Raw genomic sequence first — 52,989 nt, 5'->3', positions numbered from 1 at the left:
GCCGCGGGCCCGCGCCGCCGCCGCGGGCGCGCCCTGGTCGCCGTGGCCGCCGCCCTGCGCGCCGCCGCCGCGGCCACCGTCGCCGTCCAGCTCACCGGCGGCGACGGGACCAGCCCCGGCGCCCGTTCCTCCCCCTCCGCCCCCGCCTCCTCCGCCCCGCCCGCCACCCTCCCCCCGGTCCCCACCGTCCCCGCGGGCCACCACCGCGTCCACGACCCCTTCGGCTTCACCGTGACCGTCCCCCAGGGCTGGACCCGCAAGGTGAGCGAGGACGGCCGCCAGGCCCGGTACGTGGACCCCACCGGCCTGATCGGGCTGCGCTTCGAGGTCATCAGGTTCAGCTCGGGCAGGCCCCTGGAGCACTGGCGGTCCATCGAGGACGACGTGCGGGCCAAGCTCCCCGGCTACGAGAAGCTGCGGATGGACGCCACCACCTACCAGAACCGGCCCGCCGCGATCTGGGAGTTCACCTGGCAGGGCAGCGCCCGCGCGTGGCGCGCCAGCGACCTCGGCTTCACCGGCGAGGGCCAGCGCGGCTACGCCATCTACCTGTCCGCCCCCGAGGCCGACTGGGCCGCCGCGGAGCCGTACTTCAACACGGCGGTGGACAGCTTCCGCCTCGACGGCTGACCCACCGCCACAACGGCTAGAACAAGCCAACACAACCTGGCCGAAACTCATATCCTGCACCGGCAGGCGGTATGACTACTCCGCCGGAAAATCGGTACGTAAAACTGACAACAGCTCACTTACCCACCCGGGTACGAGCCCGAGCGCACAGCCGTCCCCGGCTCGGGGGATGATAGGGCGGTCGGCGGGACCGCCCGAAGGACCGGCCGGCACACCCTCACTCCGAGGGCGCACCGCCCTCAGGCTCTTGACAACGAGAAGGACGTCGATGACCCAGGCGCAGGGGACCACCGGACGCCTCCTTGCCGACCGCTATCGGTTGGGCGAAGTGCTCGGGCGCGGTGGCATGGGCACGGTGTGGCGGGCCTCGGACGAGACGCTCGGCCGGGCGGTCGCGGTCAAGGAGCTGCGCTTCCCCGGCAACGTGGACGAGGACGAGAAGCGCCGCCTGATCACCCGCACCCTGCGCGAGGCCAAGGCGACGGCCCGGATCCGCAGCACCGGCGCGGTCACCGTCTTCGACGTCGTCGAGGAGGACGACCGCCCCTGGATCGTGATGGAGCTCGTCGAGTCGCGCTCCCTGTCCGACGTCATCCGCGAGGACGGGCCCCTGACGCCCCGGCGGGCCGCCGAGGTCGGCCTCGTCGTCCTCGACGTGCTGCGCGCCGCGCACCGCGAGGGCATCCTGCACCGCGACGTGAAGCCGTCGAACGTGCTGATCGCCGACGACGGCCGGGTGGTGCTCACCGACTTCGGCATCGCCCAGGTCGAGGGCGACCCCTCGGTGACCAGCACCGGCATGCTCGTCGGCGCCCCCTCCTACATCTCCCCCGAGCGGGCCCGCGGCAACCGGCCGGGCCCCGCCTCCGACCTGTGGTCCCTGGGCGCGCTGCTGTACGCGGCCGTCGACGGCCACCCGCCGTACGACAAGGGCTCGGCGATCGCCACGCTGACCGCGGTGATGACCGAGCCGCTGGCCCCGCCCGAGAACGCCGGCCCGCTCGCCGAGGCCATCTACGGCCTGCTGCGCAAGGACCCGGCCCAGCGCCTCCAGGAGCCCGAGGCCCGGCGCCTGCTGAACGCGGTGGTGCACGCGCCCGAGGACGAGCCGGCCCCGGCCGCCGGCGTCACCACCACCGTCGCCCTGCCCGCCCCCCGCGACGGCGCCTCGGACGAGCGCTCCGCGCCCCCCGCGGCCCCCGTGCCCGCCCCGGCGCCCCCGCCCGCCCCGCCCCGCCCGGCCAACGACGCCCGCACCACCACGGCCGCGCCGCCCCCCGCCCCGGCGCGGCCGCCGCGCGAGCCCCTGCTCGCCCGGTGGCGGGCCAGGGCCGCCGGGCTGCCCCGCCGCACCTTCGCCCTGCTGCTGGCCGCCGTGGTGCTGGCCGTGGCCGGCCTGGCCGTCGCCGTCGCCCTGGCCGCCACGGGCGGCGGCGACGGCGACGACGGCGCGAAGGGGAGAAACGACACTGCGACCTCGCCCGACACCGGCTCGGGCACCGGCGGCGAGGGCGGCGGCAAGACCTCCCCCGACCCCGACGGCAGCTCCGCCGCGGGCGACAAGGACACCGCGGGCTCCGGCGCGGGCCCCGACGACCGCAAGAGCCCGGACGACAAGGACAACGGGAGCGGCGACCAGGGCAACGGCACCGGCTCCGGCGGGAACGGCGCCGGCGACGGCACGACCGCCGGACCCACCGACGGCGCCCTGCCCAAGGGCTGGTACCGCTACCGCAACCCCGCCTTCCACTTCACCATCGGCCTGCCCGACGGCTGGGGCCAGCGCGGCACCGCCGGCCAGGGCTCCGGCGTCAAGCTCGGCAAGGCCGGCTCCGCCGCCAAGGTCCAGGTGGACTTCAGCCCGCGTCCCGGCCAGGACGCCGCCCAGGCGTGGCGGGAACTGGAGCGCTCGGTCTCCCGCAGCTCCGCCGACTACCGCCGGCTGTCCCTGAAGCCGGTCGAGTGGCGCGGCTACCGCACCGTCGCCGACTGGGAGTTCACCCGCAAGGGGGGCAACGGCGTCACCGAGCGCGTCCTCAACCGGGGGTTCGTCGTCGACGACACCCACGCCTACGCCATCATGTTCACCGCACCCGCGGCCGAATGGGACAGCAAGGCCAACAAGCAGGCCCGCCAGACCTTCTTCGCGACCTTCGCACCACTCGACTGAGCGACTGATCCTGCACACACAGCACCGTTACCGCCCCATCAAGTGGCAAGCTAGACCGGGCGGCGCGAAGGGGCCGATCGTCGCGAGGAGGTGCTGTGGAGGAGTACGCCGGGCGGGTGCTCGCGGACAGGTACCGGTTGCCGCGGGTCCCGGTGGGCGAAGAACCTCCGGAGATGCCGGCGTTCGACACCTACAGCGGCCAGGAGGTGCTGGTCCGCCAGGTCCCGCTGCCCGAAGTGGTCAGCGCGGAGGTCGCCTTCGGCCCCGGTGAGGAACCCCCGGACGTCCTCGGCCCCGCGGACGACCCGGGGCGGCGCGCCCTGCGGGCGGCCCAGGCCGCCGCGCGAATACCGGACCATCCGGGCCTGGTCCAGGTCTACGACGTGTTCCTCGAGGACGGCGGTCTGTGGATCGTCTCCGAGTGGGTACCGGCGCGCACCCTCGCCGACTACATCGCCGAGAAGCCGTTCACGCCCTACCGGGCCGCGGAGATCGGCGCCGACGTCCTCGCCGCGCTGCGCGCCGTGCACGGCGAGGGCTGGACCCACCGCAACGTCACCGCCGACACCGTCCTGGTCTGCGACGACGGCCGCGCCATGCTCAGCGGCCTGTCCGCCGCCGCGGCCGAGGAAGCCCTGTGCGGCAACGACCCCGTGCCCGCGGGCGACCCCTCGGCCGAAGAGGCCGCGGGCACCGGCAACTGGCGCGCCACCGCGCGCGAGCGCGCCCGCCAGGCCCGCCTCGGCATGCTCGGCCCCGTCGTGGAGCGCTGGGCGCCCGAGCAGGCCGGCCCGCTGCCGGGCGAGGACGGCCCCCTGCTGTACGCGGACGGCCCGCCCAGCGACATGTGGGCCCTGGGCGCCCTGCTGTTCCGCGCGGTGCAGGGCCACCCGCCGTTCCCCGAGGACAACGTCCTCGAACTGGTGGAGATCGTCCGCACCGAGCCCCCCGCCTACGCGGAGGACTGCGGCCCGCTGCGCCCGGTGGTGGAGTCCCTGCTCCGCAAGAACCCGCAGGAGCGCCCCGGGCCCGAGGAGGTCCGCGGCTGGCTGCGCTCCCTGATCCGCACGGCCCCGGAGCCGGACGTCGGCAACGAGACCGTCGCCGTCCCCGCCGACCCCCACAAGATCGTGGAGGTCCGCCGCAGGGGCGAGGTGGCGCGGCGCCGCCGCACCGAGAAGTCCCTGGTCCACCGCCGCAAGCACGCCCGCGGCCGCAGCCCGCGCCGCCTCGGCGCGATCCTGGTGGGCCTGGTCGTCGCGCTGATGGTCGCCGCGATGGCCTACGCGGCGCTGTTCCTGCCCGAGGAGGACGACACCACCAAGGGCGGCCCCGCCTCCCGGCAGACCCCCACCCCCACCCGCAGCGAACCGGCCACCGGCCCCGCGGGCTCCGCCGGCAACCCCACCGCCCCCAACCTCAGCACCGACTTCCGCATGCACCAGGACCCGATGGGCTTCACCCTCGCCCTCCACCAGGACCTGCGGGTGCGCGGCGAGACCGGACAGGGCCAGATGTGGTTCGACGACGGCGACGACGTCCGCATGATCGTCGTCCCCGGCCGCGACACGGCGGAGGAGTACGGCACCGACGTCACCGCCTACCAGCGGGACGCCGAACCCGAACTCAAGCCCTACCGCGAGGGCCAGTGGACCGCCGTGGCGGGCCTGAGCACCTACGAGGTCAACGGCAGCCCCGCCGTCGAGGCCGAGTTCACCTGGACCCAGTCCAACCGCCAGTACTTCGGCCGCAACTTCGCCATGCTCCAGGACGGCCGCTACCACACCATCTTCGTCTACGGCCCCGACCGCGACCGCTCGGACATCTCCCTGTTCTTCGAGAAGGCGGCGGAGACTTATCGGTACACGAAGTGACCGCCCCCGCGTCCGGTCGTGTTGTCGCCGTCCGGCTGAATACGGAAGGTGATCGCCACGGCGGCAGCCGACCGGCGCACACCCGCACCCGGTGCACTCCCTCGTTCACGGCATTCCGCACGTCGGCTGGCGTTTTCGATGGTCAAGACGACTGACTGCGGGGCAGAGCAGCCGACCATCGGTCGGTGGGCCCGCCGGGTGTCTGTGCAGCCTATTCGGACTCATCCAGCACGGCCAGGCGGATCTGACGGGTGTATGCGTTCATACTGAGAACGCGAACTCTTACTTCATCGCCTTGCCTGAGGTTTTGCTTGTCTGTCGACGCGGGGAATGATGTGATGAGGCCTTCCAGGCCCTCGCCGATGCTGGCGAAGGTTCCGACTTCATTCGTCTCGGTGATGTGCCCAAGCACGACCTGCCCGAGCTTGTCGGCAGCGAAGACTCTCATCGGGTCCGGTGTGAGGGCCTTGAGCGAAAGCTTGACGAGCTCTGTTCTGTGGTCCACTCCCAAGGCCAGTACGGTGACTTCCTGCCCCTGCCGCACTGCCCTGGAAGGATGCTCCAGTCTGCTCCAGGAAATCTCCAGGAGGGTGATCATTCCTTCCCGTCCGCCAAGGTCGACAAACACTCCGAAGTCTGCGACTTCGGACACTCTGCCTCGCAGGATCTCTCCCTGTTGAATCTCATCCATGGGCGCCCTCCGCGTAGGGTGCTGCTCGCCGTCCTGCATCGCCTTCTCCCTGTCACCCACTACTGGTTCACTTCTTCAGCCGTCCTGGGTAGGAGAACCCGTGGGAGGAGTCCCACCACTTCACCTCGTCGATCAAGGAATTGAATCGAGGAATGTCCTCCACGGGTATGACCCATTCGTGCTCCTCGGCTCCTCTGCTGTTCTCGTGGCGTTGCCTGTAGTTGGACTCGGGGAACTCGTCCAGGAATTCTCTACGCATTACGTACTCGTGGAACCCCGGTTGGAATGTTCTCTGGCCTGTATGCGGTGCGCCAGACATGGGGATTCCTCACGTAGGCGGCGGGGTTGGGAGCTGGGGCGAGACCGAGCGGGTCCCGACTGGCATGGCGACTGGTTTCCGGGTCGTAGTAGCGATGCAGGTGGTGGGGGCGTCACTCCTCGGGGAGGGCGGGCATCGGGGTGTCGTCGGGGTGCCATCGGTCCGTGAAGGCGGGCCGCCGGGTCAGGTCCACGAGTTCGACGCGGGCGCCGATGCTGTCCACGCGGTGGTAGGCGAAGGGGCGGCCGTGGGGGCAGCCGGAGAAGTCGGTGGGGAAGCCCTCGCGTTCGAGGCGCCGCGAGCCCTGCTCCACTGAGGTGGTCCAGTAGCCGAGGTGGTCGAAGCGGGCGCCCTGCGACGCGTCCCACGGGCTGCCGGGGGAGCCCTCGATGAGTTCGATGAACGGCGGGCCGCCGCGGGTGAAGGTGATGCGGTAGTCCCACTCGCCGATGCGGTCGGCAAGGGGAGGGCTCCAGCGGGCGCAGACGGACCTGGTCAGGTCCGCCATGGCGGCGTCGAGGTCGGGAACGGCGAAACACACGTGGTAGAAGGGCGTCACCCGTCCAGGATCGGTGCGGTGAACGGTGCGCGGCAGCCGGTTTTCGCCGCGGCACGGCCCGGTGTGGGCTCGTTTGCCCTGCTCGTGGCGGTTCCGGAGGGTCCGGTTCCGGGAACGATGACGGTATGGCGTCCGATGGGCAGGCGGCAGGGGACACGGGGGCGCGGGCCGAGGCGATGGGTTGGGGTGGGGGAACGGGGCGGGTCGTCGGGGGCCGGTACCGGCTGGGGGAGCGGCTCGGGCACGGGGGGATGGGGCGCGTGTGGCGGGCGCGCGACGAGGTGACGGGGCGTGAGGTCGCGGTGAAGGAGCCGCGGGTGGCGGACACGCTCACCCACCGGGAGCGGGCCGCCGCGTACGCGCGGATCCGGCGGGAGGCCGCGGCGGCGGCGCGGATCGACCACCCCGCGGTCGTCACGATCCACGAGGTCGTCATGGAGGCCGGGCGGCCGTGGATCGTCATGGAGCTGGTGCCGGGCTGCTCGCTCGCCGACCTGCTGGAGCGCGGCCCGATCACGCCCCGCGAGGCGGCCGGGATCGCGTTACCGGTGCTGCGGGCGCTGGTCGCCGCGCACGCGGCGGGGGTGCTGCACCGGGACGTCAAGCCGGGCAACGTGCTGCTGGGGGCGCACGGGCGGGTGGTGCTCAGCGACTTCGGGGTGGCGCTGGTCGAGGGGGAGCGGCCCGTCACGGAGCCGGGGGCGATCATGGGGTCGCCGGAGTACCTGGCGCCGGAGCGGGCGCTGGGGCGGCGGCCCGGGCCCGCGTCCGACCTGTGGTCGCTGGGGGTGCTGCTGTACGAGGCGGTGGAGGGCGTCTCGCCGTTCCGCAGGCAGACCACCATCTCCACGCTGCGGGCCGTGGTGGGCGACCACCCCGGTGTGCCGCGCGCCGCGGGGCCGCTGACGCCGCTGATCGCGCGGCTGCTCAGCAAGGAGCCGGAGGACCGCCCCGGGGCGCGGGAGATCGAGGAGGCGCTGGCCGCCGTGGCGCCCCCGGCGGCGAAGGAGCCGGGCCGGGCGCGGGCGGCCCCCGGCGCCGGGGCCGCGCATCCGCCGCCGGAGGCGCGGGGGCGGGGGCCGCGTCCCGTGCGGTGGATGGCGACGGCGCTGGGGACGACGGTGCTGGTGGTCCTGCTGGTGCTGGCCTTCGTGCTGCTCACCGACCAGGAGACCCTCGGCGCGCCGGGCGGCTGGCGCACCTACCGGGAGCAGGCCGTGCGGGTGGAGGTGGGCGTGCCGCGGGGGTACGTCCGCACGGCGGTGGGCCCGCGCGAGGTGGCGTACCGGGACCCGGAGGGCGCCGTGTGGGTGCTGGTGTCCCGGCACCCCGGGGCGGAGATGGCCGCGGGGGAGGCGGGGCGGTACTGGCTGGGCTGGTACCGGCGGGGCGGGGTGCTGGACGGCAGGGCGACGCTGCGGGACGTGCGGGGCGCCGCCCGGGAGCGGGCACACCGCGGGCTGGCCGCCGCCGAGATCGACATCAGCTACCTGTACGCGCACGGCGACGACACCACCACGCGGCAGCGGCGCCTGGACCTGACGGTGGTGGGCCGGGACGGCGCGCAGTACTGGCTGAGCGTCAAGGTGCCCGCGGCGCGCGCCGAGGAGGGGGAGCGGGTGTTCCGCGGGGTGCTGGAGCGGTGGATGGTGGGTGTCGGCGGCTCGGCTCGGAGATGACGCGGTGACGCGGGGAGGCGACGGGGGCGGGGGGCGCGGGCAGCGGCGCGCGAAGGCGTCCCCCGCGCGGGCGGCGCACGCCCGGGACGTGCCCGGTGAACCCGGCGAGTACGGTGGAAAGGGACATCTGCTGTCCCCCGGAGGGAGCACCTCCCATGCCTGAGCACGTGGACGCGGTCGTCGTGGGGCTCGGCCCCGGAGGCGAGGAGGTCGCGGGAAGGCTCGGCGACGCCGGGCTCGACGTCGTCGGCGTGGACCAGCGGCTGGTGGGCGGGGAGTGCCCGTACTGGGGGTGCATCCCGTCCAAGATCATGGTGCGGGCGGCGGGACTCGTCGCCGACGGGCACCGCGTCACGGGCATGGCGGGCACCGCGATGGTGCACGCCGAGTGGAAGCCGGTGGCCCGCACCATCAGGGAGGCCACCGACAACTGGGACGACCGGGCCGCGGTGGACCGGCTCCGGTCCCGCGGGTGCCGGGTGCTGCGCGGCACCGGACGGCTGACCGGGCGGGACGAGGTCACCGTCCTGGACGCCGAGGGCACGGAGACGGTGCTGCGCGCGGCGCGGGCGATCGTCCTGGCCACCGGCACCGAGCCCGCCGCGCCGCCGGTGCCGGGCCTGGCCGGGACGCCGTACTGGACCAGCCGGGACGCGGTCGAGGCCGAGGCGCCGCCCGAGTCGCTGATCGTGCTCGGCGGCGGGGCCGTCGGCCTGGAGATCGGGCAGGCGTTCGCCCGGTTCGGCACCGCCGTCACCGTCGTGGAGGCCGCCCCCCGGCTGGTGCCCCGGGAGGAGCCGGAGGCGGGCGACCTGCTGCTGCGGGTGCTCACCGCCGAAGGGCTCGACGTGCACACCGGGGCGCGGGTGGCCCGGGTCGAGCACGGCGCGGGCGGGAACGGGGCGGCGAGGTTCGTGCTGCGCTGCGAGCGCGGGGAGCGGCTCACCGCCGAGCGGCTGCTCGTGGCCACCGGGCGGCGCGCCGACCTCGGGCGGGTCGGGGTGAGCGCGCTCGGCCTCGACCCGGACGCGCCCGTGCTGCCGGTGGACCGGCGGATGCGGGTGCTCGCCACGGGGGACGGCGGGCCCGGCGTGTGGGGGCTCGGGGACATCACCGGCAAGGGCGCGTTCACCCATGTCGCCATGTACCAGGCGGGCCTGGTCGTGGACGACGTGCTGGGGCGCGGCGGGGCGCCCGCGGAGTACCACGCCGTGCCCCGGGTGACGTTCACCGACCCGGAGGTCGGGGCGGTGGGCCTGACGGAGAGGGAGGCGCGGGAGCTCGGCGCCGATGTGCGGACGGGGTTCGCCGATGTCGCGACCGGCTCCCGGGGGTTCGTCCACCGGGTCGGCAACGAGGGGTTCGTCAAGCTGGTGGCGGACGCCCGCGAGGGGGTGCTGGTCGGCGCCACGTCGGCGGGGCCCGCCGGGGGCGAGGTGCTGGGGGCGCTCGCGGTGGCGGTGCACGCCCGGGTGCCGCTGGGGGAGCTGAAGCGGATGATGTTCGCGTTCCCCACCTTCCACCGGGCCGTCGGGACGGCGCTGGACGCCCTCCCCGGCAGGTGACCGGGCCGGGGCGCCCGGTCGGCGCCGGCGCTTCACCGGCGCGGGGGAAAAGTGTTACCGGCGGGTACACAAGGCGGTGGCCGCGCCTTACCCTGGCCCCCATGACGAGCGACTCTGTGACCGACGGCAACCCGGTCGCGCCCCCCGGTGCCCGCACCGCGCGGGACGTGGTGACCCCCGAGCTCGTGGCCCGGCTGACCGCGGGCGTCCGCGGCAGCGGCACCGACGTGAACCACTGCCCGTTCACCGGCGAGGTCCTGGCCGAGCTGCCCACGGCCTCCCCCGACGACGTGGCCGCCGCCTTCGATCGCGCCCGGCGAGCCCAGCGCGCCTGGGCCGCCCGCTCCGTCAGAGCCCGCGCCGCCGTGCTGCTGCGCTACCACGACCTGCTGCTCGCCCGGCAGGACGAGGTGCTCGACCTCATCCAACTGGAGACCGGCAAGACGCGGCTGCACGCGCACGAGGAGGTCCAGGCGGTCGCCGTCGTCGCCCGCCACTACGGCCGCAGGGCCCCCGGCTACCTGCGCCCCCGCCGCCACATCGGCGCCATCCCGGTGCTCACCCAGGCCCTGGAGCTGCGCCACCCCAAGGGCGTGGTCGGGCACATCTCGCCGTGGAACTACCCGCTGGAGCTGTCCGCGGGCGACGCGCTGCCCGCCTTCGTCGCGGGCAACGCCGTGGTGATGAAGCCCGACACCCAGACCGCCCTGACCGCCCTGTGGGCCCGCCGCCTGCTGGTGGAGGCCGGGCTGCCCGAGGACGTGTGGCAGATCGTGCTCGGCGAGGGACCGGTGGTCGGGCCCGCCGTCGTGGACGGCGGCGACTACGTGTCGTTCACCGGCTCCACCCGCACCGGGCGGGACGTCGCCCGGCGCGCCGCGGGCCGCCTGGTGGGCACCACCCTGGAGCTCGGCGGCAAGAACGCGATGATCGTCCTGGAGGACGCCGACCTCGACCGCGCCGTCGAGGGCGCCACCCGCGCCTGCTTCTCCTCCGCCGGGCAGTTGTGCGTCTCCGTGGAGCGGCTGTACGTGCACGAGGCGGTCGCGGACGAGTTCCTGCGCCGCTTCACCGCCGCCACCAGGGCGCTGCGGCTCGGCACCGGCCTCACCTACGGCGCCGACGTCGGCTCGCTGGTCTCCGAGCGCCAGTTGAAGACCGTCGCCCGGCACGTGGACGAGGCCCGCGCCAAGGGCGCCGCCGTCCTCGCCGGAGGCCGCCACCGCCCCGACGTCGGCCCGCTGTTCTACGAGCCCACCATCCTCGACGGCGTGCAGCCGCCCATGGCCGTGTGCACCGAGGAGACCTTCGGACCGGTGGTGTCCGTCTACCGCTTCCGCACCGAGGACGAGGCCGTGGAGCGCGCCAACGGCACCCCGTACGGCCTGAACTCCAGCGTGTGGACGGGCAGCCCCCGCCGCGGCCGCCGCCTCGCCGCCCGGCTGCGCACCGGCACCGTCAACGTCAACGAGGGCTACGCCGCCGCCTACGCCTCCGTCGCCTCCCCCATGGGCGGCATGGGCGACTCCGGGCTCGGCCGCCGCCACGGCGTCGAGGGCATCTGGAAGTACACCGAGCCGCAGACCGTCGCCACCCAGCGCCTGCTGCCGCTCGCCCCGTCCTTCGGCATCGGCGACGAGACGTACGCCAAGCTGCTCACCCGCGGCCTGCGGGCCATGAAGGCGCTGCGCGTGCGCTGACCGGCCCGCCGCCGCCCACCCGCTCGCTCCCACCGCCGGACGGCGGGCCCGGGAGTCCCTTCCACCGCTCACCCCGGGGGTAGACGTTGCACCCATCGGACCACGGCCGCGCCGACGCCCGAGCCGCCCGCGACCACGACGCCGCCCGCGACCACGACTACGACGTCATCGTCATCGGCTCCGGCTTCGGCGGCTCGGTGTCCGCGCTGCGCCTGTCGGAGAAGGGCTACCGGGTCGCCGTGCTGGAGGCCGGACGGCGCTTCACGCCCGAGACCCTGCCCAAGACCTCGTGGGACCTGCGCAACTACCTGTGGGCGCCCGCGCTCGGCATGTACGGCCTCCAGCGCATCCACCTGCTGCGCAATGTGCTGGTGCTCGCGGGCGCCGGGGTCGGCGGCGGGTCGCTGAACTACGCCAACACCCTCTACGAGCCGCTCGACCCGTTCTTCCAGGACGCGCAGTGGGCCGGCATCACCGACTGGAAGGACGAGCTGCGCCCCTATTACGCGCAGGCCAAGCGGATGCTCGGGGCGCGGCTCAACCCCACCCTCACCCCGGCCGACATCCACCTGCGCAACGCCGCCGAGCGGATGGGCGTCGGCGACAGCTTCCACCTGGCGCCGGTGGGCGTGTTCTTCGGCGACGGCAAGGACGCCGACGGCAAGGCGTCCGCCGAGCCCGGTGGCGAGGCGGACGACCCGTACTTCGGCGGCGTCGGCCCGCGGCGCAAGGCGTGCATGGAGTGCGGCTCGTGCATGACGGGCTGCCGCCACGGCGCGAAGAACACCCTGAACGAGAACTACCTGTACCTCGCCGAGAAGGCCGGGGCCGAGGTCCACCCGATGACCACCGTCACCGAGCTCGCCGAGCACCCCGACGGCGGCTATACGGTGTGCAGCGTCCCCACCGACCGGCCCAAGGCCGCGCCCCGGCGGTGGCGGGCCGCCCAGGTGGTGCTCGCCGCGGGCACCTACGGCACGCAGACGCTGCTGCACGCCATGCGCGACACCGGCCGGCTGCCCCGCCTCTCGGCGCGGCTCGGCGAGCTGACCCGCACCAACTCCGAGGCGCTGGTCGGCGCGCAGACCACCGACCGCAGGTACCGCGCCGCCACCGACGAGCAGGGCCCGGGCATGCGGGGCCGCAAGGTGGACTTCACCCGCGGGGTGGCCATCACCTCCTCCGTGCACCCCAACGCCACCACGCACATCGAGCCGGTCCGCTACGGCGTGGGCTCCAATGTGATGGGGTACCTGGCCACCCTCCAGGTGCCCGGGGGCGGCCGGGCCCCGCGCTGGCTGCGGTTCCTGGCCCTGGCCGCCACGCACCCGACCGTGTTCGCCCGCTCGCTGTCCAAGCGCCGCTGGTCGGAGAAGACGATCATCGCGCTGGTCATGCAGACCCATGACAACTCGCTGACGACCTACCGCAAGCCCAAGGGGCTCGGCAAGGGCAAGCTCACCTCCCGGCAGGGCCACGGCGCGCCCAACCCCGAGTGGATCCCCGAGGGCCAGCGGGCCGCCGAGCTGATCGCGGAGGACATCGGCGGCTTCGCCGGGGGCACCGTCGGGGACGTGTTCAACATCCCCATGACCGCGCACTTCCTCGGCGGCTGCGCGATCGGCGCCGACGCCGGGCAGGGCGTCATCGACCCGTACCACCGGGTGCACGGCTACCCGGGGCTGCACGTGGTGGACGGCTCCGCGGTCTCGGCGAACCTCGGCGTCAACCCGTCCCTGACGATCACCGCCCAGGCCGAGCGCGCCATGTCGTTCTGGCCGAACAACGGCGAGCGGGACCCGCGGCCCGCGCCGGGTGAGGCGTACCGGCGCCTGGAGCCGGTGGCCCCGAAGAACCCGGCCGTCCCCGCGGGGGCGTTCGCGGCGCTGCGGCTGACCCGGGAGGAGTGAGGGCGGGGCGTCCGGGCGCGGGCGCCGCCGGAGCACGCCCCGGGGTGACGGGGAGTGACGGGCGGCGCACCCGCCCGGAGTGCGCCGCCCCGCCGAAAACCTTTTCTGCTCACCGTTCTCGCACAGAATCCCCCGGACGTGGAAATTCCACTTTTCCGTCGCCCCGGGAGATGCCGGACGGGCGGACGGGGGAAGCCGGGGAAAACGGGAAGCGGCGCCGCGGGCGGCGGGTGGACGGTGAATCGGCGGATTCCCGGGGCGCACAGGCGAATCCGCGCCGGGCAATCGGCCGGCGGCTCGGCGGTAAAGGGCGGCGCAAAGGGCGGGGGCAAAGCGAAGGGCCCCGCGCCGGAATGCGGCTCCGGCGCGGGGCCCTCTGCTGACAGCACACGGCGTCAGGGCAGCGCCGGTGCTGTGGAACGGCGCTGGAGGGAAGCGCCGTCGGCCTGCTGTTCTCTTGCGGTCCGTGGAGCCAAGTGCGGTCCGTGGAGCCCGCGGCAAGCAGGGAGGGCCGGTGCTCGCCGCTGCTTCGCGGTGGTGCGCGCTTACCCGAGGGGACAGGAATTGGCCTGTACCATTTCGGCCCGCACTGTGGTGCACCGGATGCTACCGGGCCAGTTCCCCGTGCGCTTATCGTGCTGGACCCGGATCGGTCGGCGCAACCTCTTCTCCGTCATCGGTTGAAGCCGCCTCGAATGGTCGTGTTACGACCACGTACCGTCACCGCGAGTGATCGGCGGGGGCTGAGGCGCAGAGCGGTCGGCTCCGGGCGTCCCCCGAGCCGACCGCCTGCCTCAGTCGTGACCGGGCTGCTGTCCCCTGCTGACCGGCCACAGCACCGAGGTGAGGTCCCACGACGGGTACCCAGCGCCCGTCTCATCACCCCGGCGGACTGCGATGCCCGCGCCCGGTCGCCTGCTCCGCCCGCCCGGGCGTCAGGCCGCCCCTGGCCGGCACGGACATCCGGTGCAACGAAGCCGCGTCGCGGCCGGTCACGGTGCCGTACGGGTGAAACCGCCCGGTCAGAGCTTTCCGCGGCACAGCTCGAGCAGGGTCATCGCGAGCGTGGTGCCGGGCCTGCCCAGGGTCTCGTGGTAGCGGCCGAGGATCTCCATCTCCCGGTTCAGCGACAGGCGGCGCCCGCCGGAGGCCAGGCGGGCGCGCTGCACCTCGGCGGAGACGTCCATCCGCTCCCGGATCAGCGCGATGATCCGCTCGTCCAGGCCGTCGATCCGCTCCCGCGCCCCCGCGATGACGCGCTCCGCCGTCTCCCGGTCCATGGGCGCCGCCCCGTCCGCGGCCGTCCCCCCGTCCGCGCCGTCCCGGCCCGCGGCGGCCTTGTGGTGCACGGTCGTGTCCTGCTCCACGGTCCCGGCGCCGCCGGTGCTGACCCGCGTGTCCATGCGTCCTTCTCCCTGCGTCTCGTCGCGCCCGCGCCCGCGGCCCCGGCCCGGGAACGACGACGGCGCCCCTGGCCTGGTGGCCCGGGGCGCCGGCGGAAGTCCGTGAGTGTCGTCAGCTCACGCGGCGTCGCCATGGCAGCCGGACCAGCCGGTGCCATAGGTAAAGAAGAAGCGGACGTCGCGCAGCATGCCGCCAGTATGGCCCGCCGGTCCGTGATCCGGCCACGGCGGGCCGGATGGTGAGACGGGCGGCGGGGCGCGGCGGGGGGCGCGGCGCCGGCGGCCCCGCCCCCGGGCCCTGTGAGCCCGTGCACATCGCCATCGCTGCCGGTCCGTCTAGAATCGGCCGTGAAACCCCTTGACCAACGCCGGAAGGCCGCCCCGTGGCATCTGTGCCCCCCTCCGCCCCCGACACGGTCCTCGTCGTCGATTTCGGCGCCCAGTACGCGCAGCTCATCGCCCGCCGCGTACGTGAGGCCAGGGTCTACAGCGAGATCGTTCCGCACACCATGCCGGTGGCGGAGATCCTCGCCAAGCGGCCGAAGGCCATCATCCTCTCCGGCGGGCCCGCCTCCGTCTACGCCGAGGACGCCCCCTCCCTGGGCCGGGAGCTGTTCGACGCCGGGGTGCCGGTCCTCGGCATCTGCTACGGCTTCCAGGCCATGGCGCTCGCGCTCGGCGGCACCGTCGCCAACACCGGCCAGCGCGAGTACGGCCGCACCGCGCTGACCGTCACCCGCGCCGGCTCCACCCTGTTCGAGGGCACCCCCGACGAGCAGTCGGTGTGGATGTCGCACGGGGACGCGTGCACGGTCGCGCCCGAGGGCTTCACCGTCACCGCCGCCTCCGGCCGCGCCCCCGTCGCCGCGTTCGAGAACGACGAGGCCCGGCTGTACGGCGTCCAGTACCACCCCGAGGTGATGCACTCCACCCACGGGCAGCAGATCCTGGAGCACTTCCTGTACCGGGGCGCGGGCCTGAGCCCGTCCTGGACCACGCACAATGTGGTCGAGGAGTCCGTCTCCGCGATCCGCGCCCAGGTCGGGGACAAGCGGGTGGTGTGCGGCCTGTCCGGCGGGGTGGACTCCGCGGTGGCCGCCGCCCTCGTGCAGAAGGCCGTAGGGGACCAGCTCACCTGCGTCTTCGTGGACCACGGGCTGCTGCGCCAGGGCGAGGCCGAGCAGGTCGAGAAGGACTTCGTGGCGGCGACCGGCGTGCGGCTGAAGGTCGTGGACGCGCAGGAGCGCTTCCTCGCCGCGCTCGCCGGGGTCACCGACCCCGAGCAGAAGCGCAAGATCATCGGCCGGGAGTTCATCCGCGTCTTCGAGCAGGCCGCCGCCGAGGTGGTCGCCGAGGCCGGCGAGCACGGCGAGCAGGTCGAGTTCCTGGTCCAGGGCACCCTGTACCCGGACGTCGTGGAGTCCGGCGGCGGCACCGGCACCGCCAACATCAAGTCCCACCACAACGTGGGCGGGCTGCCCGAGGACCTCCAGTTCCAGTTGGTGGAGCCGCTGCGGCGGCTGTTCAAGGATGAGGTCCGCAAGGTCGGCGAGGAGCTTGGCCTGCCGCCGGAGATCGTCTGGCGCCAGCCGTTCCCCGGCCCCGGGCTGGGCATCAGGATCGTCGGCGAGGTCACCCGCGAGCGGCTCGAGGTGCTGCGGCAGGCGGACGCGATCGCCCGCGCGGAGCTGACCGCCGCGGGTCTGGACCGCGACATCTGGCAGTGCCCGGTGGTGCTGCTCGCGGACGTGCGCTCGGTGGGCGTGCAGGGCGACGGCCGCACCTACGGCCACCCGGTGGTGCTGCGCCCGGTGTCCTCGGAGGACGCGATGACGGCGGACTGGACGCGGCTGCCGTACGACGTGCTGGCGCGGATCTCCACCCGGATCACCAACGAGGTCGCGGACGTCAACCGGGTCGTGCTGGACGTGACCAGCAAGCCCCCGGGCACCATCGAGTGGGAGTGACCTGACCGCTCCCGGCCCGGGTGCGACCGCGTCGCGGTCACCTCGGTCACCGGATCACCGTCGGCCGTGGCCGGGCAGCGCGCCCGGCCACGGCCGACGCGTCGGCGGGCCCGGGACCGCCGGGGAATTCCGCCGTCCTCACCTCCTTCGCACGTGGCTCGCTCTACTGTTTCGAGCCAGCACACGCGCGACGAGCGCGCGGCACCACGCCGGAACGGCAGAGAGGCGGTGGCCATGTCCCACGCGTCCGGTCACAGCGGGTCGCGGCAGGCGGCCTTCTCACGCTTCGCACTGGTCCCGCTGAGGCTGTTCCTCGGTGTGACGTTTCTGTACGCGGGCCTGGACAAGCTCTCCGACTCCACCTTCCTGGAGGCGACGGGCGCCAACTCGCTGGAGGCCCAGCTCCGCGCCATCGACCAGAGCGGCTCCGCGGCGGTCCCGGCCATGATCGACCTGGCGCTGAAGGCGCCCGAGGGCTTCGGCCTGGCCATCGCCTTCGGCGAGCTCGCGGTGGGCCTCGGCACGCTGTTCGGCCTGTGGACGCGGATCGCCGCGCTCGGCGGCGCGCTGATCTCGCTCAGCCTGTGGCTGACCGTGAGCTGGCAGGTGGAGCCGTACTACCTCGGCAACGACCTGATCTACCTGATGGCGTGGACGCCGCTGATGCTGGCCGGGGCGTCCGTGCTCTCGGTGGACGCGGCGCTGGCCGACCGGGCGCGCGGGCGGCGGGCCACGGACGGCGCAGGGCCGGCCGGCGGGCGGCGCACGCTGCTCGAGGGCGGAGCGGTGGCCGCGGCGCTGGCCGTGGCCGGCGGGGTGGCGGGCGCGCTCGCGCTGTCGCGGCGGGACGGCGGCGGCGGCGCCGCGCCGGTCGGGGAGCCCTCCGGCGCCCCCGCGCCCGAGTCGAGCCCCCCGGCGGGCGACGGGTCCGGCGGCTCCGGCGGCGGCGTGTCGGTGGCGGCGTCCGCCGTCCCCGTGGGCGGCGGGGTGCAGGTCACCACCGCCGACGGCAGGCCCGCGTTCGTGGTGCAGCCGAGGCCCGGTCAGTACGCCGCGTTCGCCGCCGCGTGCACCCACTCCGGCTGCCCGGTCCAGGCGCCCGAGGACGGCATCTTCCACTGCCCGTGCCACGGGTCGGAGTTCGACGCGGCCACCGGCCGGGTGCTCAAGGGCCCGGCGACCGAGCCGCTGGCGCGGATCACCGTCCGGGACTCGGGCGGGAAGCTGGAACTGGAGTAGCCGGGTTCAGTCGCCGGACCCGGAACCCGACCCGGACCCGGACCCGGGCCCGGCCGCCTGCCGCGCCCGGCCGCGGCGGGCGCGCAGCGCGTGGTGCGCGAGCTCGGTGACGCCCACCAGCAGCATGCCCGCCGCCAGCGCGTTGCCCCCGACCTCCACGGCCACGTTCCACACCCCGGCCGCGTCCAGCAGGTACGCCACGGCCAGCCCCACGCAGATCAGGCCCGCCACCAGGGCGGCGGGCCGGAACTCACGCCGCCTCACGGACCACCACCACCTGTCCGAAGCCCACCCGCAGGTCGAGCCGGATGGTGCCCTCCCGCCGGCGCTCGGGCGGCGCCGTCGGGACGAGCACCGCGGAGCGCCCGCCGTCCAGCAGGACGTCGATGTCCTCGCCCTGCTCCGCGGCGCGCTCCCCGTGCAGTTGGATCACCCCCAGGTCGGTGTCGGCCCGCACCCGCACCCGCACCGTGTCCGGCACCCGCACCTCCAGCCGTCCCGCGCCGACCTCCGCCGCGACCCGCAGTGTCCGTCCGTCCGGGTCGACGGCGGTGAGGTCCAGGTTCGCCGTCCCGGTGCCCACCTCGTAGCGCGGCTGCACGGCCGCGGCGTCCGCCGGGCGCCAGTTCTCGTCGCGCCACCGCGTCTCGATGTTCTTCGGCAGCGCGGAGACCAGCACCAGCAGGCAGCCGGTGAGCAGGGCGAGGAACGCCGTGCCCGAGCGCACCGCCCCGAGCCGGGCGCCCGCCGCCAGCCCGAGCCCCATGACGGCCAGCGCGCACGCCAGCCCGATCTGGAGCGCGGTGCCCAGCGGGCGCGACCAGGAGGCGGCCGTGCCCAGCGCCCCGGCCGCCACCGCCCCGGTGAACAGCAGATACGGCAGCGGAGACCGGGGCTCGCGCGGCTTCGGCGGCGGCTCGGGCTCCGGCTCCGGCTCGTCGGTCGGGGCGCCGTCCGCCGGGCCCCACAGGTAGGGGGCGGGCTCGCCGCCGCCCTTCCACCACGACGGGGCGCGGGGCGCGGGCGGCGGCTGGGCGGCGGGCGGGGCGTCGGCGCTGCCGTCGGCGCCGCCCGCGCCGTCGCTGGACCGCCGCCGCCGCGACCACACCACGGCGCCCGCCACCAGCGCGCCGAGCAGCAGCGGGAACGGGCGCCCGCCGTCCCGCCCGATCGTGGAGAGGAACAGGCCGCACCCGGCGAGCGCGGTGAGCACCGCCGCCATGCCCTGCCCGCCGACCTGCCCGGAGAGCATGTGCTGGGCCTCGTTGCGCTCCTCGCCCCGCTCCGGCACGAACAGCCACACGGCGCCGTACACCAGCAGCCCGAGGCCCCCGGTGACGGCGAGCACCGCCAGCACGATCCGGAAGATCACCGGGTCGATGTCGAAGTACCGGCCGAGCCCCGCGCACACCCCGCCGACCAGGCGGTGCCGCCTGCCGCGGGTCAGCGGCCCGGACGGGCCGCCGCCCTCGCCCGGGTCCGCCCCGGGGCCGTCCCGGCCCGCGCCCGGGGCGGTCCCCGGCGCCGCGGTCCCGGTCGCGGCGGTGCTCTCCTCGCTCATGGCTCCATGGTGGCGGCAGTCGCCCGGCCCGCTCATCCGCCCCCGCCCTGACCGGCCCCCCACCTTTCCCCTAGGGACGGCCGCCGCGACGGGTCGCCGTGGTGCCGGCCGTGCCGGTGACGCCGCCGCGGCGACCCGCCGCGGTGACTGCCGCCGCCGCCCGCGGAACGCCCCACCCCGAGCCCGGAGCGCGCCGGATTCGGGGTGATCCCTGGTGCCTGCCCTGATGCCCGCAGCCCCGGCGCGCGAGAGGATCGGGCCATGCCCGTCAGCCCTCCGAGCCCCGGCACCGCCCCGCCCGCCGCCTCCTCCGCCCCCGAGGAACCCCCGGTCCGCAAGCTGTACCGCAGCGCGGAGGGGCGCATGCTCGGCGGTGTGGCGCGCGGGCTCGCGGGGCATCTGGGGCTGCCGGTGCTGTGGGTGCGGGGCGCGTTCCTGGTGCTGGTGCCCGCGCAGGGCATGGGCCTGCTGCTGTACGCGGTGTTCTGGTTCGTGGTGCCGCTCGGGGTCGGCGGGGTGGAGCTGAAGGACCCCAAGGTCGGGCACGGCAGGTGGCGGCTGGGCGCGCACGGCCACGAGCGCAAGAAGCTGCTCGCCGTGGTGGCCTTCATCGCCGGGGCCGCGGTGCTGCTGGACAACCTGAGCCTGGGCATCGCCGGCCCCTACGCGGGGCCGTTCCTGGTGTTCGGCGCCGGTGTGGCCCTGGTGTGGCGGCAGGCGGACAACGCGCGGCGGGCCCGCTGGGTGCGGATGGGCCGCTCCCGCAAGGGCCTGGTGCCGGTGCTGCGCAGCGCGGCCGGGGTGGTGCTGGTGTGCCTGGGGGTGTCCGGGTTCATCGTGGTGCAGGGGTCGCTGCGGCACCTGGGGGCGGTGCTCCAGGCGACGCTGGCCATCCTCTCCGGGATCGTGCTGCTGGCCGGCCCGTACCTGATCCGGATGGCGCAGGACCTGTCGGCCGAGCGGCGCATGCGCATCAGGGCGCAGGAGCGGGCCGAGGTCGCCGCGCACGTGCACGACTCGGTGCTGCACACCCTGACGCTCATCCAGCGCCACGCGGACGACCCGCGCGAGGTGGCCAAGCTCGCCCGCGCCCAGGAGCGGGAGCTGCGCGCGTGGCTGTACCGCCCGGCCACCGAGCCCGCCGGCGCCGCGGACGGGGACGCGGGGCAGGACGCCGGGCCCGCCACGCTCGCCGACGCCGTGCGCGCCGCGGCCGCCGAGGTGGAGGACGCGCACGGCGTGCCCGTGGAGGTGGTCTGCGTCGGCGACTGCCCGCTGGACGAGCGGCTCGGCGCGCAGGCGCAGGCCGCGCGCGAGGCGATGGTGAACGCGGCCAAGTACGGTGGCGGTGCGCCCGTACAGGTGTACGCCGAGGTCGAGGAGCGCAGCGTGTCGGTGTTCGTGCGCGACCGCGGCCCCGGGTTCGACCCGGAGCAGGTGCCCGCGGACCGGATGGGCGTGCGCGAGTCGATCATCGGCAGGATGCGGCGCAACGGGGGGCGGGCGGTGCTGCGCGGCGTGCCGGGCGGCGGGACAGAGGTGGAGCTGGAGATGGAGAGGGTGCGCTCATGACGGAGTCGGGCGGCGCGGAGGCGGGCGGCGGCGAGGCGGGCGGCGCGGAGCCGGGCGAGGAGCGGCGGGTGCGCGTGGTGCTGGTCGACGACCACCGGATGTTCCGCACCGGCGTGCAGGCCGAGATCGGCGACACCCCGCGCACCGGTGTGGAGGTCGTCGGCGAGGCGGCGGACGTCGACCAGGCGGTCGCCGTGGTGCGGGCGGTGCGGCCCGACGTGGTGCTGCTGGACGTGCACCTGCCGGGCGGCGGCGGGGTCGAGGTGCTGCGGCGCTGCGCCCCGCTCATGGGCGAGGAGCCGCCGGTGCGGTTCCTGGCGCTCTCGGTGTCGGACGCGGCCGAGGACGTGATCGGCGTGATCAGGGGCGGCGCCCGCGGCTACGTCACCAAGACGATCACCGGGCCCGACCTGGTGGCGGCGGTGTTCCGGGTGGCGGACGGGGACGCGGTGTTCTCGCCGCGCCTGGCCGGGTTCGTGCTGGACGCCTTCGCGGCGACCGACACCCCGCCGGTGGACGAGGACCTGGACCGGCTCACGCAGCGGGAGCGGGAGGTGCTGCGGCTGATCGCGCGCGGCTACGCGTACAAGGAGATCGCCAAGCAGCTCTTCATCTCGGTGAAGACCGTGGAGAGCCATGTGTCCGCGGTGCTGCGCAAGCTCCAGCTCAGCAACCGGCACGAGCTGACGCGGTGGGCGACGGCACGGCGGCTCGTCTAGGGCCTGGGAAGGGGACCGGCGCGGTCCGTACGGGGGAGCGGACCGCGCCGGCGGAGCCGGTAGCCGGAAACCGCCTGTGCGGCGGAACGGGGGATGGCTACCTGGGGAGTGACGTTAGTCCGCTCGCACGGCGATTTGGTAGGCGGTGACCGAAGATGACCTGATTAGCCAGGTTTTGGGGGGAGCGCCGCCGGAGTCAACACGTTATGGCACACCACTCGATCGCGGCCTGAGCGGCTCCGACCGGCATGCCCCAGGCGCGACGCAGCGTACACATGGCGCGCGCACCTCGCGCGCCGTGGCGAACCCCTGGCGAGTCGGCGGGCCGCCCCGTCCCGGGGGCCCGGGCGCCGCACCGTCCCGGCGGCGAACCCGCCGTCAGGTCCCGCCGCCCACCGGGTTAACCTCACGGGCATGGAAGCCACGATCAACGCCTTCGTCGCCCTGCACATCATCGGCATCGCGAGCCTGCTCGGCGGATTCCTCACGCAGATGAAGGCGATGGGGCAGGGCACGGCGCGGATGGTGCCCGCCATGCTGCACGGCGCGCTCACCATGCTCGTCACCGGCGTCTGCCTGGTCGGCCTCAACCAGGCCGACGACCAGGAGGTCAACAACCTCAAGATCGGCATCAAGCTGGCGATCCTCACCGTGATCCTGGTCCTCGTCTACCTCAAGCGCGACGACGAGACGGTGGACAAGGGCGTGTTCGGCACCGTGGGCGCGCTGACCACCGTGAACATCTTCCTCGCGGCGATGTGGACCTGAACCGCCCACCGGGCGGCGCGCGTGCACCGCGCGGGCGGCGCCGCGGGACGGACCGCGCCCCGTCCGCCGCCGGTCCGCCGCGGGCGCGCTAGGGTCCGTACCGGGTCTTCTTCGTACATCGGGGGTGGTTCGCGTGGGAGCACGGGGACGGTGGGGGACGCGGGGGCTGCCGGCCGCCGCGCTGGCGGCGGTGGTGTCGCTGGTGATCATGGCGCCCGCGCACGGCGGCACCGCGGCGCCGAAGGCGGGGGTGCGCGCGGCCACCTGGATCAGCGGCTTCGACGCCTCGCCCGACCGGGTGCGCAAGGGGCGCACGATCACGGTGTCCGGCGTCCTCAAGGGCCGCCAGGGGGCGACGTTCCCGCTGTCCAACAAGCGGGTGGACGTCTACTTCAAGCGCTCCGGGTCCGGCTCGTGGAGCCGGCTCGGCTCGGCCACCACCAACGACCGGGGCCGCTTCGTCAGCCGGGTCAAGGCCAGGCACGACGGCAGCTTCAAGGCGGTCTACCCCGGTTCGATCCTGTACAAGAAGTCCTCCGGCGGCCCGGACGCGGTGGACGTGCGCTGACCCGGCCCCGGCCGGCCCGCCCGGGGCGGGCGCGACTGTCGGTGCGGGCGCCTAGACTCGTGGGCGATGAGCAGTCTCTTCGATGACATCCCGCTGCCCGGCCTCGAGCCCCCGCCTCTCGAGCCGCTGCCTCCCGAGCCGCCGCACGGTGACGAGCCGCCCCCTCCGCCGGACGACGAGTACGAGCCGCCGGAGGAGCTCCCCGCGGACTTCTTCGGGGACCCGTACGCCGTGCCGGGCCCGCGCGACGCCTACTACCGCAACGGCGCCGAGCGCACCGTCACCGACCCCGCCCAGTTGCTGGAGGGGCTCAACCCGCAGCAGCGCCAGGCCGTGATCCACACCGGCTCCCCGCTGCTCATCGTCGCCGGCGCGGGCTCGGGCAAGACGAGGGTGCTCACCCACCGCATCGCCCACCTGCTCGGCGCCCGCGGCGTCCACCCCGGCCAGATCCTCGCGATCACCTTCACCAACAAGGCCGCGGGCGAGATGAAGGAGCGCGTCGAGCAGCTCGTCGGGCCCCGCGCGCGCTCCATGTGGGTGATGACGTTCCACAGCGCGTGCGTGCGCATCCTGCGCCGGGAGAGCAAGAAGCTCGGCTTCACCTCCAGCTTCTCGATCTACGACGCCGCCGACTCCCAGCGCCTGATGGCCCTGGTCTGCCGCGACCTGGACCTGGACCCGAAGCAGTTCCCGCCGAAGTCGTTCAGCGCCAAGGTCTCCAACCTGAAGAACGAGCTGATCGACGAGGAGACCTTCGCCGGGCAGGCGGAGAACGCGTTCGAGAAGACGCTCGCCCAGGCGTACGCGATGTACCAGGCGCGGCTGCGCGAGGCCAACGCGCTGGACTTCGACGACATCATCATGACCACCGTCCACCTGCTCCAGGCGTTCCCCGACGTCGCCGAGCACTACCGCCGCCGCTTCCGGCACGTGCTGGTGGACGAGTACCAGGACACCAACCACGCCCAGTACCTCCTGGTCCGCGAGCTGGTCGGCGGCGCCGTCTCCCAGCGCCCCAGGACGACGGTGGACGGCGACCCGGTCGGCCCCGAGGGCGCCGCCCCGGCGGTGGAGCCCGCCGAGCTGTGCGTCGTCGGCGACGCCGACCAGTCCATCTACGCGTTCCGCGGCGCCACGATCCGCAACATCCTCCAGTTCGAGGAGGACTACCCGGACGCCACCACGATCCTGCTGGAGCAGAACTACCGCTCCACGCAGACGATCCTGACGGCCGCCAACGCCGTCATCGAGCGCAACGAGAACCGCCGCCCGAAGAACCTGTGGACGGACGCGGGCGCGGGCGCCCGCATCACCGGCTACGTCGCCGACACCGAGCACGACGAGGCCCAGTTCGTCGCCGACGAGATAGACCGCCTCACCGACGCGGGCGACGCCCGCCCCGGCGACGTCGCCGTGTTCTACCGCACCAACGCCCAGTCCCGGGTGTTCGAGGAGGTCTTCATCCGGGTCGGGCTGCCCTACAAGGTCGTCGGCGGTGTGCGCTTCTACGAGCGCAAGGAGGTCCGCGACGTCCTGGCGTACCTGCGGCTGCTCGCCAACCCCGAGGACACCGTCCCGCTGCGCCGCATCCTGAACGTGCCCAAGCGCGGCATCGGCGACCGCGCCGAGGCCATGATCGACGCGCTGGCGCAGCGCGAGCGGATCACCTTCCCGCAGGCGCTGCGCCGCGTGGACGAGGCGTACGGCATGGCCGCGCGCTCCGCCAACGCGGTGAAGCGGTTCAACGAGCTGCTCGACCGGCTGCGCGCCGTCGCCGAGTCCGGCGCGGGGCCCGCCACCGTGCTGGAGGCGGTCCTGGAGGAGACGGGCTACCTCGCCGAGCTCCAGGCGTCCACCGACCCGCAGGACGAGACCCGCATCGAGAACCTCCAAGAGCTCGCCGCCGTGGCCCTGGAGTTCGAGCAGGAGCGGCCCGAGGGCTCGCTCGCCGACTTCCTGGAGCAGGTCGCGCTGGTCGCCGACTCCGACCAGATCCCCGACGAGGCCGTCGCCGGCCACGCCGAGGAGGGCGAGGGGCGGGGCAGCGGCGTGATCACGCTGATGACCCTGCACACCGCCAAGGGCCTGGAGTTCCCCGTGGTCTTCCTGACCGGCATGGAGGACGGGGTCTTCCCGCACATGCGCGCCCTCGGGCAGACCAAGGAGCTGGAGGAGGAGCGGCGGCTGGCCTATGTGGGCATCACCCGCGCCCGGGAGCGGCTGTACCTGTCCCGGGCGGCGATGCGCAGCGCCTGGGGGCAGCCCGCGTACAACCCGCCGTCGCGGTTCCTGGAGGAGATCCCGGACCCGCTCATCGAGTGGAAGCGCACCGGCGGCACCCTCGCGGCCGGCCCGGCCGCGCCGTTCACGCCCTCGTCGGCGTCCGCGCGGCGCAAGGCGGGCCCGTCCGGCTTCGCCACCCGGCGCGCCGGGGAGCGCCAGGTGGTGCAGCTCGCCGTCGGGGACCGGGTCACCCACGACTCGTTCGGGCTCGGCACGGTGGTCGCCGTGAAGGGCTCCGGGGACAACGCGGAGGCCACCATCGACTTCGGCGACGAGAAGCCGAAGCGCCTGCTGCTGCGCTACGCGCCGGTGGAGAAGCTGTAGGGGCTCCGGGGCGCGGCGCCGCCGAGACCCCGGACGGCGGCCCCCGGCAGGCTCGGGCGGAGCCCCGGCGAGGACTCCGCAGGGCTGCGGCCCTCCGGCCTCCGGGATCCTTCCCGGTGGTCACCGGACGCGTCCGGTCGGGGGCGGGGCGTTGGCGGACTGCGGAGGCTCCGGCCCTCCGGCCTCCGGGGTCCGTCCCGGTGCTCACCGGACGCGTCCGGGTCCGGGGCGGAGCCCCGGTGGGGCCCAGGGGGGGCGGAGCCCCCGGTCTCCGGAGGAAAACGCCCCCACCCCCACCACCGCACCACGAACGAACCGTCGGTGGGGGCCAGGGCTGAGCCCTGGCCCCCACCGACGGTTCGTCTCCGGGTCGCCGCAAAGCGCGCAGCGCTACCGCGGGTCGAGCCCCTTGCCCAGCAGCCACTGGAGCGGGTCGATCGGCGCCCCGCCCCCCGGCCGCACCTCGAAGTGCAGGTGCGGCCCGGTGGAGTTGCCGGAGCTGCCCGAGTAGGCGATGACGTCGCCCGCCTTCACCGAGCCCGCGCGGATGCGGGTGCTGCTGAGGTGGCAGTACCAGGTCTCCGTGCCGTCGGGCGCGGTCACTATGGCCATGTTGCCGTAGGCGCCGCCCCACTGGACGCGGACCGTGCCGTCGGTGGCGGCCATGACCGGGGTGCCCATGCTCACGGGGAAGTCGATGCCGGTGTGCAGGGACATCCAGTTGATGCCGGACTGGCCGTACGCGGCGCTCAGGCCGTGCTGCGCGACGGGCAGGGCGAACTTCGGCCGCATGGCCTCCTTGAGCGCGAGCTCCTGCTGCTTGCGCTTGCGCTCCTCCTCCTGCCGCTGCTTGAGGTCGATGCGCTCCTGGGTGCGGCTGGCCCGGCTGGCGAAGTCGCCGGCCCCGGCGGCCAGGCTGGTGAGCTGGGTGTCCAGCTTGGTGGTGGGCGGCTTGACGGCGGCCTGCCGGGTGTTGATGTCGTCCGCCTGGGTGCTGCTGCCGCTGTCCTTCTCGCCCTGCGGGCTGACCACGGTGGCGGCGGCGACGGCGGCGACGCCCATCACGCAGGCGGAGGGCACGGCCACGGTCAGCAGGGCGGAGCGCTTGGCGGCGCGGCGGCGGCGGTTGCGGGCGGCCGGGGCGGCGCCGGCGCGGCGGCCGACGGTGACGACGGGGGCGGCGGCGGTGTCCTCGGGGGAGCGCCGGGGTTCGGGCTCGGGGTCGGCGTCCGCGTCCGGTTCGGCGGCGTCGCGGGCGGCGGGAGTCTCGTCGTACCCGTAGTCGTAGTCGCCGTGGTCCGCGTAGCCGTCGTGGTTCCCGTAGCCGTCGTGGTCCGCGTAGCCGTCGTGGTCCGCGTAGGCGTCGGGGTCCTCGGCGCCGAGCCGGTCCTCGTGGTGGTCGCCGCCGTCGTGGTGCGCGTAGGCGTAGGCGGACCCGGGGTCCCCGGCGGGTTCCGGCTGCTCGGAATACCCGTCGTGGTCGGCGTGTTGGGATGCTTCGGTGGAGTGCGTGCCCAGGTCCCAGGAGCCGTCGTGCGCGGAGGTGTCGTAGACCGCGTAGATCGTGTCGTCCACCGGGGCGCCGTAGCCGTAGGCCGTGGCCGGGGAAGCGGCGGAGGGATGGGCCCCGTACCCGCCGTAGGTGCCGTAGTCGGCGGTGTCGTACCCGGTGAACACCCCGTACGCCGGGGTGTCCTCGGGAGCGGTGGGGTAGCCGCCGGGCACGCCCTCGGGAGGGAGGAGTGAGGGGCCCTGGTGCGGGTATGAGGTGCCGTGGGCGGTCTGTCCGGCGGTGCCGTGGTAGCCGTCCGGCAGCGGGCCGAACAGCGGGTCGCCCGCGGTGGGGAAGCCGATGTGGCCGCCCCATGTGGAGTCGGCGCCTTCCTGGCCGTAGCCGGGGGGGAAGCCGGGTGAGGCATGTGCAGAGGAAGCAGCCAGGGAGGAGGGCCCTGGCGGGTGAGGGTTGTTCACCACCACTTCTCTTTCGCCTCGGCAGCAGGAGAATTAGCCGCGACTGTATCCCTCCTGAAGCGGACTGGACAATCTCCGCCGGGGTTCCGGAGACCGGGCGCGAGGCATTTGCCGTCTTTGGCGGGCGGATTCTTACCTTGCGTACAACACCCGTTCGAAGGGTGTTCGAATCGAGGTCGGAGGGCCGGGCGGCGCGGGTTCAGGCCGCGTCGGCGCCGGACGCGAGCCCGTCCCCGCCGAGCAGCGCGCGGCGCACCGCGGCGGTCACGGCGCCGTGCACCGGCAGCGTCAGATGGCCGACCCCGCGCACCGCGACGTTGTCCGCCGCCAGGTCAGGGTGGTCCAGGCGGGCGTTCTCCACCGGGCTGACGGCCTGGTCCATGTCGCTCCAGAACGCCGTGAACCGGGTGCGGCACCCCGGGGCCGGACCGGCCAGCTCGGTCAGCAGGGCGGAGCCGGGGCGCATCTGGCGCACCACCGGGTGGGCGCTCATCAGCGGGACCGCGCGTGTGCCGGAGTGCGGTGTGCCCAGGGTCACAAGGGTGCGGACCCGTTCGTCGCCGCCGAGCCGCTGGACGTAGTAGCGGGCGACCAGGCCGCCGAGGCTGTGCCCGACGACGTCGATCCGGGCCCCGCCGCACTCCGCCGACAGTTGCTCCACGTACGCGCCGAGCACGGCCGCGGCCCGGCGCGCGTCGCAGGTGAACGGCGAGTAGTTGAAGGCGTGCACCCGCGGCCAGCCGTGGCGCAGCAGGGAGCGGCGCAGGACGGTGAACACGGAGCGGTTGTCCACGAAGCCGTGCAGCAGGAGCACCGGGGCGGGGGCGGAGGGGCCCGCGGGCGGCGCGCCGTCCGGGTGCGCCCCGGCGCGGGACGCGGCCGGGGCGGCGGCCTCCGCGGCGATGCCCGTCGGGTACAGCAGCACATGGCCCGCGATCACGGCGAGCTCCACCCCGAGGGACCGCGCCCGTGGCAGCCGGGCGGCGAGGCCGGTGAGCGGGGCGGGGACGGCGCTCGCGGTCATGGTGCACCTCCCGGCGGCACACCGGGAACGGCCTCCCGGGTGCCCTTGGGGGAGTCGCGCGCCGGTGGGGCGGCGGGGCGGCCGACGTCGGCCGACGGCCCGGGTGCGTGCGGCTCCCCGTGCGAAGGCGCGGAGGCCGGGCGGCCCCGGAACCGGCCCTCTCCACGCGGCGGGAGGGGCGGCGGGCGGGGGGTGCGGGCCCAGCGCCGTGAAGTGATCGTGTCCCTCTGTGTGATTTCCCCCTCCCTCCCGGCCCCGAAACGGTGCCGGGCTGCGATGCTGGGGGATAACGTGCGTTCACACCGTGGTGGCGCGCCTTGGTGGCGACTTTCCCTGCATGGAGGCAGCGATGGGAGTGTCCGGTCCGATCCGCGTGGTGGTGGCCAAGCCCGGCCTGGACGGGCACGACCGCGGGGCCAAGGTGATCGCCCGGGCCCTGCGGGACGCCGGCATGGAGGTCATCTACACCGGCCTGCACCAGACCCCCGAGCAGATCGTGGACACCGCGATCCAGGAGGACGCCGACGCGATCGGCCTCTCCGTGCTCTCCGGGGCCCACATGACGCTGTTCGCGAAGGTGATCGAGCTGCTGCGGGAGCGCGAGGCCGAGGACATCCAGGTCTTCGGCGGCGGCATCATCCCCGACGCCGACATCCCGCCCCTGAAGGAGCTCGGCGTCGCCGCGATCTTCACTCCCGGCACCACCACCACGGCGGTCGTGGACTGGGTCCGGGACAACATCGGAGGACGGGTGGGCGCCTGACGGCCCGCCCTCACCCCGCCCGCCCGTCGCCCCACCCACCACCCCGGGGGGCGGCCTGGTCGGGGTGGTGGGGCTTTCCCGGGGTGGAGGTCGGGGTCGCCGGTCGGAGGGCGGGCCCGTCCCCGGGGCGCGCCCGCCCCGGGGACGGGCCCGCCCCCCCGGCCGCCGTCAGCCCGTCGGCGCGGTGGGCCGGCCCGCCAGTTCCGCCAGCATCGCCGCGCGCAGGCGCAACGTGGCGGCCAGGCGCTGGAACGCCTCCGACCAGTAGCCGCCCGCGCCCGGCGAGCCGTCCGTCTCGGGTATCGCGGTGAGCAGGTCCACCCGGTCCGCGTGCGCCGGGTCCAGGCAGCGCTCGGCCAGGCCCATGACGCCGCTGAAGCTCCACGGGTAGTTGCCCGCGTCCCGCGCGATGTCCAGGGCGTCCACCACGGCCCGGCCCAGCGGCTCGGCCCACGGCACCGCGCACACCCCGAGCATCTGGAACGCGTCCGACAGGCCGTTGGTCCCGATGAAGCGGGCCACCCACGCGGCCCGCTCCTCCCGCGGCAGCACCGACAGCAGCTTGGCGGGATCGCCTGCCGTGCCCGCGGCGCCCGCCGCGTAGGCGCCCAGCGCCGACGGCAGGCCGGCCAACTCCCCGGACGGCGCCGGCGGCGGCGCCCCCAGCAGGGCCCGCGCCCACGCCGCGTCCCGCTGCCGCACCGCGGCGCGGCTCCACGCCGCGTGCAGGTCGCCCCGCCAGTCGTCGGCGACCGGCAGCGCCACGATCTCCTCCGGCGTCAGGCCGAACCGCGCGGTCCACAGGGACAGCGGGGTGGACTCCACCAGTTGCCCCAGCCACCAGGCCCGCTGCCCGCGGCCCGTCGGCGGCTTCGGCGCGATCCCGTCCCGCTGCATGGCCGCGTCGCACTCGTGCGGCGCCTCCACCACGATCCGGGTCACCGCGCCGACCGTCTGCGGGGCCACGCACGCCCGCGCCCGGTCCGCCATGCGCGCGGCCAGCGCCGACCGGGGCAGGCACGACAGCAGCTCGGCCGCGGTCGCCCGCACGTTCTTGCTGCGGTCGGTGAGCGCGTCCTCGAGGAACGCCTCGTCCTTCAGGGACAGGCCCTCGCGCAGCGAGTCGAGGAACATCAGCCGGTCCTCGGCGCGCTCCTGCGCCCATGTGGAGCGCAGCAGCGCGAGCCCCGCCTCCGGGTCGCGCAGGCGCAGCCGGGCCAGCAGCCCCACCCGCTCGGCGAACAGGCCCTCCTCCCACACCCGCCGCTCGGCCTCCTCGTCCGCCGAGGTGACCGGCGCGGGCCCGGCCCGCAGCGCGTACGCCCACTCCGGGTTGAGGGCCGCCAGCCACAGCCCGCGCGGCCCGGCCAGGGCCAGGGCGTCCCGCCGCAGGTCGCTGCGGCCCCGCGCGGCGTCGAGCAGGTCGGGCAGCAGCTCGGCGGGCGCCCGGTAGCCGTGCTCCCGGGCGGCGAGCAGCCACTGCGGCAGCAGCTCCGCCAGGTTCGGCGCCGTCCCCCGGCCGCCGCCCGTGCCGGAGCGCTCGGTGAGCAGCAGCGCCAGGCGCCGCCTGGCGGCCGGGGGCAGCGGGGGCCTGGGGTCGGCGGGGGCCCGCTCGGGCAGCGGCCGGGCCGGGGCGGGCCGCAGCCCTGCCCTGCGGTGCACGGTCCGCACCGCGGCCGTCTCCAGCAGCGCGCGCGCCGGGTCGGCGTGGTCCACCAGGGCGACGGTGCCGCCGAGGGCGTCCCCCGCGTCCCCGGCCCGCCCCGGCGGCCTGCGCCCGGTGCCCAGCAGGGCGGCGGTGACCAGCTCCTCCCAGGCCCGCTCGGCCGTCGTGCCCCCGCTCACAGCGCCACCCCCGCCACCTCGTCGGCCCCGCCCCACACGGTGTGCGGGGTGAAGCCGCGGTGCCCGCACTCACCGAAGACCGTGACCGGCGCCCCGCCGGACACCGCGGCCAGCCGCCACAGCCTGCCGCGCGGCACGACGGGCAGGGCCTCCCGCCCGTCCGCGTCGGCGAGCTGCCACCCGTCGGGGCCCGGCACCGGCACCACGTCCGCCAGCACCGCGGGCCACGCGTCCAGCCACGGGTCGTCGCGCAGGGCCTGGCCGTAGGCGTCCAGCGCCTGCCCCACCGAGCAGCCCGGCGGCGCGGGCGAGGGGGCCGGGTCCTGGTACCGCTCGCCCAGCTCGGCGCGGAGCGGCCGGGCCGCCGGGTGGTAGGCGACATCGGCCTCCATGGCGAGCCCGGTGGGCAGCGCCAGCTCCGGGGCCTGCCCGGCGAACCCGAACGACAGCAGCAGCGCGTCCCGCCCGGTGCGCTCGCCGCGCAGCCACACCCGGCGGGTGGTGTTCTTCTCCTCCGCGCGGTCCTCCTGGCCGGTGACCAGCCACCGGTCCCGCACGGCGGGGCCGCGCAGCACCTCGGCCCGGCTCGCCGGGAAGCCGACCCTGGTCCGCACGGTGGCGGCCAGCGGGTCGGGCAGCCGGTCGATGCCGGTGAAGCCCCGGCCCAGCAGGTGCAGCAGCCCGAACTCCTCCAGCAGCCTCGACGGCCACCCCGCGCCGGAGGACGGTATCGACGCCAGCTCCCGCACCCGCGAGGACAGCCCCGGCGCCTGCGCGTCCACCATCCGGGCGGCGATCTCGTCCCACACCGCGTAGCCCGCCCGGTCGGCGTCGGCGAGGCCGGTGCGGACCAGGTCCGCGAGCCGCTGCTCCAGGTCGGCCGCGCCCTCGGCCACGCGCCGCGCCCGCCGCTCGGCCCGCTTCCGCGCCGCGGCCTCGTCCGCCGGCCCCTGCGCCGCCTTCGCGGCCGTGCGCCCGCTCCTGGCCCGCCGCGCCTCGGCCCACTGCCGCACCCACTCGGGCGGCTCGGCTGCGCCCACCCGCTCCTCGCCCGCCGCCCAGAGCAGCAGCAGCCCGAGGGCGTGCTTGCAGGGGAACTTCCGGCTGGGGCACGAGCAGTTGTACGCGGGCGCCGCGACGTCCACCGCGGCTTGGTAGGGCTTGCCGCCGCTGCCCTCGCACAGCCCCCACACCAGCGTCCCCGCGCCGTCGGAGAACACGGCCGTGCCCGTGCCGGACCAGGGTTCGGGCGCCGAGAGCCGCGTCCCGGCCCTGCGCGATGCGTCGTCGGGCGCGAGCGCCAACACCTGCTCCGCCGTCCAGCGTTGCTCCATGCCCGAGACGGTACGGGGCGGCACTGACAACGGGCGGCGGCGCCGCGGCCCGGGTCCGGGCGGGCCGCCGAAGGGCGCCCGGCGGCCGTTCCGTTACCGTTCGCGCGTGACGACACCGACCGAGGCGCAGCTCGCCGACGGCGTCCGCCGGGCCACCCGGGACGCCGTCCGCTCCCTGCTCCGGGAGCACCCGGGCCACCGCTTCTACTACTTCGTCCTGACCACGCCGGCGGAGGCGTACGGCCCGGCCCTCACCGCGTGGTCGTGGGAGGCGCTGGAGGACGCCGCGGGCGGGGACCCCCGCCTCGCCCGCGACCTGAAGTGGTCGTACGCGGACTCGCCGTTCTGCTGCCACGGCGAGCGGTACCTGGCGCCCGTCCGGGCGCTGTTCGACGCCCGGCCGCAGGTCTTCGACCTGCCGGACGACGAGGCCGACGCCGAGTTCGCGCTCCGGCTGCGGGCCATGGAGGCGGCCATGGCCGCGCTGGACCGGGAGGGGCTCTTCGGCACCGGCGCGCGGCGGCTCGGCACCGTCCTCAACGTCGAGATCGTCGCCTGGGACGACAGCAACCTCGACCGGGCGCTGCGCCTGAACCCGGCCGAGGCGCTGACCGAGTGGTGGGACGAGGTGGCGGCGGCGGAATGGGAGCGGTGACGGGGGAGCCCCGCCCCTAGACTGACCCGATGTCCGGCGATCCCCTCCAGCTCACCGTCCTCGGCTCCGCCACCCCGTACCCGAGCGCGGACAACCCCTGCTCCGGCTATCTGGTCCGCGGCGGCGGCACCCGGGTGTGGGTGGACGCCGGCACCGGCACGCTGGGGCCGTTGCAGCGGTACGCGAGGCTGGACGAGCTGGACGCGATCTGGATCTCCCACCTGCACGCCGACCACGCCGCGGACCTGCTCACCGCCTACTACGGGGCGCTGTACGCGGACGTGCGGCTCGCGGCGCCGATCCCGCTGTACGGGCCGCCGGGCATCGCCGACCGGCTCGCGCACTTCCTCACCAACACGGCGGCGCGCAGCCCGGTCGAGTCCGCCTTCGCCGTGCGGGAGCTGCACGACGGGCACCGGGCGCGCGTCGGGGCGCTGACCCTGACCAGCGCCGCCGTCGCGCACGGGATGCCGGCGTTCGCGGTGCGGGTGGAGGGGTGCGGGGCGTCGCTCGCGTACTCCGGCGACACCGCGCCCTGCGCGGCGCTGACCCGCCTCGCCCACGGCTGCGACCTGCTGCTGTGCGAGGCCGAGAGCGCGCGGCCCGCCGAGGGGGAGCGGGTGCACCACACCCCGGAGGACGCGGGGGACACCGCCGCGGCCGCGGGCGCGGGGCGGCTGGTCGTCACCCACGTCGGACGGTTCCTCACCCCGGGGGACGCGGTGGCGCGGGCCGCCGCGCGGTACGGCGGGCCGGTGGAGTACGCCGCGCCCGGCTCCACGTTCCCGGTCCCCGCCCGCTGACCTGGCCCGGACGCGCCGCCCGCCCCCGCCCGGGGATCGGGGCGGGGGCGGGCGGTCCTCCGTGCTCTCCCGCGTGCTGCGCGCCGCCCTACGGCAGCGCGTGCACGTGCGGGCCGACCACGGAGGAGAAGGCGTTGCCGTTCGACTGGTCCCAGTTGGTGGACCAGGTCATGGCGCCGCGCAGGGACGGGTAGGTGCGCGGCGGCTTGAAGGAGCCGCAGCCGGTGCCCCGGGTCAGGCAGTCCAGGGCCGCGGTGACCACGCTCGGGGAGACGTGGCCGCTGCCCGCGGCGCGGGGTGAGGCGGGCACGCCGAGGCCGACCTGGGACGGGTCGAGCCCGTTCTCCAGCGGGGTGCAGGCCAGGGCGGTGAGGAAGTCCACCGAGCCCTGCGAGTACACCCTGCCGTCGCAGCCGGGCATCGAACCGGAGTTGTAGTACTGGGTGTTGACGACGGTGAGGATGTCCTTCGTCCTCAGGGCCAACTGGAAGTAGGCCGTCGAGGTGGAGATCATGTCGATGGTCTGCGGCGCCATCGTCAGCACGAAGCCCGGGCCGACCCGGTTCGCCAGGGTGTGCAGGGCGTCGCTCATGTGGGCGGCGTTGAGGGCGCCGTTCTCCAGGTCGATGTCCACGCCGTCGAAGCCGTACTCCTGGATGACCGCGTAGGCGGTGGTGGCGAAGTTGGCCGCCGCCGTGGCGTCGTCCAGGCGGATCGTGCCCTTCTCGCCGCCGATGGACAGGATCACCTTCTTGCCCGCGGCCTTCTTGGCGGCGACGTCGGCGATGAAGTCCGCCTTGGTGTAGCCGCCGAGCGCGCCGGAGAGCGCCGGGTCCAGGGAGAAGGAGATCCCGCCGGGCTGGGCGGTGGCGTCGGCGAAGGAGACGGCGATGATGTCGTACTGGCTCTGCACGTCGCGCAGGCGCTGGACGGCCGCGCCGTTGTCGAAGTTCTGCCAGTACCCGGTGAGGGCGTGCCGCGGCACGCCTCCGCCGCCGCTGCCCGCGGGCTTGGTGGTGGCGCTCACGGGCGCGGACCTCGGCGACTCGCCCGCGGCGTTGGCGGCGGTGACCTGGAAGGTGTGGGTGGTGGCGGCCGCCAGGCCGGTGACCGTGGTGGACGGGGTCGTGGTGGTGCCGGTCCTGCTGCCGTTGCGGTAGACGTGGTAGGAGGTGGCGCCCGGGACGGGGTTCCAGCTCAGCGGGACCGACGAGGAGGTCGGGGCGCCCGCGGTCAGGCCGGTGGGCGCGGCCGGGATCTGCGGCGGCTCGGGGGCGGTGCCGGGGCCCGCGAGCACGACGTCGTCGGCGTGGTAGGGCGGCTGGCCGTACCAGCCGTGCACATAAATGGTGACGCTTGTCGTGTTCGCGCCAGTAGTGAACGTGGTGGAGAGCTGGTTCCAGGACGAGGAACTGCTCCACACGCTCGGGTCGGTGCCGCCGGTGCCGGTGGCGCCCAGGTAGACGTAACTGCCCTGCACCCACGCGCTGAGCGCGTACTTCTGGCCCGGCTGCACGGTGACCTTCTGGGAGCACTGCGCGTAGTCCTGGCCCGCGGGCGTCCCGGTGAGCGCGGCGGCGCCGGAGTGGACGGTCGAGGACTGGGTGCCGGTGCCCGAAGTGCAGGTCCAGCCGCTGGTGCCGCCCTCGAAGCCGGGGTTGGCCAGGAGGTTGTCGGCCGCGGCCGCGGTGCTCGCGGGCAGGGCGGCCAGGGCCGCCGCGGACAGGGCGAGGGTCAGGGCCGCGGCCAACGGGCGGGAGCGCCTCCCGCGGCGCGCGCCGGGGCCCGGCCGGGGCCCGCTTCGGGTGGGGACGGTGGCCACTGCGGCCTCCAGGGGAGAGGGTGGGCGGGTGAATTGGTCCAGACCTTAGGCCACAGTGGGCTAGACCAATGGACATGTCAAGGCTTTGGTGCGGGGTCGGTCCCGCGGGGCGGCGGCCCGCCGGCGGGGCGATTGTCAGTGGCGTGCTGCATGGTGGGATCCGTGGTCGGGGGAGACCGCGCGGACGGCCCGCGGAGTCGCGCCAACGGGGGCCGATCGGGCCGTCCGCGCGCTTTTCGGCACCGGCGCCCCGCCGCCGGTGGGCGCCGGCTCCGGCAGGCGGCAGCCGGCCGCCGTGCGCCGGGACGAGAGGCGGAACCGGCACGGAGCAGCACGAGAACCACGAGAGCCACCAGAGCCACGAGCACCACCGAAGTCACGAGAACGCTGCCGCGAGCCGGCGGCCGCGCACCGCCACCGGCCCGCCCGCGGACGCCCGCCGCCACACGCCAGATGCCCGATGCCACTTGGGGGTTCCACGCCATGACCAGCCCTGCGCCCACCCGGAGCGAGACGCTGCGGCCGCACGCGGAGGACGCGTTCGCCGACGAGCTGGCCGCCCTCGCCGCCGCGGACGACCGGCCGCGCCCCGCCCGGTGGAACATGTCGCCGTGGGCCGTGGCCACCTACCTGCTCGGCGGCACCCTCCCCGACGGCACGGTGATCACACCCAAGTACGTCGGGCCGCGCCGCGTGGTCGAGGTCGCCGTCACCACGCTCGCCACCGACCGGGCGCTGCTGCTGCTCGGCGTGCCCGGCACCGCCAAGACCTGGGTGTCCGAGCACCTGGCGGCGGCCGTCAGCGGGGACTCCACCCTGCTGGTCCAGGGCACCGCGGGCACCCCCGAGGAGGCCATCCGCTACGGGTGGAACTACGCGCAGCTCCTCGCCCACGGGCCCAGCCGGGAGGCGCTGGTGCCCAGCCCGGTGCTGCGGGCCATGCGGGACGGGAGGATCGCCCGCCTGGAGGAGCTGACACGCATCCCGGCCGACGTGCAGGACACGCTGATCACCATCCTGTCGGAGAAGGTCCTCCCCGTGCCCGAGCTGGGCGAGGAGGTGCAGGCCGTGCGCGGGTTCAACCTGATCGCCACCGCCAACGACCGCGACCGGGGCGTGAACGAGCTGTCCAGCGCCCTGCGCCGCCGCTTCAACACCGTGGTGCTGCCGCTGCCCGCCACCGTGGAGGAGGAGGTGGACATCGTCTCCCGCCGGGTGGAGCAGATGGGGCGCTCCCTGCAACTGCCGCAGGGCCCCTCGGGCGCGGACGAGATCCGGCGGGTCGTCACCGTCTTCCGCGAGCTGCGGGACGGGGTGACGCACGACGGGCGCACCAAGGTGAAGTCCCCCTCGGGGACGCTGTCCACGGCCGAGGCGATCTCGGTGGTCACCAGCGGCCTCGCGCTGGCCACCCACTTCGGCGACGGCGTGCTGCGCCCCGGCGACGTGGCGGCGGGCATCCAGGGCGCGGTGGTCCGGGACCCGGCGGCCGACCGGGTGGTGTGGAAGGAGTACCTGGAGACGGTGGTGCGCGAGCGGGAGGGCTGGAAGGACTTCTACCGGGCCTGCCGGGAGCTGGCCGGATGAGCGGGCGCGGGCGGGGCACGGGACGGCGGGGCACGGGACGGGGGGACGGGTGATGGCCGAGCAGGGGGAGGTGGCGCTGCTCGGGGTGCGCCACCACGGGCCCGGGTCGGCGCGGGCGGTGCGGGCGGCGCTCGCGCACTTCCGGCCGGACGTGGTGCTGGTCGAGGGGCCGCCCGAGGCCGACGCGGTGGTCGCCCTCGCCGCCGACGAGGCCATGCGGCCGCCGGTGGCGCTGCTCGCCCACGCGGTGGACGACACGGCGCGGGCCGCGTTCTGGCCGGTCGCGGAGTTCTCCCCGGAGTGGGTGGCGATCCGTCACGCCCTGGACGGCGGGGTGCCGGTGCGCTTCGTCGACCTGCCCGCGGCGCACACGCTGGCCAGGGCCGCCGAGGACGAGGCCGAGGAGGCGGCCGAGCCCGCCGAGGTGCGCGTCGACCCGATCGGGGTGCTGGCCGCGGCCGCCGGGTACGACGACCCGGAGCGGTGGTGGGAGGACGCCGTCGAGCACCGCGTCGCCGACCGGGAGGCGGACCCGCTCGCCCCGTTCGCCGCGCTCGCCGAGGCCATGGGCGCGCTGCGCGAGGAGTACGGGGACGGCGGCCACCGCGACGACCCGGTGCGCGAGGCGCACATGCGGCTGCGGCTGCGCGAGGCGCGGCGGGAGTTCCGCCGGGTCGCCGTGGTCTGCGGGGCGTGGCACGTGCCGGCGCTGGCGCGGCGCACCACGGTCGCCGCCGACCGGCAGGCGCTGCGGGGCCTGCCGAGGGTGCGGGTCGACGTCACCTGGGTGCCGTGGACCCACCGGCGGCTCGCCCAGTGGAGCGGCTACGGGGCCGGGATCACCTCGCCCGGCTGGTACCACCACCTGTTCACCTCCCCCGACCGGCCGGTCGCCCGCTGGATGACCAAGGTCGCCGGGCTGCTGCGCGAGCAGGACCACCCGGTCTCCTCCGCCCACGTCATCGAGGCGGTGCGGCTCGCCGAGTCCCTGGCGGTGATGCGCGGGCGCCCGCTGGCGGGGCTCGGCGAGACGACCGACGCTGTGCGGGCCGTGATGTGCGAGGGCTCGGACGTGCCGCTGGCGCTGGTGCGGGACCGGATGGTCGTCGGGGACGAGCTCGGCGAGGTGCCCGACGCGGCGCCCGCCGTCCCCCTCCAGCGGGACCTCGCCCGCACCCAGCGGGCGCTGCGGCTGAAACCCAAGGCGCTGGAGGAGGAGCTGGAGCTCGACCTGCGGCAGGAGAGCGGCGCGGCGCGCAGCAGGCTGCTGCACCGCCTGCGGCTGCTGGGCGTCCCGTGGGGCGAGCCGGTCCGCGGCCGGGGCAGCACCGGCACCTTCCGGGAGACCTGGCGGCTGCGCTGGGAGCCGGAGCTGGCCGTGCGGGTCGCCGAGGCGGGCGTGTGGGGGACCACCGTGGTCACCGCCGCCACCGCCAAGGCCGAGGACGCGGCGCGCGGGGCCGCCGCGCTCGCCGAGGTGACCGCGCTCGCCGAGCGCTGCCTGCTCGCCGAGCTGCCCGAGGCGCTGCCCACCGTCATGCGGGTGCTCGCCGACCGCGCCGCCACCGACGCCGACGTCGGCCATCTGGCGCAGGCCCTGCCCGCACTGGTGCGCTCCGCCCGGTACGGGGACGTGCGCGGCACCGACTCGGCGGCGCTGCGCGAGGTCGCCGAGGGGCTCGCCGTACGGGTGTGCGTCGGGCTGCCCCCGGCCTGCGTGGGCCTGGACCAGGACGGCGCGCAGGACATGCGCCAGCACCTGGACGCCGCGCACCAGGCCGTCACGATGCTGGAGCGGCCCGGACTGCGCGACCGGTGGGCGGCCACGCTGCGGTCGCTGGCCGACCGGGACGGCGGCGGCGACGGCCCGCCCGGCACCCCCGGGCTGCTGCGGGGCAGGGCGGCGCGGCTGCTGCTCGACGAGGGACGGCTCGACGGCGCGGAGGCCGCCCGGCTCATGGGGCTCGCCCTGTCGCCCGGCACCGCGCCCGCCGAGGCCGCGGCCTGGGTCGAGGGCTTCCTGGCGGGCGGCGGGATGCTGCTGGTGCACGACGAGCGGCTGCTCGGCCTGGTGGACTCCTGGCTCACCGGGGTGCCCCCGGAGGCGTTCCACGATGTGCTGCCGCTGCTGCGCCGCACCTTCTCCGAGTTCGAGCCGGGGGTGCGGCGCACCGTCGGGGAGCTGGTGCGGCGCGGCGGGGCGCCCGCGCCCTCGGCGGCCGGGGCCGCGCGGGACGGGTTCGGTGACACGCCGGACACCGGGCGGGCGGACGCCGCGCTGCCGGTGGTGCGGCTGCTGCTGGGGCTCGGGACGGGGCATGCGGGCGGGGCGGGGACCGGCGGGGCGGCGTCCGGCGGGGTGGGGTCCGGCGGGGCGGGGAAACAGGAGCGGGCTGTGCGAGGAGGTCGGCGGTGACCGGGAACGCGCCGGAGGCGGACGAGCGGCTGCGCCGCTGGCGGATGGTGCTCGGCGGCGGCGAGGGCGACGGCACGGGGCGCGCCCTGTCCGGGCGGGACGCGGCCATGGACCGCACCCTCGCCGCCCTGTACGGGGGCGGCGACCGGGGCGGGGAGCGCAGGGCCGGGCTCGGCGGCTCCGCGCCGCAGGTCGCCCGCTGGCTGGGCGACATCAGGGAGTACTTCCCGACCAGCGTGGTGCAGTTGATGCAGCGCGACGCCATCGACCGGCTCGGCCTGTCGTCGCTGCTGCTGGAGCCGGAGATGCTGGAGGCCGTCGAGGCGGACGTGCACCTGGTGGGCACGCTGCTGTCGCTGAACCGGGCCATGCCGGAGAGCACCAAGGAGACCGCCCGCGCGGTGGTCCGCAAGGTGGTGGACGACCTGGAGCGCAGGCTCGCCACCCGCACCCGCGCCACCGTCTCCGGGGCGCTGGACCGCTCGGCCAAGGTCAACCGCCCCCGCCACCGGGACATCGACTGGGACCGCACCATCCGGGCGAACCTGGGGAACTACCTCCCCGAGTACGGCACCGTGGTGCCCGAGCGCCTGGTCGGGTACGGCCGGGCCGCGCGGGCGGTGAAGAAGGACGTCGTGCTGTGCATCGACCAGTCGGGCTCGATGGCGGCGTCCGTGGTGTACGCGTCGGTGTTCGGGGCGGTGCTGGCGTCCATGCGGAGCATCGACACCAGGCTCGTGGTGTTCGACACCTCGGTGGTGGACCTCACCGAGCAACTGGACGACCCGGTGGACGTGCTGTTCGGCACCCGGCTCGGCGGCGGCACGGACATCAACCGGGCGCTGGCCTACTGCCAGGGGCTGATCACCCGCCCGTCGGAGACCGTCGTCGTGCTGATCAGCGACCTGTACGAGGGCGGCATACGGAACGAGATGCTCAAGCGCGTCGCCGCGATGAAGTCCTCGGGCGTGCAGTTCGTCGCCCTGCTCGCCCTGTCGGACGAGGGCGCCCCGGCATACGACCGGGAACACGCCGCCGCCCTCGCCACCCTCGGCGCCCCCGCCTTCGCCTGCACGCCGGACCTGTTCCCCGAGGTGATGGCGGCGGCCCTGGAGAAGCGGCCCCTGCCGATACCGGAACCGTGAGGGACCGCGCGCGGGACGGGACCGACCGTCGCCGACCCTCCCGAGGCCCGGAGCGCCACCCCCGAAAAGGTGCACAGAGTGCCGCTCGCCGGTTGTCAGGGCCCGAACCACCGGAGGCCGGGGGCCGGGAGGGGCCCGGGTTCTCACCGTGGGAGGTGGCGTGGCGTGAGGAAGTAGGGGTACATATCGGGTTCGCGGGGGTACGGGAGGGAGTGGCACCCGGTGCCGGTCGCTGGCTGTGACCGTTCTCACCGCGCCGGGGTGACCGCGGATTTAGGCAGGCCCGAGGGGCAGGGATAACCTGCCAGACGGACATGCCGCGCGCTCGGCCGTCGTGTGCGCCCTGAAGACGTTTCTCGAATTACGTCACGAACGACCGTGGCGGCACGCCCACGCAACCAAACCAACGCGATTCACCATAAAGGGGACGGACGCGCGTGGACCTGTTCGAGTACCAGGCGAGGGATCTCTTCGCCAAGCATGGCGTACCGGTGCTGGCCGGTGAAGTCGTCGACACCCCCGAGGATGCGCGCGGCGCCGCGGAGCGGCTGGGCGGCAGGGCGGTCGTCAAGGCCCAGGTCAAGATCGGCGGCCGCGGCAAGGCCGGCGGTGTGAAGCTGGCCGCGGACCCGGACGACGCCGCGGCCAAGGCCGGGCAGATCCTCGGCATGGACATCAAGGGTCACACGGTCCACAAGGTGATGCTGGCGGCCACCGCCGACATCGCGGAGGAGTACTACGTCTCCTACCTGCTGGACCGCGCCAACCGCACCTTCCTGGCCATGGCGTCCGTCGAGGGCGGCATGGACATCGAGGAGGTCGCGGCCACCAAGCCCGAGGCGCTGGCCAAGATCCCGGTGGACGCCAACGAGGGCGTGACCCCGGCCAAGGCCCGCGAGATCGTCGAGGCGGCGAAGTTCCCGGCGGACGTCGCCGACCAGATCGCCGACGTGCTGGTGACGCTGTGGAAGACCTTCATCGCCGAGGACGCGCTCCTGGTCGAGGTCAACCCGCTGATCAAGTCCGGCGACGGGAAGATCATCGCCCTGGACGCCAAGGTCAGCCTGGACGCCAACGCCGAGTTCCGGCAGCCGCACCACGCCGAGCTCGAGGACAAGGCCGCGGCCGACCCGCTGGAGGCGGCGGCCAAGGCCAAGGGCCTGAACTACGTCAAGCTCGACGGCGAGGTCGGCATCATCGGCAACGGCGCGGGCCTGGTCATGAGCACCCTGGACGTCGTCGCGTACGCCGGTGAGGCGCACGGCGGGGTCCGGCCCGCGAACTTCCTGGACATCGGCGGCGGCGCGTCCGCCGAGGTGATGGCCAACGGTCTGGAGATCATCCTCGGGGACCCGGCCGTCAAGTCGGTGTTCGTCAACGTGTTCGGCGGCATCACCGCCTGCGACGCGGTCGCGAACGGCATCGTCCAGGCCCTGGAGCTGCTGAAGTCCAAGGGCGAGGACGTCACCAAGCCGCTGGTCGTGCGCCTGGACGGCAACAACGCCGAGGAGGGCCGCCGGATCCTCACCGAGGCCAACCACCCGCTGGTGCAGCAGGTGGACACCATGGACGGCGCGGCCGAGCGCGCCGCCGAGCTCGCGGCTGCGAAGTAAGGAACGGACACCAAGACATGGCTATCTTCCTCACCAAGGAGAGCAAGGTCATCGTCCAGGGGATGACCGGCTCCGAGGGCAGCAAGCACACCCGCCGGATGCTCGCGTCCGGGACCAACATCGTCGGCGGCGTGAACCCCCGCAAGGCCGGCACCACGGTGGACTTCGACGGCACCGAGGTACCGGTGTTCGGCACGGTCAAGGAGGCCATGGAGGCCACCGGCGCCGACGTGACCGTCATCTTCGTGCCGCCGAAGTTCGCCAAGGACGCGGTCGTGGAGGCCGTGGACGCCGAGATCCCGCTCGCGGTCGTCATCACCGAGGGCATCGCGGTGCACGACACGGCGGCGTTCTGGGCCCACGCGGGCGCCAAGGGCGGCAAGACCCGGATCATCGGCCCCAACTGCCCCGGCCTGATCTCCCCCGGGCAGTCCAACGCCGGCATCATCCCCGCGGACATCACCACCTCCGGCCGCATCGGCCTGGTGTCGAAGTCCGGCACGCTGACCTACCAGCTCATGTACGAGCTGCGGGACATCGGCTTCTCCACCGCGGTGGGCATCGGCGGCGACCCGATCATCGGCACCACGCACATCGACTGCCTCAAGGCGTTCCAGGACGACCCCGACACCGACCTGATCGTCATGATCGGTGAGATCGGCGGCGACGCCGAGGAGCGCGCGGCCGAGTTCATCAAGGAGAACGTGACCAAGCCGGTGGTCGGCTACGTCGCGGGCTTCACCGCCCCCGAGGGCAAGACGATGGGCCACGCGGGCGCGATCGTGTCGGGCTCCTCCGGCACCGCGCAGGCGAAGAAGGAGGCCCTGGAGGCGGCGGGCGTGAAGGTCGGCAAGACCCCGTCGGAGACCGCGCGGCTGGCCCGCGAGGTCCTGGGTTCCTGACCCCCGCACCGAGAACAGCGGTACCCGCGGCACCCCGCCCGGCAGCGGCCGGGCGCGGACACGCGAGGGGCGCGGCGCCGGAAGGCGCCGCGCCCCTCGCGCGTCACGGGGCGCGCGTCACGGGGCGCGCGTCACGGCCCGGCCGGGTCAGCCCGGCCGGGGCGGCGCCGGGTCGGCCTGGCGGACCGGTGGAGGCGCCGACCCGCCGTCCAGCGCGTCCAGCAGCACGAACGCGCCCGCCGGGAGCACCACGGCGGCCACCAGCGCCGCCGTGGCCAGCGCCGTGCGGGTGAACAACTGCTCGACCTGGGCGCGGACCTGCGCCGGAGTGCCGAACGGCGCCTCGGGCAGGCCGGCCGACACCCGCGCCAGCAGCCCGCCGATCCGCGTGGGGAGGGCGAGGTCGTGCGGGTCGGCCCCGGCCAGCTCCGGGACCAGCAGCACCAGCTCCTCGTGGGCCCGGGTGATGCGCCCGGCCGCGGCCGGGGTGGTCGCCTCCAGCTCGGCCGCGGTCTCCGGCAGGTCCAGGCCGAGCCCGTCGTAGAGCAGCACGGCGCGGCGGCGGGCGGGCGGCAGCGCCAGCAGGGCCCCGTGCGGGTCCAGCACCGGGGGAGCGGGCCGCCACCAGCGCCACCAGCGGGGCCACCGCCACCCCCGCGGCCACCAGCACCACCAGTGCCGGGGACGGCGGGGCACCTGCCGCCAGGGGGACAGGGCGTACTCGTGCGCCGCGGCGCGCAGCCACCCCGGGGGGTCGGGGTCGACGGCCACCTCGGACCAGCGCTGCCAGGCCAGGCGGAAGGCGTGGTCCACGGCGCGCCGGGTCAGCTCCGGGTCGCCGGTGAGCAGGTGCACCTGGCGGGCGAGCAGGCGTGCCGTGCAGGCGTGGAGCTGGTCGTACGCGGCGACGACAGGGTCCTCCACCGTCACTCCAGTGCCAGTCGTGGCCGGCCGGGCCCGGGCAGGCCGGCCGGGGCGGTCACAGGGAACTGGTCGGGGCCGTGGGGAACCGTGCAAGGCCGTAGATCAGTTCATAGCCTTACTGCACTGTACGAAAAACCTCATGTGTCATCATTTGCGACACGACGGTACATATGCCCACTGGCCGTGCTGACCGGGTGTTTTCCGGCAGCATGGGGCGGCGTGAGCCACTTGACCGCCCCTGGCGCAGCACAGCAGCCGGCCACCGGCCGCCTCCCGGCCGTCGTCGCCGGGTTCTTCGGCGGTGTCCTCGCGGCCGGGCTCGGCCTCGGCGTGCTCGCCGTCGTCGTCCTGTTCCTGTGGATCATCTCCCCGTACCCGGACAGCGGCCCGGACGCGGCCCTGCGCATCGCCGCCGACCTGTGGCTGCTCGCCCACGGCGGCGACCTGCTGCGCACCGTCACCACCGGCGGCGAGCCGGCACCGCTGGGCCTGACCCCGCTGCTGCTGACCGCGCTGCCCGTGTGGCTGCTGCACCGCTCCGGCGCCCTCGCGGTGGACCCCGTCACCGATGACGATGAGGACGGCCCGGCCGGGCCCGTGCTCGCGCCGCCCGCCGCCGTCGGCTGGCTGGTCACCGGGTACTGCGCCGTCGGGTTCGCCGCGCTGCTGTACACCGCGTCCGGGCCGATCCGCAGCCGCCCCCTCAGTGTGCTGCTGACGCTGCCGCTGCTCGCCGCGGCCGCCGCGGGCGCGGGCGCCTGGTCCGGGCTCGGCCGCCCCCTGCCCACGCTGCCCCGGCCGCCCCTCGGCCGGTGGCGCGCGGGCCGGGCGCCCACCCGGCCGCGGTGGGGCGGGCTGGTGCTCGCCGCGCGGGCCGCCGCCGCCGGGACGCTCGTCCTGCTCGCCGGCGGCGCGCTGCTCACCGCCATGTCCCTGGTGTGGCACGCCTCCGCTGCCGGGGCCGCGTTCACGCAGCTCACCGAGGCGTTCACCGGCCGGATCGCGGTGCTGCTGCTGGCCTTCGCGTACCTGCCGAACGCCGCGGTGTGGGCCGCCTCCTACGCGCTCAGCCCCGGCTTCTCCGTCGGGACGGACACCACGGTGGCGCCCGCCGGGGCCGTCTACGGGGAGCTTCCGCTGTTCCCGCTGTTCGCCGCGCTGCCCGGGCCGGGGGACGCCGGGGCGGCCGGGCGGCTGACCCTGGTGCTGCCGATGGCCGCGGGCGCCGCGGTGGCCGCGGTGGTCGCCAAGGGTGTGCACGGCCTGTCCCGCAGGCGCTGCGGCTACCTCGCCGCGGCGGGGGCGGCGGCGCTGGCCGCGCTCGGCGTGGGCCTGGCGATGGGCCTGCTCGCCGCCTGGTCGGCGGGGCCGCTCGGCGGGCAGCGGCTCGCCGAGGTGGGTCCGGTGTGGTGGGCGACGGGCGGTGCCGCGCTGCTGTGGACCGCGGTGATCGCCGTGCCCGCGGTGCCCGTCGCCCGGTGGTGGCAGTTGCGGGAGCCGGTGCTCGAACCCGGGCGGGAGCCGCGGTCGCTGCTGCTGGCCCGGCTGCGCCGGGTGCTGCCGGCACGGCTCGCCGCGAGGCTGCCCGTGCCGCCCCCGCCCGCCCCGGTGCGCGAGCGCGCCGCCCGCGAGGACCGGTGGCGCAGGCTGCGCACCGCGTCCGGCGGCCTGATGGCGCCGTTCCCCGCCGCCCGGCCGCGCGGCTCCTGCGGCGAAGGGAGCGACGAGGGCGACGAGGGGGACGAGGACGAGGAGGCCTACGAGGCGGCGTACGAGGTGTTCGAGGCCCACCAGGCGCACCAGGCATTCGCGGAGCGCCCGGGGCGCGCGGGACACGAGCCGGGCCCGCACCCGGACCTCGGCGTCGGCGTGCCCGGCGGCCCGCCGCCCGGCGTGCGCGGGGCCGCCGACCGGTGACGCCCCGGCCCGGTCACTCGTCCTCGCCGACCACCCGCTCCACCCAGGCCGGGATCTCCTTGTCGCAGTCGGCGCGGGCGACCGTGGTCAGCGAGTCCGAGACGCACTCGAAGTAGTCCCGGTACACGATCTGGAGCGAGAACAGGCCGAACACCATCGCCAGCGACAGGCCGCCCGAGACCAGGCCGCTCAGCGCCGCGGGGAACTGGGGCCTGGTGCCGGGGCCGCCCGGCGCGGGCGCGTCCGGCCGGGTGCGCGGCCTGGTCCGCAGCGCGCTGGCGCCCCAGTACACGGCCAGCGCCCCGAGCAGCAGCGCCAGGTACGGCACGCTGAAGATCACGAAGAAGAACGCCCACATGCCGCTGATCAGCGCGTACCTGGCGCGCCGCTGCGCCGGGTCGGAGGCGTCGAAGCGCGGGCCGCGCGGCTCCTGCTGCCCCTGCTGCCCCCAGGGGCTCCGCGGGCGCTGCCCGCCGGGGCCCTGGCCGGGCGGCGGCCCGGACGGGGGCGGCGTGCGCGGCTGCCACGGCCGGTCGGGCGCGCCCTCCGGCGGCGGCGCGAACGGGTTGTCCTCCTGGTCCCGCCCACCGGACGGCGCCGACCCGCCCGGCGAACCCGAGGGGGACCCGGAGGAGCCGGAGCCGGACGACCCGCCGCCCGACGGCCCGGACGACCCGGAGGACGACCCCGACGGCGCCCCCGACGGCGGCAGCGGCGACGGCGACCTGAGCGCCACCCCGCCCCCGCCCGGCGCCCACGCGCCCGCGCCCCCCGCCCCGGGCAGGACGCCCACGCCCACCGGCGCGCCCGCCGCGCCCACGCCGGGGCCGAAGGCCGCCGGGTCGCCAGGAATGCTCATGCGGCCGCTGCTCATGGTGGTCGCGCCAACCCCTTGTCGCTGCATCGTCGGTCAAGTCCTCGTTCGTTCGCCCCTGCGCAGACGCTACCTCGGCGGGACGGCCACCGTCGGTGCGGGTGCGGCACGGTGTGCCAGTATCGTGGCTGACGGTCGCGCGGCGCCCGAGGTTCCCGAGGCGTCGCAAGCCGGCCCCGTGCCGTTGCCGTCAGCGAGAGAAGAGCCCAGCCGTGGGTGCGCATCCCCCGACCCCCTCGCCCCCCGCCCGCCTCGTGGTCCTGGTGTCGGGCTCCGGCACCAACCTCCAGGCGCTGCTCGACGCCGCGCGGGATCCCGCGTACGGGGCGCGGGTCGTGGCGGTCGGCGCCGACCGCGACGGCATCGCGGGCCTGGACCGGGCGCACCGGGCGGGTCTGCCCACCTTCGTCCACCGGGTCGCCGACTTCCCCGACCGGGCCGCGTGGGACCTCTCGCTCGCCGAGGCGATCGCCGAGCACCGCCCCGACCTGGTGGTCTGCGCGGGCTTCATGAAGATCGTCGGCAAGGAGGTCCTCGCCCGCTTCACCGGCCGCCTGGTCAACACCCACCCCGCCCTGCTGCCGAGCTTCCCCGGCGCCCACGCGGTGCGCGACGCCCTGGCGTACGGGGTGAAGGTCACCGGCTGCACCGTGCACCTGGTCGACGACGGCGTGGACACCGGCCCCGTCATCGCCCAGCGGGTGGTGGAGGTCCGTGAGGACGACGGCGAGGACTCGCTGCACGAGCGCATCAAGACGGTCGAGCGCGAGGCGCTCGTCGAGGTCGTGGGCCGCCTGGCCCGCGAGGGCTACCGCATCGAAGGAAGAAGGGTCCTGGTCCCGTGACTACCGGTACGACGAAGCGGCCGATCCGCCGCGCGCTGGTCAGCGTGTACGACAAGACGGGCCTTGAGGAGCTGGCCAGGGGCCTGCACGAGGCAGGGGTCGAGCTGGTGTCCACCGGGTCCACCGCCGCGAACATCGCCGCGGCCGGGATCCCGGTCACCCGGGTGGAGGAGCTGACGGGTTTCCCCGAGTGCCTCGACGGCCGGGTCAAGACCCTGCACCCGAAGGTGCACGCGGGCATCCTCGCCGACCAGCGCCTGTCCTCCCACCGCGAGCAGCTCGCCGACCTGGGCGTGCAGCCGTTCGAACTGGTCGTGGTGAACCTGTACCCGTTCCAGCAGACCGTGGCCTCCGGCGCGGACCCGGACGCGTGCGTGGAGCAGATCGACATCGGCGGCCCGTCGATGGTGCGCGCCGCCGCCAAGAACCACCCGTCCGTGGCGGTCGTGGTCAACCCGCAGCGGTACCCGGACGTGCTCACGGCCGCCGCCTCCGGCGGCTTCGACCTGGACGCCCGCAAGCGGCTGGCCGCCGAGGCGTTCGCGCACACCGCCGCCTACGACGTGGCCGTGGCCGCCTGGTTCGCCGGGTCCTACGCCCCGGAGGACGGCGCCGCGCCCGGCGAGCTGCCGTCGTTCCTCGGCGCCACGTACACCCGCGCCAACGTGCTGCGGTACGGCGAGAACCCGCACCAGTCCGCCGCCCTGTACGCCGACGGCTCCGGCGGCGGCCTGGCCGGCGCGGAGCAGTTGCACGGCAAGGAGATGTCCTTCAACAACTACGTGGACACCGAGGCCGCGCACCGCGCCGCCTACGACCACGAGGCGCCGTGCGTGGCGATCATCAAGCACACCAACCCGTGCGGCATCGCGGTCGGCGCCGACGTCGCCGAGGCGCACCGCAAGGCGCACGCCTGCGACCCGCTGTCCGCGTACGGCGGCGTGATCGCGGTCAACCGCCCGGTGTCGGTGGCCATGGCCGAGCAGGTCGCGGAAATCTTCACCGAGGTCATCGTCGCCCCCGACTTCGAGGACGGGGCGGTGGAGGTGCTCTCCCGCAAGAAGAACATCCGGGTGCTGCGCTGCCCGGACGGCCCCTCGCGCGGCACCGAGCTGCGGCCCGTCTCCGGCGGCGCGCTGCTCCAGCGGGTGGACGCCGTACGGGCCGAGGGCGACTCCCCGGAGAACTGGCGGCTGGTCGCGGGCGAGCCGCTGGACGAGGCGGGCCTGGCCGAGCTGGCCTTCGCGTGGCGCGCCTGCCGCGCGGTGAAGTCCAACGCGATCCTGCTGGCCCAGGGCGGCGCCACCGTCGGCGTCGGCATGGGCCAGGTCAACCGGGTGGACTCGGCGCGGCTCGCGGTGAGCAGGGCCGGGGACCGCGCGGCGGGCTCCTACGCGGCGTCGGACGCGTTCTTCCCGTTCGCCGACGGCCTCCAGGTGCTGATCGACGCCGGCGTCCGGGCGGTCGCCCAGCCGGGCGGCTCGGTGCGCGACGAGGAGGTCGTCGCGGCGGCGAAGGCGGCCGGGGTGACGATGTACCTGACGGGCACCCGGCACTTCTTCCACTGACCGGCCCCGCACGCCGAGGGGCCGGGACCGGCTCGCGGTCCCGGCCCCTGGTGCGGTCCGGTGGTAAGGCTGCCGGAGTCACTGGGACTTCACGACGACCGTGCTCATGATCTTGTCCGCGAAGGTCTGCTTCTTCGCGTCCCACAGCGGCCACAGGTAGCCGATGTAGCAGGGCAGGCTGTCCACGATGTGGACCAGGTAGCGCACGAAGCACATGCCGAAGCCCATGTACTGGCCGTCGGCCTCGCGCACGAGCTGGATGTTCACCATCTTCATGCCCACGGACTGCCCGCGGGTGCCCTTCTGGTGGATCATCCACAGGTAGACGATGAAGATCAGGACGTAGCCGATGACCCCCACGGCCACACCGGAGCCGCCGCCGATGGCCGCGCCGATGCCGATGCAGATGCCGCCCGGGATGCAGGCGATCAGGGTGTCGATGAAGGTCGCCGCCACCCGAGAGCCCCAGCCCGCGTAGAACTGCTGCACCTGGCCGGCGTGCGGGTAGCCGCCGCCCTGCTGCGGGTAGCCGTAGCCCGGCTGCTGGGGCTGCTGCTGCGGGTAGCCGTAGGCGGCGTTCGGGTCGTAGCCGCCCTGCTGGGGGTAGCCGTAGCCCGGCTGCTGGGGCTGCTGCTGCGGGTAGCCGTAGCCGGGCTGCTGCGGCTGCTGGCCGTAGCCGGGCTGCTGCGGCTGCTGCCCGTACGGGTTGTTCGGGCCGGGCGGGTAACTCACGTGGGATTCCTCCGTGCTAGCGGATGGGGACGACAGAAGGGGACGGATTCCGCGGCCCGGGAAGCCGGGCGGCGGACGCGACGAGAGTGCCTTGCGGGCCCGCGGGGCGGCCGTCGCCGCCCGGGTCGCGGGCCGTGCTGACGGAGGACGGTGCGAACTGGTGCCGCCCACCCGGGGCGCGGCGGGGAGCGGCCCGCCTCGGGCGCCGACGGCCTGGACCGCGGTGGCCGTCACCTGCCCGGCGGGGCCCGGCGGCGGACGGGACGTGACCGGACCGGACGCGTGAGCCCGGGGCGCGTCGGCCCGGACCCGGGCACGCCGCACCGCGTGGACTGCTCACGGAACTCCCCCCGATTTCGATCTCGCCATCTCCGGCCACATGTTCCGTTTCTGGCAACTTGTGCGGCCCCAATCGTGGTAGCTTCCCGCCTCCGCTGTCCAGCGCAGTTCTCCGGCTGTGCCGAATCTGCAACCGCGGCCGGACACTCGCGCCCGACATTCCCCCCGCGCCGGGACAACGCGCGCGGAACGCCGTCACAGAACACCCACGGAATTGGGACTCTTCCGGTTCCGTCCGCGAGGATGGGTTCCATGACCGCCCAGATTCTCGATGGCAAGGCCACCGCGGCCGCGATCAAGTCCGAGCTCGCCGCACGCGTCGAGTCGCTGAAGGCCAGGGGCGTCACGCCCGGCCTCGGCACCGTCCTGGTCGGGGACGACCCGGGGTCCCGCTCCTACGTCGCGGGCAAGCACCGCGACTGCGCCCACGTCGGCATCGCCAGCATCCAGCGCGAGCTGCCCGCCACCGCGTCCCAGGCCGACGTGGAGGCCGTGGTGCGGGAGCTGAACGAGGACCCGGAGTGCACGGGTTACATCGTGCAGTTGCCCCTGCCCAGGGGCCTGGACACGCACCGGGTGCTGGAGGCCATCGACCCGGACAAGGACGCCGACGGCCTGCACCCGACCAACCTCGGTCGCCTGGTGCTGGGCCAGGAGGCGCCGCTGCCGTGCACCCCGCGCGGCATCGTGGAGCTGCTGCGCCGCCACGGCGTGGAGCTGGGCGGGGCGCACGTGTGCGTCGTCGGGCGCGGCATCACCGTCGGCCGGTCCATCGGCCTGCTGCTGACCCGCCGCAGCGAGAACGCCACCGTGACCCTGTGCCACACCGGCACCCGGGACCTGGCGGCCGAGCTGCGCCGGGCGGACATCGTCGTCGCCGCCGCCGGCTCCCCGCACCTGGTCCGGGCCGAGCACGTCAAGCCGGGCGCGGCCGTGCTGGACGTGGGCGTGAGCCGGGACGAGAACGGCAAGCTGGTCGGCGACGTGGACCCCGCGGTCCGCGAGGTCGCGGCCTGGGTGGCGCCGAACCCGGGCGGCGTGGGGCCGATGACCCGGGCGCTGCTGCTGACGAACGTGGTCGAGGCGGCCGAGCGGGCGGTCAAGGAGAGCTGAACCGGAGCCGGACGGGGCCGAGGAGAGCGGGGCCAGGAAGAGCGATGGAAGGCGAGGAGGGCGGCGGCTCGCGCCGGCCGCCGGTGAAGACGGAGGGCACGCTGCGGCCCGAGGGCGGGGCGCGGGCGGCCGGCGGCGACGCCCCGGCGCCGGTGCGGCAGTGGCCGGTGCTGGTGGTGCTGGCCGGGGTGGCGCTCGGGCTGCTGGTGACCCGGGCCAGCTTCCGGCCGGGGCTGCTGCTCGTCGGCTGCTTCCTGCTGCTGGGCGGGGTGCTGCGGGCGACGGTGCGCAACGTGGGCATGCTCGCGGTGCGCAGCCGTTTCACGGACATCGTCACCTACGGGGTGCTGGGCGGCGGGGTGACGCTGCTCGCGCTGACGGCCATGCCGGACCCGTGGCTCGACCTGCCGTGGCTCCAGGACGTGGTGGCCCTGGTCCGCAGGTGAGCGGGCGCGTCCCAGGGGCGCCCCGGGCCCTCCCCCGCAGGAGGCCCGGGGCGCCCCTTCTCCTCCCCCCGGTTCAGGCCAACCTCAGGCGCCCCCCGTGCCACCCGGGGGCACCGGGCCGGCGCCGGCCGGCCGTGAGCGGAGCGCCCCCGGCCGGGGCGGTCCGTGTGCGCGGGGCCGTGCCGTGCCGCCCCGCGCCGCCGGGACGGTCCCGGCCCGGAGGGCGCCGCCGTGGCCGGATCCGCTCCCCGGCGCCGCCCGGTGTGGAACCGAGCCTGCCCCCTGGGGCCTGTAGGGCATAGTCGGAACGGGATCCGCGGGACGGCGCGGGACGCGTCACCCGCCGACCTGCCGGGACGCCCGCCGGGACGGGGCCGTCGAGGGACGGGGATGGGACGGATGGCTCGCTGGAAACCGCTGCCCGAGGATCTGGAGCCCGACGTCCGGCGCCTCGCGGTGCGCCTGCGGGAGCTGAAGGACCGCACGGACCTGAGCCTGGCCGCGCTCGCCGCCAGGACCGCGGTCAGCAAGTCGTCCTGGGAGCGCTACCTCAACGGCAAGGCGCTGCCGCCCCGTCAGGCCGTGCGGGCGCTCGGCAGGCTGGCGGGGGAGAGCGGCCCGATGCTGGAGGCGATGTGGGAGCTGGCGGACCGGGCGTACAGCGGCCGGGCGGCCACGGCGGAGGAGGGGCCGCCGACGGCGGCTGGCGGGGACGCGTTCCCGCCCGTGCCGAGGAACGACACGCCCGGCGCGCCCCCGCCGGACCCGGACCCCAGCGGCGCCGCGCCCCGCCCGCGGTTCCGCCGCACCCGGCCCGGGGACGCCGCGACGCTGTGCGCGGCCGTCG

41 protein-coding genes and 3 pseudogenes are annotated in these 52,989 nt (G+C 75.3%); 29 read left to right on the top strand and 15 right to left on the bottom strand.

Annotation, left to right across the window (positions count from 1 at the left end; all coding sequences use genetic code 11):
• The 3 genes and pseudogenes from ACYVO2_RS31550 to ACYVO2_RS31540 form a co-directional block, all read left to right on the top strand.
• Nucleotides 1–630, top strand: a pseudogene (locus tag ACYVO2_RS31550) (serine/threonine protein kinase); the annotation flags it as partial.
• 268 nt (nucleotides 631–898) lie between these two features.
• Entirely contained in the window at nucleotides 899–2,800 is a 1,902-nt protein-coding gene (locus tag ACYVO2_RS31545; protein WP_461011486.1) for a serine/threonine-protein kinase, read from the top strand.
• 95 nt (nucleotides 2,801–2,895) lie between these two features.
• Entirely contained in the window at nucleotides 2,896–4,674 is a 1,779-nt protein-coding gene (locus ACYVO2_RS31540; protein ID WP_461011485.1) for a protein kinase domain-containing protein, read from the top strand.
• Between the two features lie 211 nt (nucleotides 4,675–4,885).
• On the opposite strand, the gene ACYVO2_RS31535 is transcribed toward ACYVO2_RS31540, so the two are convergent.
• The 4 genes and pseudogenes from ACYVO2_RS31535 to ACYVO2_RS31520 all read right to left on the bottom strand — a co-directional run bounded on the left by ACYVO2_RS31535 (nucleotide 4,886) and on the right by ACYVO2_RS31520 (nucleotide 6,243).
• Nucleotides 4,886–5,365, bottom strand: a complete 480-nt coding sequence (locus tag ACYVO2_RS31535; RefSeq protein ID WP_461011484.1) for a S1 RNA-binding domain-containing protein — start codon at nucleotides 5,363–5,365, stop codon at nucleotides 4,886–4,888.
• A 67-nt stretch (nucleotides 5,366–5,432) separates the two neighbouring features.
• Complete coding sequence (locus ACYVO2_RS31530) at nucleotides 5,433–5,684, bottom strand: hypothetical protein (RefSeq protein WP_461011483.1); 252 nt, start codon at nucleotides 5,682–5,684, stop codon at nucleotides 5,433–5,435.
• Nucleotides 5,677–5,790 (bottom strand): annotated as a pseudogene (locus ACYVO2_RS31525) (RHS repeat-associated core domain-containing protein); the annotation flags it as partial. The gene ACYVO2_RS31530 and the pseudogene ACYVO2_RS31525, both read right to left, overlap by 8 nt.
• 6 nt (nucleotides 5,791–5,796) lie before the next feature.
• A complete protein-coding gene (locus tag ACYVO2_RS31520; RefSeq protein ID WP_461011482.1) occupies nucleotides 5,797–6,243 on the bottom strand; it encodes a VOC family protein in 447 nt (148 codons plus the stop codon).
• A gap of 125 nt (nucleotides 6,244–6,368) precedes the next feature.
• Between ACYVO2_RS31520 and ACYVO2_RS31515 the strand changes: the two genes are divergently transcribed.
• The 4 genes from ACYVO2_RS31515 (at nucleotide 6,369) to ACYVO2_RS31500 (ending at nucleotide 13,097) form a co-directional block, all read left to right on the top strand.
• Nucleotides 6,369–7,922, top strand: coding sequence for a serine/threonine-protein kinase (locus ACYVO2_RS31515; RefSeq protein WP_461011481.1), 1,554 nt, complete (start codon nucleotides 6,369–6,371; stop codon nucleotides 7,920–7,922).
• Nucleotides 7,923–8,077: 155 nt separating this feature from the next.
• Nucleotides 8,078–9,487, top strand: coding sequence for a dihydrolipoyl dehydrogenase family protein (locus ACYVO2_RS31510; RefSeq protein WP_461011480.1), 1,410 nt, complete (start codon nucleotides 8,078–8,080; stop codon nucleotides 9,485–9,487).
• A 101-nt stretch (nucleotides 9,488–9,588) separates the two neighbouring features.
• Nucleotides 9,589–11,187, top strand: coding sequence for a succinic semialdehyde dehydrogenase (locus ACYVO2_RS31505; protein ID WP_461011479.1), 1,599 nt, complete (start codon nucleotides 9,589–9,591; stop codon nucleotides 11,185–11,187).
• 86 nt (nucleotides 11,188–11,273) lie between these two features.
• On the top strand, nucleotides 11,274–13,097 hold the full coding sequence (locus ACYVO2_RS31500; RefSeq protein WP_461011478.1) for a GMC oxidoreductase: 1,824 nt from the start codon (nucleotides 11,274–11,276) through the stop codon (nucleotides 13,095–13,097).
• Nucleotides 13,098–14,119: 1,022 nt separating this feature from the next.
• Here the strand turns inward: ACYVO2_RS31500 and ACYVO2_RS31495 are convergent.
• Nucleotides 14,120–14,377 carry a chorismate mutase gene (locus ACYVO2_RS31495; protein WP_461011489.1) on the bottom strand — a complete coding sequence of 86 codons (258 nt, stop codon included), beginning with the start codon at nucleotides 14,375–14,377 and terminating at the stop codon, nucleotides 14,120–14,122.
• A gap of 506 nt (nucleotides 14,378–14,883) precedes the next feature.
• Between ACYVO2_RS31495 and guaA the strand changes: the two genes are divergently transcribed.
• The 3 genes and pseudogenes from guaA (at nucleotide 14,884) to ACYVO2_RS31480 (ending at nucleotide 17,706) form a co-directional block, all read left to right on the top strand.
• Nucleotides 14,884–16,467: a glutamine-hydrolyzing GMP synthase gene (gene guaA / locus ACYVO2_RS31490; protein ID WP_461011477.1), complete on the top strand. Its 1,584-nt coding sequence runs from the start codon at nucleotides 14,884–14,886 to the stop codon at nucleotides 16,465–16,467.
• Between the two features lie 234 nt (nucleotides 16,468–16,701).
• Nucleotides 16,702–17,202: pseudogene (locus ACYVO2_RS31485) on the top strand (DoxX family protein); the annotation flags it as partial.
• Between the two features lie 51 nt (nucleotides 17,203–17,253).
• Nucleotides 17,254–17,706, top strand: coding sequence for a Rieske (2Fe-2S) protein (locus ACYVO2_RS31480; RefSeq protein WP_461011488.1), 453 nt, complete (start codon nucleotides 17,254–17,256; stop codon nucleotides 17,704–17,706).
• 6 nt (nucleotides 17,707–17,712) lie between these two features.
• Here ACYVO2_RS31480 and ACYVO2_RS31475 read toward each other — a convergent pair whose 3' ends face one another.
• Together ACYVO2_RS31475 and ACYVO2_RS31470 are read right to left on the bottom strand one after the other, a co-directional pair.
• Nucleotides 17,713–17,970 (bottom strand): hypothetical protein, encoded by a 258-nt coding sequence (locus ACYVO2_RS31475; protein WP_461011476.1) that lies wholly within the window; start codon nucleotides 17,968–17,970, stop codon nucleotides 17,713–17,715.
• Complete coding sequence (locus tag ACYVO2_RS31470) at nucleotides 17,957–19,267, bottom strand: PspC domain-containing protein (RefSeq protein ID WP_461011475.1); 1,311 nt, start codon at nucleotides 19,265–19,267, stop codon at nucleotides 17,957–17,959. Before ACYVO2_RS31470 ends, ACYVO2_RS31475 begins: the two co-directional genes overlap by 14 nt.
• Nucleotides 19,268–19,528: 261 nt before the next feature.
• On the opposite strand from ACYVO2_RS31470, the gene ACYVO2_RS31465 reads away from it, so the two are divergent.
• From ACYVO2_RS31465 to pcrA, 5 genes are all read left to right on the top strand, one after another.
• Nucleotides 19,529–20,839, top strand: a complete 1,311-nt coding sequence (locus ACYVO2_RS31465; RefSeq protein ID WP_461011474.1) for a PspC domain-containing protein — start codon at nucleotides 19,529–19,531, stop codon at nucleotides 20,837–20,839.
• Nucleotides 20,836–21,558 (top strand): LuxR C-terminal-related transcriptional regulator, encoded by a 723-nt coding sequence (locus ACYVO2_RS31460; protein ID WP_461011473.1) that lies wholly within the window; start codon nucleotides 20,836–20,838, stop codon nucleotides 21,556–21,558. Before ACYVO2_RS31465 ends, ACYVO2_RS31460 begins: the two co-directional genes overlap by 4 nt.
• A 414-nt stretch (nucleotides 21,559–21,972) precedes the next feature.
• The gene (locus ACYVO2_RS31455) at nucleotides 21,973–22,326 is read left to right on the top strand and encodes a hypothetical protein (protein WP_461011472.1); all 354 of its coding nucleotides are present in this window, start codon (nucleotides 21,973–21,975) and stop codon (nucleotides 22,324–22,326) included.
• 133 nt (nucleotides 22,327–22,459) lie between these two features.
• On the top strand, nucleotides 22,460–22,894 hold the full coding sequence (locus tag ACYVO2_RS31450) for a hypothetical protein (RefSeq protein ID WP_461011471.1): 435 nt from the start codon (nucleotides 22,460–22,462) through the stop codon (nucleotides 22,892–22,894).
• A 66-nt stretch (nucleotides 22,895–22,960) separates the two neighbouring features.
• Nucleotides 22,961–25,504 carry a DNA helicase PcrA gene (gene pcrA, locus ACYVO2_RS31445; protein WP_461011470.1) on the top strand — a complete coding sequence of 848 codons (2,544 nt, stop codon included), beginning with the start codon at nucleotides 22,961–22,963 and terminating at the stop codon, nucleotides 25,502–25,504.
• Between the two features lie 390 nt (nucleotides 25,505–25,894).
• Here the strand turns inward: pcrA and ACYVO2_RS31440 are convergent, their stop codons facing one another.
• Both ACYVO2_RS31440 and ACYVO2_RS31435 read right to left on the bottom strand, forming a co-directional pair.
• Nucleotides 25,895–27,478 (bottom strand): M23 family metallopeptidase, encoded by a 1,584-nt coding sequence (locus ACYVO2_RS31440; protein WP_461011469.1) that lies wholly within the window; start codon nucleotides 27,476–27,478, stop codon nucleotides 25,895–25,897.
• 196 nt (nucleotides 27,479–27,674) lie between these two features.
• Nucleotides 27,675–28,499 (bottom strand): esterase/lipase family protein, encoded by an 825-nt coding sequence (locus ACYVO2_RS31435; RefSeq protein ID WP_461011468.1) that lies wholly within the window; start codon nucleotides 28,497–28,499, stop codon nucleotides 27,675–27,677.
• Nucleotides 28,500–28,848: 349 nt separating this feature from the next.
• Here ACYVO2_RS31435 and ACYVO2_RS31430 point away from each other — a divergent pair, with 349 nt between their 5' ends.
• Nucleotides 28,849–29,262 (top strand): cobalamin B12-binding domain-containing protein, encoded by a 414-nt coding sequence (locus ACYVO2_RS31430; RefSeq protein WP_461011467.1) that lies wholly within the window; start codon nucleotides 28,849–28,851, stop codon nucleotides 29,260–29,262.
• A 168-nt stretch (nucleotides 29,263–29,430) separates the two neighbouring features.
• Here ACYVO2_RS31430 and ACYVO2_RS31425 read toward each other — a convergent pair whose 3' ends face one another.
• Nucleotides 29,431–31,107, bottom strand: coding sequence for a DUF5691 domain-containing protein (locus tag ACYVO2_RS31425; RefSeq protein WP_461011466.1), 1,677 nt, complete (start codon nucleotides 31,105–31,107; stop codon nucleotides 29,431–29,433).
• Nucleotides 31,104–32,441, bottom strand: coding sequence for an SWIM zinc finger family protein (locus ACYVO2_RS31420; RefSeq protein ID WP_461011465.1), 1,338 nt, complete (start codon nucleotides 32,439–32,441; stop codon nucleotides 31,104–31,106). Before ACYVO2_RS31420 ends, ACYVO2_RS31425 begins: the two co-directional genes overlap by 4 nt.
• Before the next feature lie 106 nt (nucleotides 32,442–32,547).
• Here ACYVO2_RS31420 and ACYVO2_RS31415 point away from each other — a divergent pair, with 106 nt between their 5' ends.
• Both ACYVO2_RS31415 and ACYVO2_RS31410 read left to right on the top strand, forming a co-directional pair.
• Nucleotides 32,548–33,096 (top strand): DUF4303 domain-containing protein, encoded by a 549-nt coding sequence (locus ACYVO2_RS31415; RefSeq protein WP_461011464.1) that lies wholly within the window; start codon nucleotides 32,548–32,550, stop codon nucleotides 33,094–33,096.
• Between the two features lie 29 nt (nucleotides 33,097–33,125).
• The gene (locus ACYVO2_RS31410; protein WP_461011463.1) at nucleotides 33,126–33,899 is read left to right on the top strand and encodes an MBL fold metallo-hydrolase; all 774 of its coding nucleotides are present in this window, start codon (nucleotides 33,126–33,128) and stop codon (nucleotides 33,897–33,899) included.
• Between the two features lie 88 nt (nucleotides 33,900–33,987).
• Here ACYVO2_RS31410 and ACYVO2_RS31405 read toward each other — a convergent pair whose 3' ends face one another.
• Nucleotides 33,988–35,649 carry a chitinase gene (locus ACYVO2_RS31405; RefSeq protein ID WP_461011462.1) on the bottom strand — a complete coding sequence of 554 codons (1,662 nt, stop codon included), beginning with the start codon at nucleotides 35,647–35,649 and terminating at the stop codon, nucleotides 33,988–33,990.
• Nucleotides 35,650–36,204: 555 nt separating this feature from the next.
• Here ACYVO2_RS31405 and ACYVO2_RS31400 point away from each other — a divergent pair.
• The 5 genes from ACYVO2_RS31400 to sucD all read left to right on the top strand — a co-directional run bounded on the left by ACYVO2_RS31400 (nucleotide 36,205) and on the right by sucD (nucleotide 43,384).
• Nucleotides 36,205–37,308, top strand: a complete 1,104-nt coding sequence (locus tag ACYVO2_RS31400; RefSeq protein WP_461011461.1) for an ATP-binding protein — start codon at nucleotides 36,205–36,207, stop codon at nucleotides 37,306–37,308.
• A gap of 52 nt (nucleotides 37,309–37,360) precedes the next feature.
• The gene (locus tag ACYVO2_RS31395; protein WP_461011460.1) at nucleotides 37,361–39,724 is read left to right on the top strand and encodes a DUF5682 family protein; all 2,364 of its coding nucleotides are present in this window, start codon (nucleotides 37,361–37,363) and stop codon (nucleotides 39,722–39,724) included.
• A gap of 44 nt (nucleotides 39,725–39,768) precedes the next feature.
• Complete coding sequence (locus tag ACYVO2_RS31390; protein WP_461011487.1) at nucleotides 39,769–40,869, top strand: VWA domain-containing protein; 1,101 nt, start codon at nucleotides 39,769–39,771, stop codon at nucleotides 40,867–40,869.
• Nucleotides 40,870–41,306: 437 nt separating this feature from the next.
• Nucleotides 41,307–42,482 (top strand): ADP-forming succinate--CoA ligase subunit beta, encoded by a 1,176-nt coding sequence (gene sucC / locus ACYVO2_RS31385; RefSeq protein ID WP_461011459.1) that lies wholly within the window; start codon nucleotides 41,307–41,309, stop codon nucleotides 42,480–42,482.
• A gap of 17 nt (nucleotides 42,483–42,499) precedes the next feature.
• Complete coding sequence (sucD, locus tag ACYVO2_RS31380; protein ID WP_461011458.1) at nucleotides 42,500–43,384, top strand: succinate--CoA ligase subunit alpha; 885 nt, start codon at nucleotides 42,500–42,502, stop codon at nucleotides 43,382–43,384.
• Nucleotides 43,385–43,531: 147 nt separating this feature from the next.
• Here the strand turns inward: sucD and ACYVO2_RS31375 are convergent, their stop codons facing one another.
• Nucleotides 43,532–44,308, bottom strand: coding sequence for a SigE family RNA polymerase sigma factor (locus ACYVO2_RS31375; RefSeq protein ID WP_461011457.1), 777 nt, complete (start codon nucleotides 44,306–44,308; stop codon nucleotides 43,532–43,534).
• 219 nt (nucleotides 44,309–44,527) lie between these two features.
• On the opposite strand from ACYVO2_RS31375, the gene ACYVO2_RS31370 reads away from it, so the two are divergent.
• Nucleotides 44,528–46,225, top strand: a complete 1,698-nt coding sequence (locus ACYVO2_RS31370) for a cell division protein PerM (RefSeq protein ID WP_461011456.1) — start codon at nucleotides 44,528–44,530, stop codon at nucleotides 46,223–46,225.
• A 13-nt stretch (nucleotides 46,226–46,238) separates the two neighbouring features.
• On the opposite strand, the gene ACYVO2_RS31365 is transcribed toward ACYVO2_RS31370, so the two are convergent.
• Nucleotides 46,239–47,084, bottom strand: a complete 846-nt coding sequence (locus ACYVO2_RS31365) for a hypothetical protein (RefSeq protein ID WP_461011455.1) — start codon at nucleotides 47,082–47,084, stop codon at nucleotides 46,239–46,241.
• A gap of 227 nt (nucleotides 47,085–47,311) precedes the next feature.
• Between ACYVO2_RS31365 and purN the strand changes: the two genes are divergently transcribed.
• Nucleotides 47,312–47,944, top strand: a complete 633-nt coding sequence (purN, locus tag ACYVO2_RS31360) for a phosphoribosylglycinamide formyltransferase (RefSeq protein ID WP_461011454.1) — start codon at nucleotides 47,312–47,314, stop codon at nucleotides 47,942–47,944.
• Nucleotides 47,941–49,512, top strand: a complete 1,572-nt coding sequence (gene purH / locus ACYVO2_RS31355; RefSeq protein WP_461011453.1) for a bifunctional phosphoribosylaminoimidazolecarboxamide formyltransferase/IMP cyclohydrolase — start codon at nucleotides 47,941–47,943, stop codon at nucleotides 49,510–49,512. The genes purN and purH overlap by 4 nt, the downstream gene beginning before the upstream one ends.
• A gap of 78 nt (nucleotides 49,513–49,590) precedes the next feature.
• Here purH and ACYVO2_RS31350 read toward each other — a convergent pair whose 3' ends face one another.
• Entirely contained in the window at nucleotides 49,591–50,244 is a 654-nt protein-coding gene (locus tag ACYVO2_RS31350; RefSeq protein ID WP_461011452.1) for an RDD family protein, read from the bottom strand.
• A gap of 591 nt (nucleotides 50,245–50,835) precedes the next feature.
• Between ACYVO2_RS31350 and ACYVO2_RS31345 the strand changes: the two genes are divergently transcribed.
• From ACYVO2_RS31345 to ACYVO2_RS31335, 3 genes are all read left to right on the top strand, one after another.
• Complete coding sequence (locus tag ACYVO2_RS31345) at nucleotides 50,836–51,696, top strand: bifunctional methylenetetrahydrofolate dehydrogenase/methenyltetrahydrofolate cyclohydrolase (RefSeq protein WP_461011451.1); 861 nt, start codon at nucleotides 50,836–50,838, stop codon at nucleotides 51,694–51,696.
• A 44-nt stretch (nucleotides 51,697–51,740) separates the two neighbouring features.
• Nucleotides 51,741–52,142 (top strand): DUF3017 domain-containing protein, encoded by a 402-nt coding sequence (locus tag ACYVO2_RS31340; protein ID WP_461011450.1) that lies wholly within the window; start codon nucleotides 51,741–51,743, stop codon nucleotides 52,140–52,142.
• Between the two features lie 399 nt (nucleotides 52,143–52,541).
• The coding region (locus tag ACYVO2_RS31335; protein ID WP_461011449.1) for a helix-turn-helix domain-containing protein at nucleotides 52,542–52,989 on the top strand (448 nt) is incomplete at its 3' end.

The organism is Streptomyces capparidis (assembly GCF_054782095.1).
The sequence above is the reverse complement of the archived record's forward strand: the minus strand, read 5'-3'. Positions and strand labels throughout refer to the sequence as shown.

Coding starts and splice junctions, on each gene's coding strand:
- ACYVO2_RS31395 (WP_461011460.1), top strand. CDS start 37,361: ATGGCCGAGCAGGGGGAGGTGGCGCTGCTCGGGGTGCGCCACCACGGG.
- ACYVO2_RS31470 (WP_461011475.1), bottom strand. CDS start 19,267: ATGAGCGAGGAGAGCACCGCCGCGACCGGGACCGCGGCGCCGGGGACC.
- ACYVO2_RS31345 (WP_461011451.1), top strand. CDS start 50,836: ATGACCGCCCAGATTCTCGATGGCAAGGCCACCGCGGCCGCGATCAAG.
- ACYVO2_RS31495 (WP_461011489.1), bottom strand. CDS start 14,377: ATGGACCGGGAGACGGCGGAGCGCGTCATCGCGGGGGCGCGGGAGCGG.
- ACYVO2_RS31530 (WP_461011483.1), bottom strand. CDS start 5,684: ATGTCTGGCGCACCGCATACAGGCCAGAGAACATTCCAACCGGGGTTC.
- sucD (WP_461011458.1), top strand. CDS start 42,500: ATGGCTATCTTCCTCACCAAGGAGAGCAAGGTCATCGTCCAGGGGATG.
- ACYVO2_RS31460 (WP_461011473.1), top strand. CDS start 20,836: ATGACGGAGTCGGGCGGCGCGGAGGCGGGCGGCGGCGAGGCGGGCGGC.
- ACYVO2_RS31455 (WP_461011472.1), top strand. CDS start 21,973: ATGGAAGCCACGATCAACGCCTTCGTCGCCCTGCACATCATCGGCATC.
- pcrA (WP_461011470.1), top strand. CDS start 22,961: ATGAGCAGTCTCTTCGATGACATCCCGCTGCCCGGCCTCGAGCCCCCG.
- ACYVO2_RS31430 (WP_461011467.1), top strand. CDS start 28,849: ATGGGAGTGTCCGGTCCGATCCGCGTGGTGGTGGCCAAGCCCGGCCTG.
- ACYVO2_RS31435 (WP_461011468.1), bottom strand. CDS start 28,499: ATGACCGCGAGCGCCGTCCCCGCCCCGCTCACCGGCCTCGCCGCCCGG.
- ACYVO2_RS31535 (WP_461011484.1), bottom strand. CDS start 5,365: ATGGATGAGATTCAACAGGGAGAGATCCTGCGAGGCAGAGTGTCCGAA.
- ACYVO2_RS31410 (WP_461011463.1), top strand. CDS start 33,126: ATGTCCGGCGATCCCCTCCAGCTCACCGTCCTCGGCTCCGCCACCCCG.
- ACYVO2_RS31420 (WP_461011465.1), bottom strand. CDS start 32,441: ATGGAGCAACGCTGGACGGCGGAGCAGGTGTTGGCGCTCGCGCCCGAC.
- ACYVO2_RS31465 (WP_461011474.1), top strand. CDS start 19,529: ATGCCCGTCAGCCCTCCGAGCCCCGGCACCGCCCCGCCCGCCGCCTCC.
- ACYVO2_RS31515 (WP_461011481.1), top strand. CDS start 6,369: ATGGCGTCCGATGGGCAGGCGGCAGGGGACACGGGGGCGCGGGCCGAG.
- ACYVO2_RS31545 (WP_461011486.1), top strand. CDS start 899: ATGACCCAGGCGCAGGGGACCACCGGACGCCTCCTTGCCGACCGCTAT.
- ACYVO2_RS31390 (WP_461011487.1), top strand. CDS start 39,769: ATGGTGCTCGGCGGCGGCGAGGGCGACGGCACGGGGCGCGCCCTGTCC.
- ACYVO2_RS31340 (WP_461011450.1), top strand. CDS start 51,741: ATGGAAGGCGAGGAGGGCGGCGGCTCGCGCCGGCCGCCGGTGAAGACG.
- ACYVO2_RS31505 (WP_461011479.1), top strand. CDS start 9,589: ATGACGAGCGACTCTGTGACCGACGGCAACCCGGTCGCGCCCCCCGGT.
- ACYVO2_RS31400 (WP_461011461.1), top strand. CDS start 36,205: ATGACCAGCCCTGCGCCCACCCGGAGCGAGACGCTGCGGCCGCACGCG.
- ACYVO2_RS31510 (WP_461011480.1), top strand. CDS start 8,078: ATGCCTGAGCACGTGGACGCGGTCGTCGTGGGGCTCGGCCCCGGAGGC.
- ACYVO2_RS31365 (WP_461011455.1), bottom strand. CDS start 47,084: ATGAGCATTCCTGGCGACCCGGCGGCCTTCGGCCCCGGCGTGGGCGCG.